The following is a 57,671-nucleotide window of genomic DNA, read 5'->3' as shown; positions in this document are numbered from 1 at the left end:
CTCACCACGCTGAACGGCATAAAAAGCGCCGTTTTCATAGTAAAGACCTAAAGCCTCATGAAGGCCAGATGCAAATTTCTTGAAATAGGGTCTTCCGGAAGTCGGATTTTCTACTACAAACACATCCCCTCTTCTTGTGGAGACTCCAAGGTTACCATTTGGCAACATGGTCAAACCACCTACTTCTAGAAGTAATCCTTCCGGAGCAGGTACTCGAGTAATTTTAAAATAATCTTCCTCTTTTGGTGATTCCTGAGCAAAAGCGACTTGAATAGTAGCTATACTCATCGCAGTCAGGATCCAGTTTTTTAAATTCATCTTTTTCATCTTCTTCTGGCCTGATTTAGAATAATACAACATAACTCAAAGTGGAGTTGAAAGGCAGATAAATTCCGCCATCCGCTGAGGATCCGACTGTTGGAGTAACATCTTCCGTCAAAACTTCTAAATACGCTCCTGTATCTTCGATGAGATACAATGTTTTAGAAACTTTTTTCAATGATTTACCTGGAAGCGCCTTGATTCTGTAAGATGAACCATCTCCTGAAAGTTGAAGAGTTCTGACAATTCCTTTTCCATTTGACATCAACTGAATATGATCCTTCAAAACTCCACCATTTGAAGTCGTAGCTTTAAATTCCATATCTCCTGATCCCAATACTTGGTAGCCAGTACTTTTCAATTCTACTTCAGCCGGAGCATTTGAGCTATTCAAAAGCAAAGGATCATCTAAACTTAATTCGGTTACAACTCCCAATGGTCTGGAAACACCGTTTCCTCGACTATGCCACATTGGCGTCGCATCTAAAAATGCACCTCTCCAAACTCGGATCAATTGGTTTGTTTCCAAGTCGTATGTAAAGTGCGTACCAAATTCTGAGGATACAGATACAGCATGGGAAAGTTTGGTACGATTAGGAAGCTCCACAAAGCTTCTCAAAACAGGAGTTTCTTCAGTTTTCACCCAAATAGGATCCACCGAATTATCATAAGCCAAAGCTGGCTCACTTAATATTACTGGCCACATGCCATCTGCACTTGCTGCTAGATTGAAACCTTGAGCAGTCCAATCCTGAGGCTTGGAAACCCAAATCACATAAGGTACATCCCCTGCAGAAAGAGATTTCTCAACTCTAGTTCGACCACCTTTGAGATCACTTGCAGTTGCATTTGCACCTAGCGCAATTGCTCCAAGTCCTCTAGGTACATCTAAGTCAAAGGTAAAGTTTCCAGCTTCTTTGATGCTTAGAACACCAGTGAATTTGGTCAAAGCCGCCCCTGTAACGCCTGTATTGAACTCATCGAAAGATCCGATTTTTCCTTCTTTTTCAGCTTTCAGCTCAGATGAAGCAGGCATTTCAGTGAATCTTCCTGGGAAGACTTGATAATTTATAGTTTTGATTTGGGGAGATGCTAAATCCAATCGTTTTACTTCCAAAGATTGAATGGCTACCTGCCCATGATCGCCTTGGATTCTGATAGGACCTTCGGCTACTTCTCCACCGGAAAGTGCTCCTCTCGTAGGACCAAAAAGTTCTAGGTTTTCGTGAATTGTCACTCCGTTTAAACGGATGTATCTGAATTTGGCATTTTGAATTTTTTCACCATTTGCAGAAAATCTCGGTGCTTGAAAACCAACTTCCAATGTCTGCCAAATCCCAGGTGCTTTGCTCACATTTTGTCTAGGTGCATAGCCTTGATAACCTTTTTGTCCATCTGGCTTGGAATCATCCCAACGCTCATATACACCACCGTTACTTCCAGCTTTTGGGCTTTTTTCCAACCAGCTGTCCAGCAATTGGATTTCATATTGACCTTGAAGGTAAAGTCCTGAATTAGATCCTTCGGCCATCATGTAAACCAATTTCAAGTCAACATCTCCGAATTTTTCGGAAGAAATCAGGTCTGCTCCAGGTTTCTTTTTAGAGGGAGCATTAAACAAAATAGTACCTTCTCCTTCAGCAATAAGTTCATGGTCTTTTGGAGAAAGATCCGCCCAAACGTTTCCTACCTCTTTCCAGCTTCCTTTATTATTGGTAAAGGAATCCAGAGATAATTTAGAAACTGATTGAGCCTGTGCAGTAATAACTGGAGTAGAAATAGTCAAAGCTATCCCCAACCCTAGTAATCTGGGGTTCAAAAGCATAGGTTAATAAATTGATTGATTTTTAGAAGTTGTGAAGAAGTAATTCATCAAATCACCCTTCTTAATAAATTCTGAATTTTAAAATAACTCAAAACGAGTGTTAAAGATAAAACTCAAATTCATTCTAATTGATGCTTTTTTCAAAAGAATTGTTGAAAAGCGGTAGCATCTGCTCACAATAGGAGAAGTTTTTTAAATAGAAATTGAAATCTTAGGTAAGAAAAACGCCCTGAGAAAATTAATCTCAGGGCGTTTTTTTTTAATTAGCGTAACCTGGATTCTGTGTCAAAGTAGGATTTCTTTGCAATTCTTGTTCAGGCAATGGGAACAACATATTTGCTTCCTTGATAGGCCCATTAAAATAATTGGATGTACCTATTGCATCAATAAACTCTATTTCACCAGAGCCATCATTGGATGGTTTAGGGAATTTTCTAGTTCGCATCACATCAAACCAAATTGGGAATTCGAAAACTAATTCTCTAAGACGCTCTTTCCAAACTTCCTCAACGAATTGATCAACTGTCAAACTTGCCAATTCACTTCTTATTTGTGCAGATTCAGTTTTCCAAAGTGCTCTCTCTTTAATCTGAGCAAGGTAATCAACTGCTTCAGCAGTAACTCCTTCAGATTTTGCGATAGCTTCTGAAGCAATCAATAGCACATCTGCGTAAGAATAAATCAACTTATCTTTACTGGATAGTGCTGAGGTCATTGCAGCCTCCTCATCCACCCACATATAAGGAGAAGGAGCAAACTGTACTTCTTCATTATCAATTGTAATGGAAGTATGGAAATATTGCTTCTCCTGAATTCTAAGATCATTTTCATGATCATAAGAATTTAACATAGGTGGTGTAGGTCCATATGCATTATTAGTAATTGCATAAGCTAATTGTGGAGCAATAGAAACAGGATAACAAATCGCAGGGTAGCCATTGTTTGCAATTGTCTCATCAAACTCGTAATAATAAATATACTCTTGAGGTATGGATACACTTGATTTCAGTTTATTATAAGCTGAACCGTTTGGTGCAATTTCCCCATTTCCCAAAAAAGTATGTTGAGCCAACGAATAAATTCCTGAGTTAATTATTTCTCTAGCTGTATTAGCGGAATTTGCATAATTATCTTCACCAATAGCAGCCCCACTCATGGTCAAGTAAACTTCCGCTAGAACTGTTTGGGCAACAGAATTTGAAATTCTACCAGAATTATTGGACATTGATTGGCTTGATAAACCTCCCCCATCAATGGCAGAATTTAAATCCTCCACTATCAAATCATAAACCTGAGTAGCAGGAGTTCTTTCTACAAATAAATTCTCCAAGCTTTCGTATGGTTCTGTGATAAGAGGTACGTCTCCAAACATCCTAACCAAATAATAATAATTTAGGGCTCTAAAGAATTTTGCTTCAGCCATGTATCTTTCCGCATCTTCAGATGACAAACCTGGTGTAGTTGGAATATATTTGATGGCATTATTTGCCCTGGAAATTCCAGTATAAATATCAGACCACATCGAATTAAAATAATCGGATAGGTTTAATCCATCAAAAGTCATTGTTTGCCCCCTTTGGACGTGAAACTCTTGTCCTTTGTAATCATTGTCAACAAACCCTGACAAATAAGGGCCAAACATGATACGAGCACCTGAGTAAACTCCTGTCTCGTACATTTGCATAGCTCCTCTTCTATATAGAGCGTTTACAGCATCTCTAGCGTGTTCTGGTCTAGTAAAATACTGATTTGAAGCGACTTCGTCTCTTGGTTTTTCCTCAAGAAAACCATCACAAGAAGCTGAGAAAAGCAGTATTCCTAAGTATAATATATATGTCTTTTTCATTTGAAATTTCGTTAAGGATTAAAATTGAAGACTTACACCCACAGTAAATGTTCTAGGTCTAGGATACTGGAAGAAGAAAATGTTCTGTCCCCATTGATTTCCTTCCCATGATGAAGCTTCTGGATCGTAACCTTTAAAGTCTTTAGAGTGAATCAAAAAGGCATTTTGAACATTTGCATATACTCTAAGCTTATTGAATCCTTTATTCTTTGCAACCAAATCATTAAAAGTATAACCTAGAGAAATTAGATTCCCTCTGATGTAAGAACCATCAGCAACCCAATGAGAATCCACTTCACTATTTTGTCCTGAATAAGGACCATTTCGTATCTGCTGAACCATGGTATTTTGATTATCCTCAGTCCAAGCATCATATAATACATCACTAAGACCACTTGCAAAACCAGTTCTATCCTGAGTTGAATGGAAGAATTGTTGTAGAATATCTACACCAGCAACAAATTGTACGTCTAGAGTAAAATCAAAATTCTTGTAATAGAAATTATTGATAAAACTTCCAGTCCATTTTGGCAGACCGTTGCCGATTATCTTTCTTTCCGCACTTCTTTTTGCTTCACCAGGAATTGCCCCAACTTCAGCAGCTTCAGCAGCTTCGTCAGTTCCCCAAGTTCCAAGTCTTTCAAATCCCCAGAACGAGCTTAAAGGTTCTCCAACTCTCAAAATAGTCTGGCTTCCGGAAACCCAATTCGGTCCTGGGAAAATATCTTCATCATTTTCACCAAGCTTTTCAATTTGATTTTGATTATAAGAGAAATTCAGATTTGACTCCCAGCTAAAATCATTAGTAGTCACCGGAAATGCTTTTACCAAAACCTCAATCCCCCTATTAGAAACGGAGCCTATGTTATCTCTAACTGCAGAAAAGCCGGATGATGAAGGAACTGGTCTATCCAAAAGTAAATCATTGGTCAGTTTATAGTAATAATCAAAACTAAATACCAAAGCTCTATTCAAAATAGATAAGTCAAATCCTGCATCAAATTGAGTAGTTTTCTCCCATTCCAAATCAGGATTTGGAAGTCGATTCACATAACTTATTGGAGCTCTAGTTCCGTTAATAAGTGTAGTTCCTGCAGAGATGGTACCTAATGATTGGTAAGTTGGGATTTCAGTATTACCAGTTATCCCAAAGCTGGATCTTAACTTTAACTCATTAATAGAGTTTGATAAACCCTGCATGAAAGGCTCATTAGAAATTACATAGCCAAGGCCCACGGATGGAAAAACTCCATATTTGTTATTATCTCCGAAACGGGAGGAACCATCAACTCTACCTGTGAAAGTAACCAAGTATTTATCTTTGTAATTATAATTCCCTCTCAAAAAGTAGGAGTTCATGCTCCATTCATCATAGCCAGAATTAGGAGTACCTGGTTGACTTGCGGCTTGAATTCTATTAAATGTGAAAGTATCATCTGAGAAACCAGTTGCACTTACATTAAAAAACTCAGATGTTCTTTTTTGCCAGCTAAGTCCAGCCATGGCATTAATTGAGTGATCACCAAAATCCTTTGTATAGGTTAAGTAATTCTCCTGTTGCCAATATAAACTTCTGTCATTAGCTAAATATGCATACCCGTTTGGAGATGAAATATTTATAAGATCAGTCGGACTGTAGATCTGTTCGTTATAGTCATTTTTATCAAATCCGATTTGAGAACGAAGGTCTAAACCTGGAAGAATATGGAATGTAGTATAGAAATTCCCAAAAAGCTTAGTTCTTTTTCTCAATCGATCCTGCGTTTTAAGAACATGCACAGGGTTAGGGATTGCTTCTAAACCATAAGGATCCGAAACCATACTTGAATTACTGTAGGTTCCATCAGGAAATTGCACAGGAAAAATCGCTGGCATTTCTATCATTGATCTTCTTGGCATCTGATGTCCACCGCTTTCCTCAAATACATTTTCATTGGTAGAGTTAGCCAAAACATTAAATCCTAAAGACAACCATTCTTTCGGTTGCGCATCAAAAGCAAACTTACCATTGATCCTTTTCAGGTAATTATTAAGCATAATACCTTCCATATCAGCATAATTTATAAATGCACCAAAAGAAGATTTTTCTGCTTTAGATTGGAAGGATAGCTGATGATTATGTGAAATCGCAGTCCTTGTAGCTTCTTCCTGCCAATCAGTATCATACAAAGGATTACCATTAGCATCAAATAAGTTTGGATCATTCGCTGTAAAAGCTGGAATTGAAGTCCCTGGTCTATATTTACTATGGTTTTCGAATCCTTGCCTTAAAACTTCCATGAACTCTTCTGCATTAAGAACATCCAGTTTTTTCGGCAATACTCCAATACTGAAAAAGCCATCATAACCTACTGTGGTTCCGATACTTTTTGCCCCTCTTTTTGTACTTACCATAATGACACCATTTGCTCCTCTAGCTCCATAAATTGCAGTAGAAGAAGCATCTTTTAGCACTTCCATGCTTTCTATATCATTTGGATTTAAAAACTCAATATTCTCCATCACTACCCCGTCAACTACATAGAGAGGCTGTGAAGATGAATTGATTGTTCCTAAACCACGGATAAGGACTCTAGGGCTTGAAGAAGGTGAACCTGAATTCAAAAACACATTCACACCAGCAACTTTTCCTTTAAGACCTTGGAGCGCATTATTAATAGGAGCTTTTAAAAGTTCTTCACTTCCTACAACACCTACTGAACCAGTCAAATCTGACTTTTTAACTGTACCATACCCAACTACTACCACTTCATCTAGGGCAGTTTCGTCTGAGGTCATAGTTAAATTGAAATTTCTTCTATCTCCAACTGGTAATTCTATAGTCTTCATTCCGATAAAACTAAATATCAGAATGGACTCTTCTGAAGCAACAGATAAAGTGAAATTTCCATCCAAATCGGAAATCACCCCATTTGAAGTACCTTTTTCAATAATTGAAACCCCAGGCAAAGGTGCACCTGTTTCATCTACTATTTGACCAGAAACTGTTTCTTGAATTGATTCCTCAATTTTTACTGAGCTACCTTCAAGCTCATCTGCTTTGCGCACATGAATATTGTTATTCACCTGCTTAAACTGTAATCCAGTTTGCTTGGAAAAATCAATCAATAAATCGTAAACTGATTTATTTGATTGAATTGTGACTAAAGGAGCGCCTTTTAATTCCTTACTTGTGTACACGAAATTAAAATCCGTCTCCTTCTCTATTGCGTAAAATGCATCAATTGGACTGACATTAATCAGATTGAGATTGAGCTGTACCTCATCTATTTTTTTGATCTGCGCATTGCCATCATTGGCAAAAAGCAGACTCATAGACAGGCATTGTATAAAGAAAATATAGAGTATTTTTTTGGACATGGCCAATGCATGTAAGAGTATGACTTTTTTCATAACTTTACGAAGTGTTTATACTGTGAAGAATGGTGTAATCGATTGGTACTGAAAGAAAAATTCAACTAGACTTTCAGACCTAAATCTGCTGGAGGTGTTGCCGCACCTTCAGCTTTTTTTATTCAAAAAATTGCTCTTTCATAGGCGAAATGTATTTAGGGTTTAAATTTTAATTTGACTTGTTTTTCCTCAATTGAATAGGTAAATCGAGCAGAATAGCTCATTCCCTCCAAAATATTTTCTAAAGATTCATCCTGAAACTTTCCAGTAATGAAGAGATTTTCGGGGAAGTTATTTTCCAAAGTAATTTCGACTCCGTACCATTGCTCAAGCGACTTTTTCGCCTCCAAAAATGGCGTCTTTTTGAAAATCAAAGTTTTGTTCATCCAAGCCAATGCTTCATTCAAATTGAATTGGCCTTTCGTCCAGGTACTGTTATCCAAGCTTGCGAAAACCTCTTCTCCAGGAACAAGCTTTTCTGAATAATTCTCCACTTCACTATTTGTCACCAAAACAGAACCTCTAATCAGAGAAATGGAAATCGGTTCTTCAGGATAGGCTTTGATATTAAATGCTGTACCCAAAGCTCTGGTAGAAACATGGCTGGTTTTTACAATGAATGGCTTTAGAGTATCTTCTGCCACCTCAAAAAAACCTTCACCTACAAGGCTTATCTCACGGGTATCTCCTTCAAAATTGCTCGCAAACGTAATCTTACTTTCTGAGTTCAAAATCACCTCAGTGCCATCAGGCAATAAGTAATTGGCTTTTGTTCCCGCAGGAACCTGAAAAGTCTCATAACTCAAAACCTTTTCTTCCTGCACTACCTGATTATTAGTTTGGATCCAAAGACCTGCAAAAAATAGTGCTACAATTCCGGCCGTTGCAAAAGAAGTTCTGATAAAACCTCTTTTCCTTCTCGCGCGCTCTCTTTCTTTATGATGCTGAATGGCAGACCAACTGTCTAAAGAAACAACTTTGGTTTGCTTCTTTTGACTTTCTAATTGATCGATCTTTGCGTCCAAAGAATCCCACTCAAAGTTGATTTCTTCGCAGCTAAGCTCGTTGTCCTCTTTTGGTAAATGAATCAGAATTTTTCTAGCTTTCTCTATCTCCTCAATCTTATTCTTATTGGATACTAAAAACTCTTCCCAATACCGTTTTGCCTCCGGATCATTGGTCAGTACCCATTTTCTGAATTCTGGGTCTAAAACAAAATCTTCTGTACTATATTCTGATTTACTCATAAAGTCCGCATTCAATAGATAAGTGCGAACACTCAAAAAGTTATCCTCCTAAAAAGAGATTTTTTTAACAAATTTTAAATAAAAACCACAAACACCTGATTATCAGCACAATAAAATCAAACAGTTTTCTTCAAACTGGAGATGGCTTTCCATGCAAGGGTATACACAGATTTCAAATTGATGTTCATCAGAGCTGAAGTCTGCTCATAGGAAAGGTGATCAAAAAACAAATGATGAATCACTTCTTTTTGCCTGATCGGAAGCCCGACAATTGCTTCATGCAATTTCTTTTTGATGGATTCATCCCGCTGCAAGTTTATCATTTCACTTTCGGGACTGTCGAATACAAAGGATAAGCCCGCTGTATGTTCCTCCATCACCGATCTTCTTCGCGCTTCATCTTTGGAAACTTTGTAAATTTTGTTGGAAAGGCATTTGAACAGATAATTCTTGACATTATCAGTCTCTTGCAGATTGGAATGGTATTTCCAGAGATCAATAAAAACTTCCTGAATCAAATCTTTGATTTGTTCGCGATCTTGTAATAAGGAACAGCCAAACCGAAAAAGATCTTGAATATATCTCCTATAGATCAGTTCCAGTGCATTTCTATCTCCTCCGATAAAAGCTTTCCAATACGCCGCATCGTTGAAAAAATCCTGTTTTGACTCCAGGTTAATCATCAAATTCACTTTCAGGGTTTATCAATAATGTGCTAATTTTTTGAGAAAAAATTTAATTATCAAACCGTTCAAACAATAAACTTTTAGCAAATATTGATTCACTTAAAGAAAATTTATCAGTAAATCTAGTAAAACATTATTGTGTCTTTTCTACACAAAAAGAACTTAAAATTCTAATTTTCAACTACTTAAAACCTAGTATTGCAATTTCACTTGAATTTTTTGTTCAATACGAAAACAAATTATTTTACTAAACATTTTGAATAAATTGTCTTAAAACAAAAATTTTAAAGCTGCCAATCATAGTATAAGTGCAGTATTTATTTATGGTAAATGCATATAAATTATTTATGGATCTAAATCCAATATCAGAATCCTTGTTTATAAATTCATTTTTTGAACGGATTTTCAAAAATCAAAAGACCTGGCTCATCGTCAAAAGATGCTGCTAAATAAAAAGTTGACTCTTTAAGGAACATTTTCCTGGGTTTAAGTTTGATTTCATCTAGGAGGATTTCCCTAGTCAAGTTTAAATCAGCATCATATTCAAATAAGTAATTTTTATATGAAACTCCATCAGAAGTCAGATGATAGCCGAGTCTAAACAACTTTTGATTCTTTTCGTCAACTATAGGTAAAAGAAAGTTCATCCGCTTTTCTAACTCCCTTTTAAACTCCTTTTCCTCGATTTCATTTTTGGCCCTGAATATTTCTTCAACAGACTCCTGATCTTCAAAAAATTTTGAGCTATTAGGTTTTGTGCTTACTGTATCTCCATTGGTAAGGTATGCAGTCATATTGGGCATTCCTCGATTTACGATAAGGAATCCACCTGGAAAATCACTGATAACAAATGCAGGAGAAGAATAAAACGTGAAGGATTCGACTAGAGTTATCACAGAAGAATTTTTTATCAAATCAACAAAAGGTATCTCTCTAAAATAGATGGTATCAATTTCCGGATCATAGCTTAGCACCTCCGATTCGTTGGTGCCCATTTTTACTGTCGAAAAGTGGAATTGTTTATCTTTATAAAGAAATCCTGTGTTTGGAAATTTCCTATCCAAGTCTGGATTCAAATAAAAATGGTGATCTAACCTTACTCTATTAGTTCTTTTCCCTTCCTTATTAAAGGAATAAAATACCTTGTCACCTTGGACCATAAAACTACTATCATTGATCATTTGAAAATCTATGATCCAGTCACCGATACCATCAGGGCCTTCATCGGACATTTCCAATTTTGATAAAAGCTTTTTTGTTTTTAGATCAAGCGTGTACAAATATCTTTTTTCAAGATTGAAAATAGAATAGGTAGGGGCATTTTTAGAAATGGCCGAAAAAGCCAAATACTCTCCGTCATCTCCTAATTCTATAATATCATGTTCAGGTTTAAAAATCAACGTATCTATCTTAAAATCCACCATATTTAAATCGGTATATGGTTTATTATTGGAGCACGAAGAAAAACCAATGGCAAATAGAATTAATATAATTTTAAAAGAAGAGCGACTTATTCGATATGCCATTTTTAAGGTGATAAATTTTAATTAATTAGGACCAGTAGGGTTTTCAAAATTTGAAAACTCTACTGGTCAAATAATCTTTTTACGTTTGAAGTATTGCGTAACATTCAGCAACCCCTGATGAACAATGGACAGTACCTGCTGCAACAGCATTTGCATGATCAGAATAGGTTCCTGACCATGATCCAACAGAACCAACACAATCACAGTGGTATCTTCCGCCTCCTACGATTGACTTCATTTGATTACGATCGAGGATTTCTTATGCAGGAAGTTTGAGCAATTCTAAATTAAACTTTTTAATAATTGAATTTTTAAAAATACCTTTAAATTAATTCGGCATTTGAACTTAATCGAATCGCAAAAAGTGACTGTGTTAAATATGATATTTATTTAATTAAACATTGTGCAGCCAAAAAATACTCCCTTTCATACGCAAACTGTATTCAAATAAAAAAAGACAGCTCGCAAATGAACTGTCTTTTGTCGGGGTGGCGGGATTTGAACCCACGACCCCACGCCCCCCAGACGTGTACGCTAACCGGACTGCGCCACACCCCGAAATTAAAATGATTGGAATTTTTGCTTTTCTATCTTCAAAAATCTTCTCCTAATCAGAGACGAATTTAAAAGTTTGAAGGACTTTAATTCAAAATATGATCAAAAAATAAGTCAATCTACTTTTACTTTTTTCTGACAAAAACAGTTTGAACTGTTTGACCGCAGCAGATTTCACAGGTACTCGCTTTTGGATTCAAATCCATGGCCTTTCTCATTGCTTCTGAACCATTGTTAAATGGCCCCAAGTATTCCCGATCATGCAAATCGGGAATGTGTTCACATTCTCTTTCATGAATTTTAAACTCTCCTTGATTATTCGGATTAGATGCGAGGTAAAAGAATTTCATATCAAAAACTATTTAAGCTCAAAAATAATGATCCTCAAACCCTCAAAAAATACCCTATATAGGGTATTTTTTGATCATTTTCGGACTATGTTATAGCTTTGATAATCAATTTAGGTCAGGTATTCTCTAAGTACCTTTCCAGTAAAAGTTCCCATTCTTCCTCCAAACTAACCGAAGGCCTAGACTCTCCTGCCCTTCTATACCAATAATCTGCGTTCCACTGATCTCCTTCTTTTCTGTGCAGGTAGGCATGTACCCTTGCAGCCGATTTCCCGGGCAATTGGTCTACAAAATCATGGGCTTTTTGCCAATCTCCTTTTCCATCAAAGTACAATGCTTTTAACTCTGGAGAAAAGGAAGCTTCAGGTTCTTTCAATTCCAAAAATCTCTTTATCTCGTTTCGTTCCATAGTTTTTAATTAGTTCGCAAGGCTAAATCAAAGTCATTTTTGCGACAAAAGCTTTACTCTTCCGTGATTTTTTTGTGATAACCTAAGGGCAATTTTGGGTATAACAAAACCATACTTATCATGAAAAAGATTATTCTTCTGTTTTACGTCACATTTTTAGGACTTGTCGCATGCTCTGATGATACTGATCCTGTTATCATTGACCCTACGATACCCCAAGGGACTTTTGATGTCCAAAGAATGGGGAATTTTACCGACCAAAATGGCGCAGGGTCGACTGGATCAGCTTCCTTAGGAGTAGATTCTGAAGGTTCGCAATTCCTTCAGTTTGGTAGCAATTTCAACACTGCACTTGCAACAGGAACAGTCACCGTATTCCTTTCCACCTCAGACACTTTTACTCCGGATCCTGCCAATGGAAACCCTGAATTATTGGCTCTAGGAGTGGTCAGAATGTCAGGAACAAACTATTTCTTAATCCCATCCGGCGCTAATACCTCCAAGTATAGCCATGTTATTTTATGGTGTGGTTCTGTAGGAATTCCTTTTGGAAATGCTCCTCTTAACTAATCCTGGAAGCAATGTTTAAAATTAATTGGTTTGGAAAGTTCAATCATCTCAAGGCTTTGAGCCTTGGGTTGATTTTACTGACACTTGCTACTTCCGTAAATGCTCAAAGCGGTTGGACGAAAGCAAAAGGTGAAGGATTCTATCAGCTAAGCTACCAATCCCTTGTTTCCAGTGACTATTTTACTCTATCTGGAGAGCAATTGGAAACAAATAAATTTTCCCAACAATCACTGGTCATCTATTCCGAGTACGGGATTACAGATCGGTTTACAATTATCGCGAATTGGCCAATTCAAACCTGGAATGGATTTGAATCGACCGAAACAGTCAGCGGACTTGGAGATCTTAAGATTGAGTTGAAACATGCAATTCTTAAAAAATACCTTCCTTTGAGTATCTCCATAACCCCGGAAATCCCAATAGGTAGAGCCAATCATTACGCACAAAGCAAAGTCAATGATTTTGAACAGATCAATTTACCATCCGGAGATGGTGAGTTTAATGTCTGGGGAACCTTGGCAACTTCATTTGCCCTACCAAATGCTCCTTTTTACGGAAGTATTTTTGGGACATACAATTACCGAACCCAATACAACGACATTCAATTCTCTGATCAAATAGGCTTTGGTGCTGAAATCGGCTACCAAATCGCCGGAAAAGTTTGGGTGAATACCAAACTCAATGCATTAAAATCAGTCGATGAAGTTACCACAGTCAGCGATTTTGTAAGAGGTGACGGTACTGCCTATACCAGTTATAGTTTCGGGGCGAGCACTCCAGTTTATAAAGGAATAAACGTCAGTCTTTCCTATCGAAATTTCACTGATTGGATCTTTGCAAGAGAAAACATCTACTCTTCGGGAGTGATCAGTGTAGGTCTCTTTTATCAAGTTAAACCATTATCAAAATGAATATATTCCAAGCCCATACTAGTTCAGAACCATTAGAACATTCCTCTTTTCCTGATTATAAAATTTTCAGAAAAGGAGATTTGATTTTCCATCAGGGTGATGATTCTGAGGGATTTTATCTATTAAAAAAGGGAACTATCAAACTCCAAAAAACTCTACCCAATGGCACCCAGACCATTCTAAGAATTGTCAGCGAAGGAGAGATTTTCGGCGATTTCTTTCCTTCTCAGGATCATTCAAACTCTTGTTCCGCATTTGTAATTGAAGAAGACACCCTGGTTCAAAAACTGGACGCAGATAAGCTAAACAGTCCTGAAATTCATAAACAGTTTACCCATCAATTATTAAATCTAAACAGACAGATGGGGATCAGACACGACCGTTTTTTATCCATTGAAGCTGAAGAAAGAATCAAAGCTTCCCTTTATGATTTAGGATCAAAAAGAGGGAAGAAATTCGGCGATGAAACGCTTTTAAAAATCAATTTGACTCATGAGGAAATCGCCTTTCTGGCGGATACTAGTAGACAAATGGTCACCAAAACCTTATCTGCTTTAAAGAAAAGTGGACTGATCAATTATAGCAGAAATAGATTTCTTTTTAGAGACTTAAACCAATTCAAACCCGCAGTATCATGAAAAGTATATTCCAAAAATTCGCAGTTTTCGCCGTAGTTCTAATCATAACTTCTTGCTCCTCTACTCCCGATGAGATGGATCCCCTAAGCCCCGATCCAGTTTCTAAAGTAGATCCTGTCGGCGTGATTTTAAGTATCAAAGAAGGAATGTTAATGCCTCAAAGTGGCACCAATACTACAGGGATGATCGAATTGGTATCTGATGAAGCGGGAAAATATTTTCTCCGATTAGGAAATGACTTTAAATCAGATTTCCACACAGGAACCGTTACAGTCTACCTTTCCACTTCTTCCAAGCTTCAATTGTCAGAATCAGGGTCATTCCAAAAAGTTGGTATTGTCAATGAATCAGGAGAACACTTTTTTGTCCTACCAAATTTGCCCGAGTCAAAATTCAGTCATGGAATTATCTGGTGTGGGGCAGCGGGAATTCCCTTTGGATATGGAAGTTTAAACTAAGAAAAAAAAAAAAACAGCAGTTGAACCTGCTGTTTTTTTTGCTTATAAACTCATTATTCTAACTACTTAAACATCTGCAGGTAAATCGAATGCAAACTCAGTATACGAAACAGAATCAGATTCAATTTCGATTTCTGAACCATGTACTTCCAAGATTCTTTTGACGATTGCCAAGCCTAGTCCAGAACCTTCAATCCCCTTTCTTTCCTTATCTATCATGTAATATCGATCGAAAATCGAACTGAGATCTTTTTGAGGAATTCCTGGTCCGGAATTTCTGATTTTAATACTGACTCCTCCATTTGACTCACAGGCATCGATCAGGATTTCTCCTTTTTCCGGAGTGTATTTCACCGCATTATCCAAAAGATTCTGGATCACGCGATCCATTAAATAGAGGTCTGCTTTAACCAGAGGGAGGTTTTGACAGATTTGAGTCTTAATATTTATTTCCTTGGATTGAGCTAATAATTCATATTTCAAAGAGGAATCAAACAACAATTCCTGGATTTTCATCCGCTCCATTTTCAAGGTCATTTGACGTGATTCTAGTTTAGAAAGATCAAAAAGATCAGAAACCAATTGGGAAAGTTTATCTGTGGAAGCACCGATAATCCGTAAATACTTTTCTCTATCTTCCTGACTGATCCTATCACCCTTCATCTGCAGGGTTTCCACATAACCATTGATGATGGCCAAAGGATTTCTCAAATCATGAGAGACATTTGCTATCAATTCTCTCCTCAAACTATCGACGTTTTTAAGCTCTTCGATATTCTGCAAAATCGTATCAGCCATATGATTAAAAGTATCTCCTAAAACAGCCAATTCTGACTCAGAATTTGCCTTTGGCACTCTGGCATGAAGGTTTCCATCTTTAAATTGCTCCACAGTAGTTACAATCTTGCGGAGGTGTCTGGTCAATAGACCAAACAGCACCAAACCTATCAATAATGCTACCACGAGCGTAATCAGGATAGATTCAAAAGTCAATTTCATCCAATAACTTCCTAGCAATCCTGAAGCAATGGTTTCGTACTTTTCACTGGCCAAGATGATATAAACATAGCCCAAAAGCTTCCCTTCTTCATAAACCGCAGTCGTGGAAAAAACGGATTTTTCACCAGGATTTCTGGGATCATCCCCCATGACAAAGCTTTCCCCACCAGAATCCAAAAACTCCTTGACAGGACCAATATCCACTCTTTTTAATTTGACCAACTTGTCCAAAACAACAAAGGACAGGATCTCTCCATCCGGATCGAGAAGATATACTTCAATTCCAGGATTAACAGCCATCATGGAATGCATGATCATTCCCAATGCGTCCTCGTTGACTTTCCCATCCTGAAAGGGATTCACCTCTTTGATCAGATAATCTGCTACTGTCGCATTTAATCGCTGAGTAGTTTCCTGAAAATACCGCTGAGCAGTACTGGTGGTGATATAAACATAGGAGCAGCCTACAATCAACAATACCACTGCAAAACTCACTGAAATCCTCCAAAACAAACTTTTCATAATTGTTGATTATAGTTCATCGTTAAATCGATATCCAACTCCCCATGTGGTCAAAATGAAGTTAGGATTATTAGGATCCTGTTCAATCTTAGATCGAAGTCTGTTTATATGGGCATTGACCGTATGTTCGTAGCCAGAAAAATCGTATCCCCAAATCAATTCCAAAAGCTCTCCTCTACTGTAACTTCTACCAGGATTTCTTGCCATCAAAATCAATAGATCAAACTCTTTCGGAGTCAAATCCATCCTTTTTTCATCCAAAAGGACTTTCCGCTTTTTTTCATCAATTTCTAATGATTTAAATTTTATCAGACTAGAATCCTTGGCTGCAACCATATGAAACTGATCTTGTCTCCGCATGATGGCTTTCACTCTTGCTATAAATTCTCTGATTTTAAAAGGCTTGGTGATGTAATCATCTGCGCCTGACTCCAATCCGATGACTTTGTCAATCTCCTCAGATTTTGCTGTGATCATCAAAATCGGGGTGAAATTATCCAATGCTCTCAACCTCTGACAAATGGAAATTCCATCCATCTCGGGAAGCATGATATCTAAAATGATTAAGTCAAAAGGGTGAGAATTGGCGATTTCAAATCCCTGCCTACCATGATTGCAAACTTGAATCTGATAGCCAAGATCATTGAGATGAATTTGAATCAGTTGACTGATATTAGGATCGTCTTCGACTACTAATACTTTTTTCATTTTCAATTAATTGAACCTGAAATTAATTTTTAAAAATCACGAAATTATCACGAACCGATATTTTCGACACTTCACCTCTCCAATCCCAAAAAATCAATATTGATAAGGCTCGAAAAAAAGTGAGACTATCAGGAAGGAAATAATGGAAATCACGAATCCAAACATGAAAATATTATAGCTTTTCCTGAGTAGTTTATACTTGACTGCCAGCACTTTCCCCAAGAAATAAATATCTCTGATCATCGAGTCATATAAAAAATCACTATCATCGATCATGGCGTGCATTCCCTTTGTGTAATCTTTGAGGTTCATCTCATAGAAATTACCAAAATAAAGCAGATTGCTTTCCTTTTTATCGATACTCTCAGGGGAAACACTCCCATGTGTTACCTTTGGCCGGGTGGCAAGAATCGCAAACACCATAGCCCCTAAGCAGGTAGAAATCAGTAAAATAGCAGGAATGGTAAAATTGGGAAACTCTTCCAATTTCCTTAGCAGAACTGTTACGACAATGGATATCACAATCGAATTAACTGAAATCATGATATTCGCCTTGTTATCTGCGATGGAAGAAAGCTCGAGGTGGTTTTTTGCAGTCACCCGAAACATAGTTTCTACCCCTCGATCGGACTTCTTGGATTTCGCTTTTTTCTTATCCTTTTTTTTTGCGAGGAAAGCTGCCTCTTCTATTTTCTCCTCCAAAATCAATTTGTTTTTTTCTTTGCCTGGCTGAAAATATTTCAAGGCATATTCTGAATGGTAATGATGAGAGGCCATAAAAGATTTGGTCCCATTTAACCACTCCACCAAAGGTATCTCTTTTCCCAGTGCACTTTCCTTCTCCTTCTTTAACAAAAGGGTCTGTTCATAAAATAGATTGGAACTCAAATGATACAGATCAGAATCGCATATGATGGATTCAAAAAGATCTTTGGGTTTCTGTGGAACTTTGGTCGCCAAAATCGCAGATTGAATACGCTGAATTCGCTCCTCGGGCAGACCTAATTCTGTCAGACAGGATTGGGCGAGATCTGCCCCTTGCTTCTCATGTCCTTCTGCTATCCCATCCCAATAGCCCACATCATGAAGCCACCCCGCATAGAAGAGGTCCTCAAGGTCTTGCTCTGGAAGTTTATAGTACTTCCCGATTTCATTAACTTTCTCAACAATCAACAGGGTATGGTCAAGATTATGATAGCAAACTTCCGGCATTTGCCTATTTGCAAACATTTCCCTCATCCAGGATTCGAATTTTTTCAATTGATTATCCACAGTTAATACCTTATTTTGAGTACTCTAAGATAAAAGAATATTAGTTCTACATCGTTCATGAATCAAATTTCTACGATATCCATTTTTTTACTTTTGCTTTTCAGCCAATGCTATTCCCGATCCAAAGAAAATAGCAAGTACAGTTTTCCCGAATCCTATGCATTGGAACAAATGGTGAAAATCAATCTTTCGCAGGATTTAGAAGAAATATCCGGTCTGGAATGGATCAATGAAACCGTTCTTTGGGCGATAGAGGATGAGTCTTCCATCATTTTTGAAATCAACAGCCAAACAGGCAAAATCATTCGAAAACAGAAATTTGCTAAAAATAAAGACATCGAAGATATCCTGATGGTGGATGAGGAAGCCTGGGTTTTGCAAAGCAATGGCAATATCTACCAAGTTGAAAATCCATTTACAGAGTATAGCAATACCACCATTTATGATTTTGAGATCAAAGGAAAAAGGGACTTCGAAGCAATAATAAAAGTGAAAAATGAACCTGAAATCCTGATTTTTTGTAAAGTCTGCAGCTGGGATAAAAACGCCAGTCAAGCATCCGTTTATTCCTTTAATCTAGATTCGATGGCTTTTGATGAAAAGGCCTCGTTTGTGCTTGAAAACAAGCAATTGAAGGATATTTTGAAGGAAGAAGACTTTAAAGAAGTAAAAATGCAACCATCTGCCATCGCATTACATCCGATCGAAAACCGCTACTATATGCTGTCTTCCAGTGATAAATGGCTGATGGTTTTGGATACAGAATTGAAGCCTCTGGGCTTTTACCATTTAAACCCAAGATTTTTCAAGCAACCGGAGGGAATTGCCTTTGGTCAAGACGGGACGATGTTTATCTCTAACGAGGCCAATGACGGTAATCCCAACCTATTAATCTTTCAATATCACCCATGATTCCGCACTTTAAAATTGGTGGAAGCCATGGAACTATTTAATGGTTAATCCAGATTCTAATTGGACTTTGGAAAGAATTTTAACAAAATGAAAAAGCTGGTATTCGCCCTTCTCAGTATTTTATTCAGCCAGTTTGCTTTCGGGCAGGATGCGGACATCAAATTCAGGGTTTATCTGATTGGAGATGCTGGAGAGCTAGAAGACCAACACCATCCTGTGATAGAAAAAGTAAGACAAAAAGCACAGGCTTCTCCTTCCATACCAAGTCATATCATTTATCTGGGCGATAATATCTATCCTCTGGGAATGCCTCCTGTCGGCACTGAAGAGCGACCTGTAGCAGAAAACATCCTCAAAACTCAACTGGATTTATACACGACCATTTCAGGTAAAATCTGGATGGTTCCGGGCAATCATGATTGGGAAAAAGGAAAATCTGATGGTTGGAATCGTGTTTTGTATGCGGAGGAATATATTGAAGACAATTACCCTTCCGAAAAAGTAAATCTTGTCCCAACCGGTGGATGCCCTGGTCCTTATATTACCCTTTTGGATTCGGAAACCTTATTGATTGCTTTTGACAGTCAATGGTGGCTCCACTCCAAGGAAAAACCTGGAATTGAGTCTGATTGTGAATTTAAAACAGAAGAGGAAATTCTAGCTTCGTTGGCCTATACCCTTCAGGAAAATCAGGACAAGACGATCATCTTTGCCATGCATCATCCATTGCGATCTTATGGTCCACATAATGGCGGATACAGCTGGAAAGACCATTTATTTCCCCTCACAGTAGCTTCAGAAAATCTATACATTCCTCTGCCTGTTATTGGATCAGTCTATCCGCTCTACCGAACTTGGTTTGGAGATATTCAGGACATTCCTCATCCAAAGTACGAGGCGATGATCAAAGCTTTGGACCGCTTATTCGACACGCATCCAAACGTGATCCATGTGGCGGGACATGAACATGGCTTATTTTACACAAAAGAAGGCGATACTCATTATGTGGTCAGCGGTGCAGGAGCGAAAAACACGCATATCAAAAAAAACAATCCAGCCGAATTCACCTACCCCCAACAAGGCTTTGCTTCACTGGATTTTTATCAAAACAATCAGGTCGTCCTGACTTTTTTTGACCCGAAAAAAGAGGAACCTATTTATCAAACTGAACTGATCCAGCCATTTGCTTCCAGTCCAGCAGAATTAAAGCTATTTGAAAGAAAACTCCCTACCGAGGTTACCATACCGATTTCCAAACAATATCTCCATGGCAAAGGTCATCAGCTGTTTTTGGGTTCCAACTACCGTGTAACCTGGGCCTTGCCAGCAACTTTTCCAGTTTTGGATTTGGCTGTAGCTAAAGGTGGATTAAGAATCACCCAAAGAGGTGGTGGGATGCAAACTCGATCACTCCGATTGGAAAATGCAGATGGTAAAGAATACGTACTGCGATCCATCAATAAATATCCGGAAAATGCACTTTCTCCGGTATTGAGGCAAACTATAGCCAAGCAAGTTGTTCAGGATCAGATTTCCTCATCTCACCCTTATGCTGCTTTGGCTGTGGCGAAACTCGCAGATGCGGCGGGAGTAATTCATACCAATCCCCAGATTATTTATTTGCCAGATGATCCCCTTTTGGGAGTTTATAGAGATAATTTCGCTCAGCAGCTTTACTTATTTGAGGAAAGAGAAATCGCCAAAACAGATGATTTAAAGGGCATAGACTTTTTCAGCACCGATAAAATGCTGAAGTCAATCAAAAAAGACAACGACAATCAAGTCAATCAAAAGGAAGTTTTAAAAGCAAGAATTTTTGATCTCTGGATCGCTGACTGGGATAGGCATGATGATCAGTGGAGATGGGTTGGTGAGAAAAAGAAAGGCGACTGGGAGTTCACTCCTATGCCAAGAGATCGGGATCAGGCATTTTTTGTGAATGAAGGTTTTTTTCCAAAAATCGCAAGTAGAAAATGGGCAAACCCAAAATTTCAGGGGTTTGATTATAAGCTAAAAAACGTGAATGGTTTCATGTTTAACGGAAGGTATTTTGACAGAAGCTTTTTGAATAATCTGGAGAGAAAAGATTGGGAAAAAGTAGTCGATACCATGCTCCCTAAATTGACCGAAGAAGTAATTGATGAAGCCCTTGATACCTGGCCGGAGAACGTAAACAAACAGGATGCTCCTGAAATTAAAGCGAAACTTCTGGCACGGAAAACCTGGCTAAAAGACAAATCGCTTGAATATTACCTATTCCTTTCCAAAGAAGTCAATGTTGTTGGCACCAATAAAAACGAGGAGTTTGAAGTAAAACATTACCCTGATGGCAGAACGAAAGTTGAGGTTCGGAAAATTGATAAATCAGGAGATGTCGAACAAAAGATTTTTGATAGAACCTTTCTTCCGGAAGAGACCAAAGAAATAAGGCTATATGGATTGGAAGGAGAAGATCAATTTAATTTCAAAGGCGAAGGCTCCGGAGATATTAAAGTCAGAGTAATACCTGGAAAAGGCAAAAAAGAATTGATTGATGAAGCCAACTTGAAGAGAAAATCACATTTGATCTACCAATCAAAAGACGCCAAAAACCCACTCCAAACTGGCGCTTCTTCAAGAATTAAAAATGCATACAATCCCAATCTTTTGGAGTACAACCGAAAAGAGTTTAAGTATGATAAACTAATGCCATTGGCATCCCTCGAGTACAACCAAGACGATGGGATCTTCTTTGGTGCTGGAGTTTTATGGGAAAAACAAGGTTTTAAAAAAGAGCCTTATGCCTTACGGCAAAGCATCAAAGGCAATTGGGCTTTTAAAACCAATGCATTTAACCTTACTTATGATGGCCATGCCGTAGATATTTTAAACAACTGGGACTTGGTTTGGAAAGCAGACATCAAAGCCCCGGATTATGCTTTCAACTTCTTTGGACAGGGAAATGAATCCACCTATGATCCCGAAAAGTTTGAAATCAGATATTATAGATCCCGCTTCAGCTGGTACGAATTATCCACTGGACTCCAATCAAAACTGGGGGAATTTGGCACTTTTACGATTGGCCCCCACTATCAGGTCTATCGCTTTGACCCGGATGACAATACAAACAAATTCATCACTAGCCCAGAATCAGGCTTGGATCAGGAAGATATCGATCAGGCAAAGTTTTATTCTGGATTGACAGCTAAAATTGATTTTGATACTAGAAATAACAAAAACATCCCGACAAGAGGATTTCATTTTCAGAATCAGTTAAAACGAAGCTGGGGATTGAATGAAGCTTCAGGGGATTTCACCAGGTTCGACACCGAACTTGCCTTGTATTGGTCATTTAAATACCCATCCAGAATGGTCTGGGCCACCCGTTTTGGAGGAGGTAAAAACTGGGGAGACTTTGAATATTTTCAAGGGCAAATTCTCGGAGGAATGGATAATCTTCGAGGCTTCAGAAGATACCGTTTCAATGGCAAAGCAGTTGCTTACAACAATACAGAAGTAAGAATCCAGGTTCTCAATCTGAAAACCTATCTCCTACCAGCTACTATTGGAGTATTGGGATTTCATGATATCGGCCGGGTATGGCAGGAAAATGAGAAATCAAACCAATGGCACAACACGTTTGGTTTAGGGCTTTGGCTAGCTCCATTAAACCAGATCGTGGCAACTTTTTCCCTTGGGTTCAACGAAGAGGAAACTTTACCCTTTTTCTCCTTCGGCTATCAGTTTTGAGAAGATCTCAGGATTTTCCTGAGCTTTCTCCTTCACGGTGACACGGATGGCTTTCATGCCATAGACACCCTGCATTTCTTCCAGCTCTAACTCCTCCACATCTTTGGTCAAGAGATCCTTATTTTGGAGAAATTCTATAAAGTCAAGATACTCTCTGGCTTCTTTCTGCTGAGAATAAACAATTGCAATTTTGCCAGGCTGATTCAATCGCTCCCGAGTACCTTTTACCAAAGCCTTATCAATCCGCTTTTTAATAATTTCATAGCGGATATTATATGCACCCTCCACATCAAACTTTCTTTCGTCCAATCTAAAACTGATAGCAATCGGATTACTATGTGCCAAGATCAGTTGAGTCACCTCAAGCGGATGTTCTAGCTGTTGCTTTTGGCTTTCGACCAAATGAACCGTTTCGATCAAATTCTGAAGTTGCCATAACCGAAGATTCTTCAGATATAACGGATCAAACTTTTCGTCTTTCACCAAAGATTGACCGATATAAATATTATATTCAATTCCATCGGTTTTAAACTTCTCAAAATAATGAGGAAACATCTTTTGGACCTTTGTCTCCTCTTGGTCCAAAAACGTACCGATCGCTTGATTGATTTTAGCCAGACTCTGTTCAAAAGCCTTTCTATGTTGATTTACCACTCCTAGCTTTGGGTCCAAAGCATCAAAATAAGCTTTGACGGGTTCTTTAAGGTCAATGAAATTCTCTTTGAGATAATTGAAAGCTGGCTCGAGCTCAAAATGAAAAAAATCAGTAATCTTTACTTCTTCCTCACTCACCAAAATCAAATTGATTCTTTTTTCAAATTGTTCGATTTGGTCGATCAATCTGTCCAAAAGCGGCAAAAAATGCACTCCTTTCGCTTTCGCCAAAACCTCTTTTGCCAAAGTCAATTGAATCTGAAAATCGTCATGAATCGCATTGTTTCTTTCAATAGAGGAATTCTTGACATCCACTGCAGCATATAATGGGTACACTTCATTGAATACAATCTGCTTCATTTCTGGATTTCCGCCTTCCTCTTCCTCCAATACATAATCCAATGCGATTTCATCAAACTTCCACTCTACAACCGGATGGATAGCGGTGAAATTTTTCCGGATGATACTTTTGATTTTTTGGTCCAGCACTTCAGCTTGTCTATTCAGTGCCAAAGAAAGAGATGGAGCCAAATAATCCAGAGTCACCAGCATCATCGGGTCAAAGGTTTGCTCCTCAAATGAACATACCTCCAGCACTCCGACCAAATCACCATTATGTTTCAAGGGGTATAGAATAATTTCCTTTACTCCCATTTCATTGATTTTTACTCCCAAAGGCAATTTCTCTCTGGCAACATCAAGATCATTCAAGAAAATCGGTTTCTCTACATTGGAAAGCAATTCCAAAACTGCCTGATAACTTGATTCACAACCTTCTCCACAAAGCTGCTTGATCAGATAACTATAAGCCAATCTACTCTCAGTCATGACCATTCTCCCATTGATGGTCTGCAGCACAGCAAGTCCAACTTTAAGGCCCGACTTTGCAAGAAGGCTTTTTACTGAATCTTCCACTATTTCCATAAACGCCTCTGGCGAAACCTGTTCTTGATTCAAAACAGCTTCATTTAAAGTTGCTACGCTTTGGGCAACAGTCAGGTCTTGCGCCTCCATGAGAATAAAGCCATGAAATTCAAACAAATCCAGAGGAAGTAATTCCATCCATTTCTCTACATCATAATGGTTGGGTTGATTGCTGGTACAGAATTCCTCTTTGCTGCGGATATCAGGCAAAGGAACTTTTGGAACCACCTTCACAAACTGTGTATTCATTTGGATTTGGTAGTGCCTAGTAAATCCTTCAGAACTAGGGATTTTAAAAACCAAAGGATATATCTCATTGATTTTGATTCTATACAGTTGATCTAAGATCAAGCTGTATATCTGAAGCATTTTATGAAAAAATATCTTTTCCTGATCGAGGTTAAAAGGAACTTTCACCTCTCCATCAGCTGTCAAGAATTCTTTTTTGAAAGCAGGAGTGCAATAGATCGGGTTGTAATCAAAAGGTTTTGACATCCCCAAAATCCTGTTTTCTTCCTGACCGGAAAGCGGGAAAAGTGAACTTAAAATTAATCCAAAGCCTAACTTATTTTCATCTTTTGTGACATCCTCCCGCTCTACAGGAAACTTACTCAAACCCGGATAAGCTTTCATTCTCGTGAGGAGATCATGATACAAGCACGTGTTTGGATTTAGCTTATCAGAGAGTTTTTCCCACTGATCAAACAACAGATTAAAGTCCAAAAATGAATTAATCTTTAAATCATGAATCAATTTTTCACTTTTCATACTTATTCCTTGAGTTACAGAAATTAACTTATTTTCAGGAAATAAGTTCCATCTCCCTAATCGAACTTAATCATCCCAAGTAATTATTGCTAAATCCTTAATAAAATTAGCTTTTCTTCATCTAGTTCAGTGATTTCTTTGGAGTTGGAGGCTTCGAGAGAAATTCTATATTTGCTCAGTTGATAATCAATTAATCCAATCTAGTATTACGAATTTATATGGAAAACGCGCTTATTTATCTGGTCCCGGCATTGGGGATTTTGGGCTTGGTCGTCATGGCCGTCAAATCCGCTTGGGTAACAAAACAAGAAACAGGAGATAAAACCATGGTTGAACTCGCCGGCTACATTGCCGATGGGGCAATGGCTTTCTTAAGAGCTGAATGGAAAGTATTAGGTTACTTTGCAGTGATCGCTATGATTCTCCTAGGCTGGTCAGGCATGATGGTAGAAACATCCAGCCCTGTCATAGCCATTTCCTTTTTAATCGGGGCATTTTTCTCTGCTTTTGCAGGGTTTATTGGGATGCGAATAGCTACCAAAGCAAATGTCCGAACCACGCAGGCTGCAAGAACCAGCCTCAAACAAGCGCTTAAAGTTTCCTTCACCGGAGGTTCCGTGATGGGACTTGGTGTAGCAGGGCTAGCAGTACTTGGTCTTGGATCTCTCTTTATTTTCTTTTATCACCTATACGTACAAAGCGTAGGTGCAGGAGTAAATGGCGTGGAAATGGAAAAAGCGCTGGAAGTATTAGCAGGCTTTTCCCTTGGTGCAGAATCAATTGCACTTTTTGCAAGAGTAGGTGGTGGTATTTATACCAAAGCAGCAGACGTTGGAGCTGATTTGGTAGGAAAAGTAGAAGCAGGAATTCCTGAAGATGATGTAAGAAATCCAGCTACGATTGCTGATAACGTAGGAGATAACGTTGGTGATGTGGCAGGTATGGGAGCCGATCTTTTCGGTTCTTATGTAGCGACTATTCTTGCTACCATGGTTTTGGGAAGAGAAATTATTTCTGAAGACGCATTTGGAGGAATCGCTCCTATATTATTGCCAATGATTTTGGCAGGTTTGGGAATTGTGTTTTCGATCATGGGTATGGCTTTCGTAACTATTAAAGATGAAAAAGGCGATGTGCAGAAAGCTCTAAACATGGGAAATTGGTCCTCTATAATTTTTACAGGTATTGCCTCTTTCTTTATCGTCCAGTACATGCTTCCTGAAACGCTTTCCATCAGAGGGTATGAATTCACAAACATGGACGTGTTTTATGCTATTATTCTAGGTCTGGTAGTAGGAACCCTGATGAGTATCATCACTGAATATTATACTGCCATGGGCAAAAGACCTGTAATGTCCATCATCAAACAATCAGCAACCGGTCATGCAACAAATATCATCGGCGGTCTTTCTGTAGGAATGGAATCTACTGTATTGCCAATCTTAGTTTTGGCAGGAGGTATTTATGGAGCTTATGAATTTGCTGGGCTATATGGCGTGGCTATCGCCGCTGCCGGTATGATGGCAACTACTGCGATGCAATTGGCAATTGACGCTTTTGGTCCGATTGCCGATAATGCCGGTGGTATTGCTGAAATGAGCCAACTTCCAGAAGAAGTAAGAGGAAGAACAGATATTTTGGATGCTGTAGGTAACACCACTGCTGCTACAGGCAAAGGCTTTGCAATCGCTTCAGCTGCTTTGACCTCTCTGGCATTGTTTGCAGCCTTCGTTGGGATCGCAGGAATCGATGCAATTGATATTTACAAAGCCGACGTCCTAGCAGGCTTATTTGTGGGCGGTATGATTCCGTTTATTTTCTCATCATTGGCAATTGCTGCTGTGGGAAGAGCCGCAATGGACATGGTAAATGAGGTTAGACGCCAATTCCGTGAAATCCCAGGAATCATGGAATACAAGGCCAAGCCAGAATATGACAAATGCGTGGAAATTTCTACAAAAGCATCCATTAGAGAAATGATTGCACCTGGAGCTATCGCCTTGATCACTCCTATTATTGTTGGTTTTACTTTTGGACCAGAAGTTTTGGGAGGCTTGCTAGCTGGTGTTACTGTTTCCGGTGTTTTGATGGGCATGTTCCAATCCAATGCCGGCGGTGCATGGGATAATGCTAAAAAGTCTTTTGAAAAAGGTGTGGAAATAGATGGAGAGATGTACTATAAAAAATCCGAACCACATAAAGCCTCAGTTACAGGAGACACTGTAGGAGATCCTTTCAAAGACACTTCAGGACCATCTATGAATATCTTGATCAAGCTGATGTCAATTGTTGCTTTAGTTATTGCACCACATATCAGCGAAGGAACACACGGTGGAACTGTTGCTGAGAAAGTAGAGATCAAAAAAGAAATCAAATACGAAGACGGCAAGAAGGTCGTCACAGAATTCAAAAAGGTGACTAAATAAAATATTTCACCATTCACATAAAAACCACTTCGAACGAAGTGGTTTTTTATTTCCTAAAACAGAGGTCTAAATTATTTTTTTGCCGTATTCCGAATTTTATTACAGCATAAACAGGCAAAAGCAAATATTATTCGATATTTATCTTAACGTTAAATTTTTCACAAAAAAGGATGCTTATTTTTTGCCATATGACAACAATTATCCTTAATTTAAAGAATAATCCATTGAAAAAATCCAATAACTACTGATTTAAATCTTTCAGCTTGATTTTGAATCAAAACGATTGAATTGAATACCCTCAATTCAAATTCATTGATAATCAGCACATTATTTTATTTGCAGTATTAAAAGCTGCAAGTTCCAAAATAACAGCAATTAAAAACAGTAAAAAACTGCAACTATTTCAACTTAGTACTTATGATTTTAATCCAATTCACTAATTCTAAACCAAAAAACAAATGAAGAAAAGCTACTCTTTGACCTTGCTTTTCCTTTTTGGCTTTTTGCTAAGCATACCTACCTATGCGCAGCAAATGGTCAGAGGTAAAGTCACATCCCAAGAAGATGGGCAACCGCTTCCTGGAGTCAGTATTTTGATCCAGGGAACGACCACAGGTACCGTCACAGATATTGACGGGAATTATTCTATCAGCGTACCAAACAGTGAATCCGTATTGGTATTTTCATTTATTGGATTTGAAGAACAAAGTCTGACTGTTGGAAGTAATTCCGAATTAAATGTCAGCCTTGCTGTTTCAACATCCGATCTCGATGAATTTATTGTTACGGCCTTTGGTATATCTCAAGAAAAAAAGGCACTTGGTTATGCTGCACAAAGCATCGATGCTGAAGAAATTACAGCTACAAGACAACCAAATGTGGTAAATGCACTTCAAGGTCAAGTGGCCGGTGTGCAAGTAACCAACTCAGGTGGTGCTCCTGGGCAATCAGCTAGAATTATTATTCGTGGTATCAACTCTTTGGATCCAAGTGCGGATAACCAACCTCTATTTGTTGTCGACGGTGTACCAGTGGACAATTCTACTGTTGAGTCCACCGGAACTCCTAGAGGAATGACAAACAGAATCGCGGATATCAATCCAAATGACATTGAAACCATGTCAGTTTTGAAAGGTGCCGCCGCAACTGCTCTTTATGGTGTGCGTGCTGCAAATGGTGCTGTAATCATTACCACCAAAAAAGGGAAAGTTGGTCAAGTTCAGGTGAATGTTTCCAGTTCCTTCGGAATGGATAAATTGGTTAAAAAGCCTGCACTTCAAGATCAATATGGTCAAGGTTTTTCAGGCGAAAGAGATGATTCCAGTTTCTGGCCTTCTTGGGGAGCAAATATTGCTGAGGAAAATGACCCTAGCTACGTTTACCAAGACAATTGGACCAACGCATTCAATACTGGAAAAACCATTGACAACAGTGTCAGCATCTCTGGAGGAAATGAAAAGGCAACATTCTACGGTTCCTTTGGCCGCCTAGACCAAGAAGGTATTATTCCTTTTTCTACTTGGGCGAGAACAACCGCCAAACTTTCTGGTACTGTAAAAGCAAGTGAGAAATTCAACTTCTCAGGTTCAATCAACTATTCTAATTCAGGTGGTAACAGAGTGCCTCATGATCGATTCCTAGAGAGAATGATGTATTGGTCAGAAACGACAGATGTCACTGATTACATCAACGAGGATGGAACCATGAAAACTTATGGAAACACCAACCCGATCTATGATGCTCGTTTTGCAACATATGAAGATGATGTAAACAGATTAATCGGTAACATTAATTTGAACTACAGCCCAACTGATTGGTTGATGTTCTCTTATAGATTAGGTACTGATTTTTACAGTGATAGCCGTACAGAAATCACTCCTGGACCAATGGGAATCGACGGTGAACTTCCTTTGAGTTCTACAGGCTTTATGGAAGAAACCAGAATCAATAGTAAAGATTTGAATTCCAACTTCTACATCACGTTGAAAAAGCAGTGGAATTCCGATTGGAATACCCAATTGAGATTAGGTAATGATGTTTTCGAAAGAAGATATGACCGCGTTTCTCTTTCCGGTAGCAACTTTGTAATCCCAGGATTCTACAATATCAGTAACACTACACAGGTGTTTGGTGGCCAAGGAAAAAGCATCAGAAGATTAGTTGGTTTCTATGGTGACTTGATGGTAGATTATAAAAACTTCCTATTCTTAAATGTGACAGGAAGAAATGATATCTCCTCTACCCTACCAAAAAACAACAACTCATTCTTCTATCCTTCTGTGAATTTGGGATATGTATTCAGTGAAAACTTTGACCTTCCATCTTGGATTACTTTCGGTAAAATCAGAGGATCTTGGGCACAAGTTGGTAAAGATACCAACCCACATATTTTGGGAGCTACTTTTGTTTCTCCTTCCGTTTTTCCGCTTAATGGACAAGTTGGTTTTTCAAAGAACTCCACATTTGGAGATCCAAATTTGAAGCCTGAGCAAACGACTTCCATTGAATTCGGTACTCAATTGGCATTCTTCAATAATAGAATGAATTTGGATGTGACTTATTACAAGTCAAATGCTGCAGATCAGATCATCCCAGTTCCTATTTCTGATGCAACTGGTTTCTCTTCCTACATCACCAATGCTGGTGAAATTGAAAACAGAGGTTTCGAGATTGTTTTGGGTGGTACTCCTATTGAAAGTGGTGATTTCCACTGGGATGTTACTGCAAACCTAACTACCAACAAGAATGAGGTAAAGGCAATTCGTGAAGGAATCGATCAGATCGTAGTAGGTTCTCAATTTGGTTATGCAGGATCTACTGTAACCATGATTTTGAGAGAAGGAGAAGCTTATGGAAATATCTCAGGTAGCTACTATGTAAGACCTGATATGCCAGAAGGCGCAACAGAACTTAACAGAGGTTTGGCGCAGCAAATCGGTGCAAATGGTTTCCCTGTAAGAACAGGAAATCAAATCATTTTAGGTAATGCAGTTCCAAAATTCTTTGGAGGTCTTAGAAACCAGTTTACTTACAAAGGTTTGGAACTTTCATTCCTGATTGACTTCAGAGCCGGCCTTCAGCAATACGATCAATTTGGAAACTTCCTTTCTGCCTTTGGTAAGCAAGAAGATTCTAACAGAAGAAACGATACAGTGGTATTCCCTGGTGTATTGGCAGATGGTTCTCAAAACACCAAAGAAGTTTGGCTTGGACAAGGAATCGGCCCTGACGGGGTAGATTACGGTGCTGGATATTGGAGAAATTATTACAGAGGTGTATCTGAAAACTTTGTGAATGATGCGAGCTTCATCAAGCTAAGAAACATCACATTGGCTTACAGTCTTCAGCCTCAGGTTTTGGAAAAAACTCCATTTAGATCAGCAAGATTATCCTTGGCTGCAAACAACATAATCCTTTCTACTCCTTGGGATGGATTTGATCCAGAATCCTTTTCTTCCGGAGCCGGAGGAAACGCAATCGGATTTACAGGCCTAGGTTTCCCAGGTGTGCAGAGCTATTACCTCACTTTGAATTTGGGACTCTAACCACTAAACCACTAGAAAGATGAAATTTCAAAATAAATTAAGAACGATTTTGGGGGCATCTCTGATTCTGACAGCTTCGGCTTGTGAGTCCTATTTAGATGTCAATGAAAACCCAAACAATCCACAAGATGCTCCGATCTCAGGTCTGATGACCAACATTACTTATGAGACGAGCTTGAATGTATACCGTGAAGGAAGTGCAGTAAGTAATTACGTGCAGTATTTGGCTTCGCCAAACCCAAGTAGTGCTTCCGATACGATGGAACCTCTGAATTTCAGCAGTATGTGGTTCAGTCTCTATAATGTGATGACTGACCTCTACACGATGAATGAAAAAGCAGAAGCTGAAGGAGCACTACAATATTTAGGTGCAGGCCAAGTTTTAATGGCGCTAAATCTAGGAATGACAGTGGATCTTTTCGGGGATGTTCCTTTCTCAGAGAGCTTTAACTTCTCCACAGTTACACCTGCTTATGATGATGACCAAGTACTCTATGGTACAGTCATGAGTTTATTGGATCAGGGAATCACGAATCTTCAACAAGAATCAAGTTCTTCTATCGGAAATGACGATTTCATTTATGGAGGAGATATTGACCTTTGGTTGAAATTCGCTTACACGTTGAAAGCTAGGTATATGATCCATATGAAAGGTTCTGCTGGCTATAGCGCTTCTGAAGTTTTGGCAGCAGCATCTCAAGGATTCACTTCCAATGACGATAATGCTTCCGTTACTTTCTTCGAGCAACGATTCAACCCTTGGGCTCAAGATGCAATTGACAATGCAAACTTATTGTTGACTGGATGGATCTCTGAGCAATTTATCGAAGCTTTAGATGGAACATCTTATCCAACAGTAGATCCGAGAATGAAATTGATGGTCGGAACTACTGATGATGGAGAATTTATTGGCACTGTCAATGGTGCTGGCCGTGGAAATGCCCCAGAGCAAGGAGCTCGATCTACATTGGTAGAAGGGCAATATTACACCTCCAGACAGAGTCCTCTTTTGATTGCTACCTATGCAGAATTAAAATTCATAGAGGCAGAAGCAGCTTTTGAAACAGATAAAGCAGCTGCTTATGAAGCTTATCTGGAAGGTATCAATGCACACATGGACATGTTAAGCGTAGATGAAGACGAAAAAGCTGCTTATCTAGCAGATCCAAGTGTGGGCATGGGAGCGGATGCATTGACAATTGATGATATTTTCAAAGAAAAATATGTTGCTTTATTCTTGCATCCAGAAACATGGAATGATGCCAGAAGATATGATTACGGATATAAAAACATGGACCTTCCAGCAAATGTGAATCCGAATCTAAATGGCGAATACATTAGAAGATTGGCCTATCCAGACAGTGAGGTCAGTAGAAACGGTAACAACGTTCCTTCTGTGACTCTTCTTGATAGAATCTGGTGGGACCAGTAATCCCCTAATTACCTCTACAAGTCTCCTATCGATTCGATGGGAGACTTTTTTTATTTATCTTTTGATAGAAATACCCCCAACCTATGAAAAAGCTGCTACTTGGATTACTGGTTATTTTCAGTTCCTGTACCGTTCAAAAAATAAACAAATCCCTCAAAAACTCGGAAATACTCGACCAAGGCCACATGGGATTCATGCTTCTGGATCCCGATAAAGACAAGGTTCTTGTAGACATCAACTCGGATAAATATTTTATCCCTGCATCCAATACCAAACTCTTCACTTTTTATACCTCCTATTCGATATTGGGAGATGAGTTGGTCAATGGATTAAACTATCTCGAAAAGGGTGACTCCCTGATTTTCTGGGGAACAGGAGATCCAGGATTATTGCATCCTGATCTAAAAAATGAAGTAGCACTCAACTTTTTAAAGTCAAGTAACAAAGAGCTTTATCTCCTAGATAATTTTGATCAAATCGAAGCTTTTGGTCCAGGATGGTCTTGGGATTGGTACAATTACTACTATTCTACGGAGCGCTCAGCAATGCCTATTTTTGGAAATATCGTAAGGTTTAAATTAGAGGAAGGCCAAAATTGGTTTTCTATTATCCCTACTAGATTCACTCCATTTTTAGAAGCCAAGAAAACCGATGATTGGAAAGGTTATAGATTCCGAAGAGATCGATATAAAAATCTTTTCAGTTATCAATTGGGAGAGAGCATGTCTTCTGAACCCTTTGAAACTGACATTCCATTTGTCACCTCGGCAGCATTTACTGCCCAGTTACTTTCTGAATCTCTCGAAAAAAAGGTAACCTTGATACAAAACAAGGATTACTTATCGAAGGAACCTAAAAAACTCCAAACCACACCTGCCGATAGCATTTATGCACAGATGATGAAAATCTCTGATAACTTCCTGGCGGAGCAATTGATGGTTTTGGTTTCTGATCAGCTAAACAATACCCTAAGCGCATCGGATGCGATTGCTTACGCAAAAGAAAACCTGTTGGCAGACCTGCCCGATGAACCTTTATGGGTGGATGGCTCTGGTCTTTCTTCAAAAAACATGTTTACACCAAGATCCATCATTGCATTACTTGGTAAAATCAGAACAGAAGTTCCTCTAGAAAAAATAAAAGCCTACTTCCCTGCAGGTGGAGAATCCGGAACCATAAGAAATTGGTACAAAGCTGACGAAGGTCAGGATCCTTATATTTATGCAAAGACAGGAACATTGAGCATGAGCAATGCATTGAGCGGCTACCTGATTACAAAAAGCGGCAAGATCCTTCACTTCTCTTGCATCCTCAATAATTACGCTTTGCCGTCCTCCGATCTTAAAAAAGAATTGGAAAAAACACTTCGTCTGATTCATGAAAAATACTGAATGCATGCAAGCAAAAAATAAATTCCACTTGACCCCATCTCCCATGAAACGCACACTTTTCTTAGCTCTGCATTTCTTTTTTGTTTCTAACCTGGTTCTTGCACAGAATTTCTCGATGGAACAGGTAGGAAAATTTTCTTTTCCTTCAGAATTGACAAGTTCCCCAACAGGAGAAAAAATCGCCTGGGCGATGAATGAGCAAGGAAAACGTAATGTGTATTTTGCGGAAGCTCCAACATTTGAAGCAAAGAAATTGACTTCTTTTAATGAAGATGATGGTCAGGAAATAAGCAGCCTACAATTTTCTCCAGACGGAAATTTCCTTGTATTTGTTCGTGGTGGAGATCACGGCGGTGGCAATGCTTCCTCCACTGTCAATGCCCAAAATTTACCGACATTACCGAAAGTTGAAATCTGGAAAATCACCCTGGCAAGCGGAAAAGTTGAAACGATAGTTGAATCTGATAATCCCAGCATCGGTAGAGATCATCAACTTTTATACCTCAAAGGAGGCCAGGTCTGGACGACAGATTTAGCAAGTTCTGAGAAGCCAACGCAGCTTTTTGAAATCAAAGGAAATGTCAATGAAGTATCCTATTCTCCAAATGGAGACTTGGCATTTGTGGTAAGTCGAGGTACGCATTCCATAATTGGGATATATAAAGATGCGAACACTCCTATTCAATGGATTTCTCCTTCATTTCATCGTGACTCTAATATCGCTTGGTCACCTGATGGAAGTAAAATCGGTTTTGTGAGACGGCCTGGAGGCAGCGGTGCAGCCTATCCGGTTTTGGAGCCAAGACATAGTTCTTGGGAGATCTGGGTTGCCGATTTCAAAACTGGAGAAGGTGAAAAACTTTGGGAAGCTCCAGAGACTTTGACTGGCTCTTACACCTATCCATTTTTCGCATTTTCTGGAAATCATCACATCGCCTATCTTTCCTACGAAGATGGCTGGCAACACTTGTATTCCTTAAACATCAATACAAAATCTTCGAAGCTTTTGACTCCAGGCGACTATATGGTCGAACAAATCAAACAGAGCCCTGACGGGAAGAAACTTGCTTTTTCTGCTAATACTGGGTCAGAACCGGAAGATCTAGACAAAAGACATATCGGAACGGTAGATATTGAAAGTGGAAAATTGACCTGGGAAACTTCGGGAGCAGGAATCGAAGCATACCCTGTTTGGATTGGAAATGAGTCGCTTGCTTATTTTAGTGCCACGGCTCAGCGTTCACATTTGGTCGCGGTGAAGAAGGATGGTAAAACCCAACTTTTGGGAGAAAATCTGATTCCTTCGGATTTCCCACAAAGCCAATTAGTCATACCAAAACAAGTGAAATTCACCGCTCCGGACGGAACAACCGTATATGGTCAACTTTTTGAAAAAGAAGGCGGCCCAGCCAAAAAACCTGCGGTAGTTTTTGTCCACGGGGGACCTCAAAGACAGATGCTTTTGGGATGGAGCTATATGGATTATTACTCCAACACCTATTCGATCAATCAATATCTAGCTAGTCTTGGTTTTGTGGTTTTATCTGTCAATTATCGCTTGGGAATTGGCTATGGTTATGAATTTCACAGACCAGCTGGAGCTTATTACCAAGGCGCGGTAGAATATCAGGATGTAAAAGCTGCTGGAGAATATTTAGCTGATTTGCCTCAGGTCAATGCCGATAAAATCGGTATTTATGGGGGATCTTACGGTGGTTATTTGACTGCCTTAGCCTTGGCAAGAGATTCTGAATTATTTAAAGTTGGGGTGGATATCCATGGAGTTCATGACTTGGATGGCAGGTATGATCTTTCTCCTAATTATGAGCAAGCTTCAGATATTGAGAAAGCAAGAAAAATCGCTTGGGAATCCTCTCCTATTTCAGATTTGGAGACTTGGACTTCCCCTGTCCTATTTATCCATGCCGATGATGACAGAAATGTTGCGGTTTCCCAAACGGTAGATTTGATTCGAAGGTTTGAAGAAATGAACAAGCCTTATGAATCGATTTTGATCCCCGGGGATACCCATCACTGGATGAAATGGTCCAATATGATCAAAGTGGATCAGGCCACAGCTGATTTTCTGAAAAAACATTTAATGGATTGAAAGGACCACAGACGATAGTCGACAGACCACTGAAACCGAACCTGATCTGTCGTATGTTGTCTGTTGACTGTTGACTAAAAATTATGCTAAACCTTAATTCTATCCACCATATAGCAATCATCTGTTCGGATTACAAAAAGTCAAAAGCTTTTTATACTGAGATTTTGGGACTAGAAGTGCTTCAAGAGGTTTATAGAAAAGAAAGAGATTCATATAAGCTGGATTTGGCGCTGAATGGTCAATATGTCATTGAACTATTTTCATTCCCCAACCCTCCAAAAAGGCCCTCTAGACCAGAAGCCGTTGGATTAAGGCATTTGGCTTTTTCTACTTCTGACTTAGAAGTTTGTATCGCCGAATTGGCAAAATATCAGATTGAATCTGAGCCTATTCGGATCGATGAGTTTACCGGAAAACGCTTCACTTTCATAGCCGATCCTGATGATTTACCGATAGAGTTTTACGAAGTGTAATTCCAAAAAACAGGACAAAAAGAAAGCCCGGAGAATTATCTCCGGGCTTATACTTTTATGATTTTATATCCTTAAGAAGGGTTTTGGATCATATTTTCATTAGCATTCAACTCATCACGAGGAATTTGCCACTGCCATGCGTTAGAACCTGCAGATTCTGTAAACTTAGAGTTAATTACAGATTCTACATGGTTAGCGCCAGTTCTATCCAAAGGAAGGTTTAAACGCTTCAAATCATACCATCTGAAACCTTCACCCCAAAGTTCGATTCTTCTCTGGATCATGATTTCATCTGTCAAAGCAGCTCCTGTATTAGAAGAAAGAGTATAACCAGAATCTCTAGCTGATACCAATTCAAATAGAACTTGAGCAGCTTCAGAATCATTTCCTGATCTACTCAAAGCTTCAGCTTCAATCAAGTACATTTCAGCAGCTCTCATGTAAGGAACATCCCCTACAGAAGAAGCATTGGCCTGAGCCAAAAACTTACGGTTCATGTAATCGATTTTAGAGAAACTGGATAGCGTCACTTCGTCAATAAATGGATCTCTCATGTCTGGATCAGAAGCATTAGGATCCCAAAGACCTTTTCTTGCATCTGTATCTGGAATCATATCATAAAGCGCACTATTGATTGCCTTAGGGTTAGATCTGATGTTTGTTGAGCTGAAGTTCAAAGACATGTAAGCGAAGTATGAAGCAAAGAATGTCTGCTGATCATCCACTTGCTTGCTTCCCCAAATCCACTCTGGGTTTTCTACATTATTGAATCCTTCATATAATTGATCTGTATTCATCAGAGAGAATCCTTCTCTTGCTTCCTTAGCCATCTGTGCAGCCACAGAGAAGTTTTCCTGTACCAATGCAACTCTAGCTTTGATACCTTTCGCTACATTGATGTTCAAGTGAGACTTAGCATTTCTTGAAGTAGTCAATAGACCAATAGCAGCATCGATGTCAGAATTGATCTGAGCATAAACTTCAGCTACTGTATTTCTTGGACCACCTTCTGTGATAGGCTCCAAAACAATTGGCACACCTAGATCAGAATTACTTCCTCCAGCTTCATATCTTTTTGCAAACATCTGTACCAAGTTGAAATGAGCCCAAGCTCTATAAGCCAAAGCCTGACCTTTGATCTCATCCTTCTCAGCTTGAGGACCATCTGCATTGTCGATATTCGCAATGATCATATTGGCATTACCGATCACTTTGTAATAGAATCTCCAAACAAAACGAACGTCACCACTAGACTCATTGATATGGTTTAACCATCTAGAGATAGAAACAAACCAACCGTTACCAGTTGTAGTCATGACCACATCTTCAGCCATCACTTCGCGCATGATCATCACACCACCTTCGGCAGGCTGACCTTGGCTATCAAATCTGATAAACATCATTCTATGAATACCATTCAAGGCAGTCATTGCATTTTGAGTGGTAGTAAATACCGCCTCTTCTGATACCGCATCTGTAGGAAGGGTATCTAAATAATCATCAGCACAACTAGTTGTGATTAAAAGTGCGCCTGCGATAAATAGTTTACTTAATATATTTTTCATCGTCATTTTCAATTACAGGTTCACATTAACACCCAGCGTAAATGTTCTTGCTGGAGTAAAGGTATTGGAAGTAGTTCCGTTGAAAGTTCCGGAAACGTACATGCCACTTCTTGAAGACAACCAGCCTAAGTTTTCACCAGCTAGGTAAACCGTTGCAGCTTTCACTTTAATTTTCTCCAAGAATGTTCTTGGCAAAGTGTAAGAAAGGTTAACCGATCTCAAGTTTAGGTAAGATGCGGAAGTCAACCAACGATCTGAAGCCACATTGGTATCTGCAGCACCAGAAACATCCATTTTTGGTACATCTGTGATGTCACCTGGCTTCTGCCATCTGTTCAAGATATCCTTGTGCAATGCACCACCTTCAGTACCAGCATCCATCAAACCACCATAGATTCCATCATAGATGTCACCACCTACTGCGAAACTCATCAGGATGTTCAAGGAAAGACCTTTGTAAGTGAAAGTATTAGTGATACCTCCAAAGAAGTCGGGAATTGCATTTCCTGCAAAATGATATCTTGCATTGTTTGCATCTACAGTCAATGTATCAGAACCTACGATTCTGATATCTTCATCACCTGCATCATATTCGTCAGCTCTGAAAAGACCATCACCAGTTTCAGGATCTACACCATACCAGTCTCTCAACCAGAAATCATAAATAGATCTTCCAACAACATACTTTTTAGTACCGTTGATTTGCTCATCGAATGGAAGCTTCTTGAATTCATTCTTGAAAGTAGAAACGTTTACGCCCAAATTCCATTTGAAATCACCTGATCTTACGATGTCACCTGCGATATTGAATTCAATACCAGAGTTTGCCATTGTACCGATGTTCTGGAATTTAGAAGAAAGACCTGTTGTCAAAGAGAGAGGTACTTCAAACAATAGGTTCTCAGAGCTTCTGTTGAAGTATTCGATAGTACCAGAGAATCTGTTTGCAAAAGCAAAGTCCAATCCGATATCAAACGTATTGTTTGATTCCCACTGTAGATCTCTTGCAGCCAAAGAAGCCTGAAGTATACCTGGCTCAGATGCGTTGTTATAACCTAAGTCATACAATGCCTGCCAAGGATAATATCCACTTACATTGTTATTACCTACTTCACCATAAGAAACTCTCAATTTCATTAACTGGAAGAATGCAGAATTAAAGAAGTCTTCTCTATCAATAGTCCAAGCAGCACCCACTGAGTAGAAAGTACCCCATCTTACATCTTCAAAGAATCTTGATGATCCATCAGTTCTCCAAGAAGCAGAGAAAGAGTACTTATCATCATACACATAATTCAATCTTGAGAAATAAGATTCGATTCTATCTCTATCCAATCTACCAGTAGCAGAGTTGGTAGTTACGAAGTTATCAGGCTGAATATTTCCTGCAAGGATCTGATCCTGCTTAGAAATAGACTGACGATTAACTTGCAAATCATAGTTTTCATGACCAAATAAAGCCTCTACAAAGTGCTTGTCTCTAATTGTATTAGAGTAAGAAAGCAATTGGTTGAAGGTCAAAGAGTTTGTTCTGATGTTTCCTCTACTAGTTCTACCAGCTGGAGCACCATCACCTACTATTTGGTTATCATATCCGATTTCCAAAAGAGAAGTCATATCTGTAGAGATATTGGTTCTGAAGCTGAAGTTCTTCAAGAAAGTAGCTTCCACATATGCTCTGGAAGAAATCACGTCTCTGTCAAATCTATCCACGTTCAATAGAGTCTCTTGAACTACGTGTCTACCTGCAGATGCATCAGCACCTCTACTTGGCAATCCTAGTTCAGAAAGGTTTCCTGTGTCATAGATCTTGTTACCGAATTCGTCAAGGATGAATCCACCAGTCATCATGTTTTGAGCATATACGGGATAGATAGGACCAATGTTTCTTGCAAAGAAGAATGGGTTTACATAACTGGAGCTTCCTCCAGATCTTGCATTATTTCCCTCACTCATAGTTGCAGAAAGGTTGATACCAGTCTTTAACCATTTGGTAGCTTGCGTATTTACATTCAAACGACCAGTGAATCTTTCGATATCAGACTGGATCACAAAACCTTTTTCGTTCAAATAATTGAAAGAAGTATAGAAATCAGTTTTGTCTGATCCACCAGAATAAGTCACATTATATTCTTTTCTGTCACCCATTCTTTCCAATTCGTCAAACCAATCCAAACCTTGGAAATTGTTAACTGCATTTGGATTCAATAGACCATCTGTTCCTACAATCTGATCATCTGCTACATTGTAGATATTGTATTTCAATACATTGATCAAGTTGTCAGAAGCATACTGTGCGGCGTCAGCTTGAGACTGACCAGAACCGATACGGCTGTTTTTCAAAGATTCCCAAACCAATGGATAATACTGATCAGCATTCACACGGTCATACTCAAGAAGTGCTCTACCTGATATACCTTGCTGTACTCTCAAATTGAAAGTTGGCTGATTTTTCTTACCTGTTTTGGTAGTGATCATGATCACACCGTTTGCAGCTCTAGAACCATAAAGTGCTGAAGAAGAAGCATCTTTCAAAATGGTCATATCCGCAATATCTTCTGGGTTAAGGTTCGAAAGGTCCCCATCATAAGGAACACCATCTACTACATATAACGGAGAAGATGAAGAGTTAACAGAACCCACACCTCTGATTCTAACAGCTGGAGTAGAACCCGGCTGACCAGAAGCAGATGTAGTGATCACACCAGGAGCTTGTCCTTCGATTGCGTTCACTACGTTGTTGATAGGTCTGTTTGCGATTTTGTCTGCTTTCAAAGCAACAGCAGAACCGGTAAAGTTTCCTTTATCGACTGTACCACCGTATGCAGTAATCACAACTTCTTCCAGATTTTGAGCATCTGGATTTAAAGTCACATCAATCGTAGATCTGTTACCAATTGTTTCTTCTTTGGTCAGATAACCGATGTAACTAAAGACCAACGTCGTGGCCCCATCAGGAACTTGTAGCACATAGTTCCCATCTAGATCAGTCACCACCCCAGATGTGGTTCCTTTCACTAGTACATTGACTCCAATGAGTCCTTCAGGTTCTTCGGTGGAGATTACCCTTCCTTGTACGGTACGACTTTGCGCCCATGCTGAAGAAGTAATAACCAAACCAAAGAGTAAGCTAAGTAATGCTTTTCTCATAAATTTTGTTGGTTAGTTTAAACTAATTTTTTGATACTCTACAATGGTTTAAGGGTGTTAAAATTACTTAAACAATAATAAACTGCACCAATATTTAATCAAATAATAATTCTATTTATTTTAAAAAAGTTATAAAAACGGCAAATTTCCCGTTTGAAAAGAAAAGTGATTCGTTTAGATACATTTTTTCAAAATGTCTGTTTTTGAGACACTTATGTCACCAACGGACAAAATTGAAATATTCAGGGATTGATTTAAATATAAAAATATAACTTTTCTTAGAATGGAATTATATTTTTTTAGTCTATTTATTTAGTATAACTAAAACTAACTATATTGTATATACATAGATTATTAAAACATAATAATATTATTATATAAAAGTATTTTATACTATTATTTTATATATTATCAATATAAAATTTACTCCAAATCTGGAAAAACAAAATTTGAAAAAAGGGACTTTTGACATTTGTCAAAAAATAATTCTGACCAATCTTGATCATTTTTCAGCTTAAAACCAGAAAAAAAGCTTTATAGCATTTTTAAGATGAAATATTATTATAGGAGGAAATTTCGAAAAATCAACAACCTCACAGTCCCCCAGGTAGCCAGAATTAATCATGGATTTGGCAAGACACCTTCCTCAACGATTACATAAGAAAAGCAACTTTTCTATTTACTTCATCCTTGGATTTTCCGAGATTAAGGAAATTTTAACAAATCTTGGGAAACTCAAATTTTCTAAATCTGTTTTTACTTCGACATTAATTCAGAGTTAAACAAACCGGTGCTTTAAAAATACCCCATGAAAACGCTCATGTATTTTTATTAAAGTACCTTAAATCAACCTAGCATGTTACACATTTTAAATGGTGATGCATTAGCATCCAGATTTCCCTCCGATATCCATGGTGAAATCGCCATCGCAAGAGAATGTCTTATTGACGGTCCTGTCGAGGCTCATTCTCTTGAGGAACTGTGGGTAGTAAGAGATCAGTTCTTAACCCCCAATCACCCTGATCACAAATACTTCGATAAAGTAGTACCCGAATTTGAAAAAATATTAACCGTCGCATCTAATACTAAAGTTTACTGTTGGTTTGAGCAAGATCTCTTTTGCCAGGTCAATTTCTGGTTTGTGATGCATCTTTTGGAAAAACACAAAGGAGAAGTTTATTTGGTTTTACCTGATAAAGCTGATTTAAGATTGGGATTTGCCGAACTCAATGACAGGCATCTGGAGGAGCATTATAGAGACGCCAAACTCCTGACCAAAAATCAAAGAGAAGTAATTGCTAACCTATGGAAAATGTACCAAGCGCATCATATCGATGAAGCTATGACACTGTCCAAACAAGTTTCTATTGAGCTTCCTTTTTTACTTCCTGCAGTTCAGGCTTGGAAAGACAGCATTCCTCATGGAGAATATCCTGGCAAACCAAAAGCAACAATTATCCAGATCATGGCAGACCTAGGAACTGATGATTTCGCAAAAGTATTCCGTGAATTCAGAAACCGTGTTCCTATTTATGGATTTGGGGATGAACAGGTCAAAAAATTATATGACCAAATAAAAACCCAGCATACTCATTAAACTCAATGTCAGACTGAGTGTCGTAAAAATCACGATGCTCAGTCTGACATATTTTTGTTTTTAGAAAATTGCTTCTTTATAGATTACAGTTCAGAGAGCAGTTTTTCTGATGAGTCAATTACTTTTTTATATTTCCCCAAAGCCCATCTGCTGAATAGGTACATAAACAATGTAGCTCCAGGCAAATAAATCATCCAAAAAAGCGGTTTGGAAATCATTTCAGTTGAACCTTGGATTTCGGAGATCGGAGGCAAAATGGTCACCAAAATTAGAGCTCCAAAGATCATCCCGTAGCGTTGCACCTTCCAGAATCTGATTTTCGACTTTTCAAATTTCTCCAGCATCTTCGCAGGTGCCTCCCCATCGATTTTCACACTTCTCATGCCTTTGATAGCGGATAAGCTGGCAATTGGTAAAAGCGTCATGATCAAAATCGTGATCATCGCAAAAATCTGATTATACCAAAGTTCAAGCTCTGGCAGCTTAGACATAAAATACATGGCGTAAACAAAGCAAATAATGGAACCTATGGTTTCTATTACTCTGATATGATTGAGCTTTTTTCTGAATTTTTGTTTTGTGATCTCCATGAGTAGTTCTTTTTGAATTTTATCCTGTTTTTCAATCTTCTGGCTTAAATCTGCCCAGAGGGTCTGCATTTCTTCTAGTTCCATGTTTTAGCTGGTTTAGGTGTGGCTTCTGACTTTAGCTTTTGCTTGATCCGGGACATTCTCGTTCCCACATTACTTGTGGATATTCCCGTAATCTGGGCGATTTCTTCATGCGATTTTCCCTCAAGAAATAAGAACATGATCCCTCGGTCCAATAGATTCAACTTCCTGATCTGGGCATAAAGCCATTGAATCTTTTCTTCTTTTTCTACCTCTATCTCTTCCGTATAGTTGATAAAAGAATGATCTATCGAAACCATCAAAGGCTTTCTCTTTACTTTATTAATATGAGTTATTGCTGTGTTCATCCCCACTCGATAAAGCCAAGTGCTAGGTTTCGAAGCTTTCTTAAACTGATCAAATGACTTCCATGTCTGAAACACGATTTCCTGATATAAATCGTCCTGTTCCTCTTTTTCATTCGAGTAAATCAGAGTGATCTTATAAATCAATCCCTGATTTTCCTGAATCATTTGTACAAATTCCTCCTCTTTGCTCATTTAATCGGTTTTACTCATTAGTCTTCAATCCTCCGAAAAAATCACAGAAACTGTAAAATATTTTCAAAAAAATTTCACCCGTAGACTTTTTCAATAGCTCATTCCTTTCGACAATCCTATCTTCTAAGTTACCAAATGCTTATTTTCGAGCATGCAATGGACCACAAGTTTTGATATTCCTACCCATCCAAATCCGATTTCCCACGATCATAAAATCCTAAGTATCGGTTCTTGCTTTGCCGAAAGCATTGGAAATAAAATGAAGGATTTGAAAATGGATATTTTGATCAATCCATTCGGAACGCTCTTTCACCCAATTCCAATTTGCCAACTTCTTGAGTTTGCAATACAGGATAAAAATCTGCCCGATGAATTATTTCTGGAAAGGGAAGGCTTGCATTTTCATTATTGGACGCATTCCCAAGTGATGGGATATTCCATTGAGGAATTGCGGGGAAAATTAGCAGGCGAACTCATTCTTGTGAAAGAATACCTGGAACAAAGCGATTTTCTGATTATCACCTTGGGTACTTCTTGGCTTTATGAATTGGCAGATTCAAATACGCCTGTTGCAAATTGCCATAAGCAGCCAGGAAAACTATTTTCCAAAAAACTCTCCAATCTAGAAGAGATGGAAGGAAAAATGAGCTCTCTTTTCGAGCAACTCCAAGAATTAAATCCAAAGCTGAAGATTATTTTGACTGTTAGCCCAGTGCGACATATTAAAGATGGAGTTCCGGAAAATCAGCTAAGCAAAAGTCTTCTCCGAGTCCTTTGTGATCAGCTTTGCAAAAAATCAGAACATGTACACTATTACCCTTCTTATGAAATCATGATCGACGAGTTGAGAGATTATCGATTTTATAAAACGGACCTGATTCATCCTACTGCTCAGGCAGAAAATTACATTTGGGAGAAATGGAAAAACGCTCTTTTCAACCCAGAAAGCAAAAAGCTATTGGAGCAAATCAGTCAGGTAAATATGGATTTGGCACATAGACCCATGAATCCAAAAAGTGAGTCGCATCGGAAATTCCTTTCCAATCTTCTTCAAAAGCTGGAACGATTAAATAGCGAATTTGATTTTTCTAGAGAGATTTCTTCCGTTAAATCACAACTATCAACTAGTTAGATATACAAAGTACGACATACATCCAGATTATTATCGGGATATGAGATTCTAGTTAAAGTTAAACTTCTCCTTCAATCCTAACCATTTAAAAAACCTCACAACTTACAACCTTTCCACCTTACAACACTTCGACGCCGCTCAGTGTGACAAGCTCAAACCTTCTATGCCAAAACACACCAACAAACTTTCCGAAAGCCAGTCTCCCTACCTTCTCCAGCATGCTCATAATCCTGTGGATTGGTTTCCATGGGGCCCAGAAGCGCTAAAAAAAGCAGAAATAGAAAACAAACCGATTTTGGTTTCTATCGGCTATTCTGCCTGCCACTGGTGCCATGTGATGGAGCGGGAAAGCTTTGAGGATGAGGTTACAGCTGATTTGATGAATGAAAATTTTATCTGTATAAAAATTGACCGGGAGGAAAGGCCAGACATTGATAATATCTACATGGATGCGGTACAGGCCATGGGACTTCAGGGAGGCTGGCCGCTCAATGTATTTTTGATGCCCAACCAAAAGCCTTTTTATGGGGGCACCTATTTCCCAAACAGCCAATGGAAAAACCTTCTGGCGAATATCGCTGACGCTTTTGCGAATCATGAAGATCAACTGGCGGAAAGTGCTGCCGGTTTTGGTAGAAGTATCGCAAAAAGGGAGACAGAAAAGTATGGGATACAAGCTGGAAATATGGAGTTGGATCCGGATGATCTAGCCGAAGCAATCAGTAAACTCAGCAGTCAGTTTGATTCCGAATGGGGAGGGATGAACCGAATTCCAAAATTCCCGATGCCTGCCATCTGGGATTTTGTCTTGGATTATGCGCTTTTGAGCAAAAGCCAAAATCTGGTCGATAAAGTATTATTTACCCTCCGGAAAATCGGAATGGGTGGGATTTACGATCAGTTACGAGGTGGGTTTGCTCGATATTCTGTGGATGGAGAATGGTTTGCTCCGCATTTCGAAAAGATGCTATATGATAATGGACAGCTCCTGGAACTCTATGCCAAAGCTTATCAAGTAAGCGGAGATGCCTTTTTTCTGGAAAAAGTAACAGAAACCACCGCTTGGCTGAAGGCCGAAATGCTTCATGAAGAGGGTGGTTTTCAAGCGGCTCAAGACGCGGATAGCGAAGGTGTGGAAGGAAAGTTTTATACCTGGACTTACGAGGAGTTGGAACAACACATCCCTGAGGATTTGTCTTGGATTTCAGAATTGTATAACCTTAAATCTAATGGCAATTGGGAAGAAGGAGTCAATATTCTCTTCCAAACCAAAAGCTATTCTGAAATAGCAAAAGCATATGGATTTACAGAAGATGCGTTCATTCAAAAGCTAAATGGAGTAAAAGAAAAACTCCTCACCATAAGAAACCAACGCATTTTCCCAGGCAAAGACGATAAGATTTTAAGTGGCTGGAATGGTTTGATGGCCTCAGGATTAGTCCAGGCTTACTTTGCAACGGGAGATAAAAACATGCTGGATTTAGCTATTCGGAACAGGCGATTCATCCAGAATAAAATGACCCTCGACGGAAAACTCTTTCGATCTTATAAAAATGGACAGGCATATACTCCTGCATTTCTCGAGGATTATGCCGCTATGATCAAATGCGATTTAATGCTGTTTCAGGCAACTTCAGATTCTTCTTTTCTGAATTCAGCCAAAACCTTTACCGACCTATGTTTATCTGAATTTTTGGATGAAGAAGATGGATTTTTCTTTTTCAACAATCCGAATTCAGAAAAACTGATTGCCAATAAAAAGGAGCTATTCGACAATGTCATTCCTGCTTCCAATTCTGTAATGGCGAGAAATCTACACCAACTTTCGATTTTCACCTATGAGGATAAATACCAGGAATTGGCTGAAAAAATGCTCGGGGGAATGAAGGAATTGATTTTAAGAGATCCGGGTTTCCTTTGCAACTGGGCTAATTTTTATTTGGAAAACCTCGTACCAACAGCTGAAATTGCAATCGTTGGAAAAGGAGCTGAAAGCTTGGCTAAACAATTTCAAACCCGGTATTTACCAAATCTGCTCTTAGCCTTCTCGGAAGAAATGACAGAAACTGCCGCGATACTTCAAGGTAAAACTCCTGATTCCAATGGAAATGCCTTAATTTATGTTTGCTTTGATCATGCCTGCCAAAGACCGGTTAGCACCATTGAAGAAGCACTTTCACAACTCCCATATTTAGCCTGATTCCTTGGAAAGTTTGTTTACCAATCAAGATTTGTTTCCTGACGAAGGCCAAAATTCCTTTGCTGACATCATTCTGCCTGTACCGATTCCACGGATGTTTACTTATCGTATTCCTGGAGCTTTATCTTCCCAAATTCAAATTGGAGCAAGGGTAATAGTTCAGTTTGGAAGAAAAAAAGTACTTACTGGCATCATCGGCAAAGTGCATAATAAACCTCCAAAGGCTTATGACGCCAAACCAATTTTAGATGTTTTGGACGATCAGCCTTCCGTCAATCCCCTTCAGATTAGATTTTGGGTTTGGATGGCTGAATATTATTGCTGCCATATCGGGGAAGTCATGCTTGCGGCTTTGCCATCAGGACTTCGGCTGAGTAGCGAAAGTAAAGTTCAGCTAAACCCGAATTTTATCGCTGAAGAAAGCCAGTATCCTTTGGATGCCAGGGAGGAAATGATTTTGGAAGCGCTGGAAAACACACCAGAACTTAGCTACGAGGATTGCGAGAAAATACTTGGGATCAAAACCATTCACCCGATTCTAAAAAGTCTAGTCATCAAGGAAGCCATTTTGATTTTCGAGCGGGTTCAGGATAAATACACTCCAAAAGTAGAAACCAGAATACGACTGAAAACTGAAATTGCTCAAGATAAAAAAGCGTTGGAAGCCATCTTTGAAGATCTTTCTGGCAAAGCAAAACAGGAATCCATTCTCCTCAAATACCTTCGTGATATTCCCGTTTTCAATAATCCAGCTTTGAATGAAAAAGGCTTGGACAAAGCAACTTTGCTCGAAGAGGGAGATTCAGAAAGCTCATTAAAAACACTTATTAAAAATGGAGTTTTTGAATCTTTCCGTCAGGTGGTTAACCGGATTGATGAAACTGAAATTACTGCTGGAGAACTGATCTTATCAGAAAAACAGGAAGTTGCGGTCAATGAAATCAAAACCCATTTTGAAAGCAAACAAACTGTTTTGCTTCATGGGATTACTGGGAGTGGAAAAACCGAAATCTACATCCAACTGATCAAAGAAGTATTGGAATCAGGTTCACAGGTACTGATGCTGTTACCGGAAATCGCTTTAACCACACAGATTGTTGCCAGACTCAAGCAAGTTTTTGGTGGTCAGATGGGAGTTTATCATTCCAAATATTCTGACAACGAGCGGGTGGAAGTTTGGAATGGCGTGATTTCGGGAAGATTTCCTTTTGTAGTCGGTGTTCGTTCTTCCATTTTCCTTCCTTTTGACAGTCTGGGGATGATTATCGTGGATGAGGAACACGAATCCAGCTATAAGCAATTTGATCCGGCTCCAAGATTCCAAGCCAGAGATGCAGCTATTATGCTAGCATATTTTCATCAGGCGAAAACTCTGTTGGGATCAGCCACACCCTCTTTTGAATCTTATTTCAATGCCACCGAAGGAGGAAAATATGGTTTAGTGGAGCTACCAGAACGATATGGAAATTCTAACCTTCCGACGTTCTACATTTCAGACATCGGCGCTGACAAAAGAAAAAATCTTCTCAAAGTAGACTCTACCCGGATGATGCGGGAGAAGATTCAGGATGCTTTAAGTAAACAGGAACAAGTCCTGATTTTTCAGAATCGCCGTGGCTATTCTCCATATATCCAATGTGAGGATTGCGGTTGGACCGGTCAATGTATTCAATGCGATGTGAGCTTAACCTACCATCAATTTGCGGAAGAATTACGATGTCATTATTGTGGCTACAAGGAAAAAGTACCTTCCTCCTGCCCTGCCTGCGGAAGTAGCCAATTGGCAACGATGGGAATGGGAACGGAGCGGATTGAAGAATCCCTGAGTTTGCTTTTCCCCGAAGCTAGGATTGGGAGAATGGACCTGGATACGACCAGAAGTAAATATGGTTACCAAAAAATCTTGGATGAATTTGGAGCTAGGCACATAGATATTTTGGTGGGCACACAAATGATCACCAAAGGATTGGATTTTGGGAATGTCACCGTGGTAGGCGTTTGGGATGGGGACAGAATTTTAAACTTCCCGGATTTCAGATCTGGAGAAAGAGCCTATCAACAGATCACGCAAGTTGCAGGAAGAGCAGGCCGAAGAGAAGCCAAAGGATCTGTGATTATCCAAAGTAGGAAAGTGGAAGAATACATTTACCAACAGGTCATCAAAGGGGATTATTTTGAGTTCTACCAGCATGAAATCCATGAAAGGAAGAAGTTTTATTACCCTCCTTTTGTCAAGCTGATCAAAATCACCACTAGACATACGGATTACAAAACTGCCGAAAAAGCGGCTCATGACCTGCATAGGCAAATGGCTGGAATTGCTGTTAAAAAAATTGTTTTGGGACCAGAAAAGGCAATTATTGGTAGGATCAAGAATCAGTATCAATTTGAATCGTTGATCAAGTTAGAGCGATCAGGTACAACTCAAACTGAATTCAAAAGTCAATTGGCACAGATTCAGGAAAATATCATTGCCAAACCGGAATTTAGATCAGTGCGATTTATCGTCGATGTGGACCCCAATTAGAATTAAAAAGACGTGGCGTTTTTTACCTCACTGCTTTCCTTTTTGATAAAATTCAGGACATCGTCATAGCCTTGGCTTCCAGTCCAAAGGAATTGTGTGATCATTTTCACATGTTTCTTATGAGGATAAAACTCGTATGACACCTCCACATCCTGCTCATCAGCTTCTTTCAGAAAGCGGTCTATGCTTTCCGTAATACTTGGATAAGTCCTTCCTCCTTCCAAAATCAGCAATGGGATTTTTTGATCTTCTAGAAAGTTGATCGGAGAATATTCTTCCCAAACAGCCGGATCTTCCGTAAAAGTCTTGATGTACTTCTTACCCTCCTGAGGATAGTCGCTCAAGAACCAATGCATATCCAATCCTGCTGGATCGATCAAAATCCCTCCTTTAATTGGATTGACCGATTCCAATTCCTCAAAATATTCATTATTGGTTGATAACACTGCTGCCAAATGTGCTCCGGCAGAATGTCCTGCAATAAAAATTCTATCAGGATCTCCCCCGTAGTTAGCGATGTTCTTTTTCGTCCATAACACAGCTTGGGCCGCTGTTTCTACCATATCATCCACCTGATATTCCGGAGAAAGCGGATAATCAGCGATCACCGTGACCACTTCCCTTCTTGCCATTCTACTTCCCAAAAAATCATAAATCTCCTTTTTGCCCCTCTCCCAACTTCCACCATAAAGGAAAACCATCACAGGAAGATTTTCGGCTTTCTTCGGGGCAAAAACATTCAGATTTTCTTTAGGAAGATCGTTGGCTAAACTGGAATCCGTAAATTCTAGATTCTTATACCGATGAATCCCTTTGAAAGCACAGGAATCAAAAAGGAATGAAATGGCAAGCAAAAGAAAAGCGCTTGAGAAAAGTCGTTTCATAAATGAAATAGGGCAAAATCTGATTGATTACTAAATTAATTGATTCCTTTCAATTACGAATAAAAATTTAATACAGATTGAAAAAGCTGGACTTATCCCTTAATTGTCCTTATTTTCAATTCATCAAACCCTCTTTTCACTCAAAGATTACCCATGAAAAAAATTTCCTTTGAGTACCCAGCCTACTTTCCCATTGCTGGTTTTTCATTCATTTTTCTTTTCCTCTTTGGATGCGGTAATTCTGATGTGGATAAAATCACCCCCGAACGAAAAGCCATCACAGAATCAGTTTATGCTTCTGGAAATATAAAGGCAGTCAATCAATACGATGCCTTCACCAATGCCAGCGGGCCTATTCAGGAAATTTTTGTGGAAGAAGGAGACTCTGTTTCCATTGGAACTCCATTGCTGGCAGTCTATAATGAGCGGGAAAAACTAAGTCGGGAAAGTGCAGAAATAGCCAAAGCCTATTCGGATCTTCAGGCCAATCAGTCCCGACTTCGGGATTTGCAGTTGACCATTGATGTCAATAAAAGCAAAATGCAGAATGACTCATTACTTTATGTGCGTCAGAAGGCACTTCACGATCAGAATATCGGGACAGAAGTAGAGTTTGAACAGAGAAAACTGAATTGGGAGAATTCCAAAACGGCTTATGAATCGGCTTTGATCCGATATCAGGACCTTAAAAGAGAAATAGAATTTAACTCCAATAGTGCTTCTAAAAATCTGGCGATCAGCAAAGTTTTGGAAAGTGATTATGTTTTGAAAAGCAAAATCAATGGAAAAGTTTATGCGCTTCTCAAGGAAAAAGGAGAAATGGTCACTCCACAAGTAGCCTTGGCGGTTTTGGGAAGTGTAGATGATTTTCTATTGGAACTGCAGGTGGATGAATACGACATCTCAAAAATAAAATTGGGTCAGCCAGTCATGGTATCAATGGACAGCTACAAAGGAGAATCATTCGAAGCCGTGGTGGATAAAATTTATCCGATTATGGATACCCAAACCAAAAGTTTTAAAGTAGAGGCAAAATTCACCAAGGCGCCACCTCAGCTTTATCCAAATCTAAGCCTCGAGGCGAATATCATCACCGAAGTCAGAATTAAGGCAGTGGTGATCCCAAGGACCTATCTGATCGCCGATTCTTTAGTAGTCAATGAAAATGAAGACACCCTTCGGGTGAAAGTCGGAATTAAAAATTTCCAGTATGCGCAGATCTTGAAAGGGATTGATGAGTCCACCGTTTTGATCAAGCCAAAAAAATGAATTGGTACCTGATCATTGAAATCTCCAGAGCATTGATGACCGCCAGGCTGAAGCAAACGTTGGTAGCCGCCATCGGGGTGACTTTCAGCATCACCATGTTTGTGACTTTGCTGGGGTTTATGAACGGACTGAATAAGATGCTCGATGGACTGGTATTAAACAGAACGCCACACATTCGTTTTTACAACGAGATCAAACCCAACCCAGATCAACCCATCGATATCACCAAGGAGTTTTCAAACTCCATTAATGTCATCCGCTCTGTCAGGCCTAGCACCAGCAGACTTTCGATCCATAACAGTGAATCGATTATGAATACCCTTGAAGCCGATCCAAGGGTAAAAGGGTTAAGTCCCAAAATCTCAGCGCAGGTGTTTTTCAATGTGGGGACGATAGATATCACTGGCGTAGTCAACGGAATTGATGTGGACAAGGAGGCTGAACTTTTCTCCTTCCAGGACTATATCACAACGGGGAATTACGAAGAATTAAAACAGACCAATAGCATCATTTTAGGAAAAGGTGCTGCAGATCGAATGCTTGCAGACATTGGCGACGTCATCCAGGCAACTTCCGCACAAGGCAATAAAATCCAGCTAAAAGTTGTCGGTTATTACCAGTCGGGATTAGCGGACTATGACAACTCAAATAGCTTTGCATCCATAGAAACCGTGCAAAAGATGTTGGGCGAACCAGCCTCTTACATCACCGATATTCAGGTAAAACTGACCGATCTGGACATGGCTCCGGCTTTGGCAAAAGAATACAGAGACATTTTCGAAATTGATGCCGATGATATTCAAACTGTTAATGCTCAGTTTGAGACTGGCACCAGCATCCGAACACTGATCAGTTACGCAGTGGGAATTACGCTGTTGGTAGTTTCAGGTTTTGGGATTTATAATATCCTTAACATGATGATTTATGAAAAGCTAGACACCATCGCCATTCTCAAAGCAATCGGATTTAATGCTTCGGATGTCAAGAGAATTTTCATCAGCATCGCATTGGCCATCGGCATCATTGGAGGAGCCGTTGGGTTGATACTGGGCTATTTTGCCTGTTTGGGAATAGAACGAATCCCTTTTGAGACAGAAGCCCTGCCAACGATTAAAACCTTTCCGGTAGACTTCAATCCCAAATATTACCTGATCGGTGGGATTTTCTCCGTGGTCACCACCTATTTCGCAGGTTATTTTCCTGCAAGAAAAGCGAGTTCAGTAGATCCTGTAGACATAATCAGAGGAAAATGACCCAGGAAAAGAAATCGGTTTTGGAGGCTCGAGGCATTGATAAATACTTTTACAATCCTGTGAAAACTCAGGTGTTGAAAAAAGTAACTTTTAACATCAACCGGGGAGAATTTGTCTCGGTGGTGGGAAAATCTGGTTGCGGGAAATCTACACTTCTCTACATCCTCTCCACGATGGACACCGCATTTTCTGGTGAATTATGGATGGACGAAGAAATGATTTCCGGAAAACCAGCCAACTACCTCGCCAAACTTCGAAATGAAAAAATCGGCTTTGTCTTTCAGTTCCACTACCTGCTCAATGAATTTTCTGTCTTGGAAAACATCATGATTCCGGGTCTGAAGCTAGGGAAATTCTCTAGAGAAGAACTGGAACACCGGGCGATGGAAAAACTCAAAATCTTTGAGATGGAAGAGCATGCATTGAAGAAGGCTTACCAACTTTCTGGCGGTCAAAAACAGCGTGTTGCCATTGCCAGAGCTTTGATCAATGATCCTTTGTTGATTATGGGAGACGAACCTACAGGGAATCTCGACAAAAAGAACTCCGACATTGTTTTTAATAAATTCAAGGAATTAGCTCAGGAGTTTGGGCAAACCATGCTGATCGTAACCCACGACCCCGAATTCGCCGAAGGCACCGATAGGATTATTGAGATGGAGGATGGAAGGGTTATAAGTGGGCAGTGAGCAGAAGCAGTGGACAGCTTGCCTGCCGAAGGTAGGTTGAAAAATCAGAATGCTAAAGTCAGAAATCTAAAAATTAGCTACCTCAAATAGATTGTGAAACACGGATCAACTCCCCCTTGAAGAATAATTGTGACTAGAAAAGAAAATCCTTATTCAAAGGGGGCAAGGGGGATTTATTGTAGAATCGCAGAAAGCAAAAAAATCAGAAAGCTAAAGTCAGAATCTTGAAAATTTCATAATTCTGACTTTAGATTTCTGAATTAAAACTTCCTACTGCACTTCCGGTTCCTGCTGACTAAGACAGTGAAAACTACCCAAGCCCCAGATGATATCGAGTGAATCGACTCCGACTACTTTGCGGTCTTTGAAGCAATTACTTAAAATATCCAATGCCTTTTGGTCATTTTTGTCTCGGAATGTCGGAACAACTACCGCCTCATTGGCGATGTAGAAATTCGCATAGGATGCCGGCAATCGCTGGTCTTCGTAATACTTTGCTTCCGGCATCGGCAACTCCACAATGTTCAATTGCTTGCCATCTTCCAGACGCATTTGCTTCAGTTCCTGCAGGTTTTCCTCCAGCAACAAGTGATTTTCATCCAACTTATTTTCTTCTACTACCGTCACCACGGTATCGGCATTTACAAAGCGCGTGATGTCATCAATATGCCCGTCGGTATCATCTCCCACAATCCCATCTCCTACCCAAAGGATATGATTAACACCATAATAGTCGCAAAGATATTTCTCGATCTGAGACTGGATCAGATGTGGATTTCTGTTTTCATTTAGCAGACAAGCTCTAGAAGTCAAAAGCGTTCCTTTGCCATTAAACTCCACCGAACCGCCTTCCATGACGATTCCAGGGCTAAAACAAGGAATTCCCAGATGCTCCGCAATGCGATAGGGAATCTGGTTATCCAGGTCATGTGGCGGATATTTGTTTCCCCAAGCATTGTAATTCCACTTCACCAAAACCTTCTTTTCAGCGGCATTAGGATTGATCAGAAATGCAGGACCATGATCACGGCACCAAGCATCATTGGTTGGGAAGAAATGAAACTTGATCTGGCTAAGGTCAGCTCCTGCTTTTTCCAGTTGTGCCAAAGCAAAGTCTTTCATCGCCTCATCAGCCACATTGATATTCACGATCTCACCTTTGGCGACGATCTTGATAAATTCCGAATAGGCAGGGTAAATTGTGTGGATTTTGCCAGGCCAGGATTCTTCTTTATGCGGCCAACTCAGCCAAGTACTTGTATGGGGTGCAAATTCGGCTGGGAAATAATATCCCAGCTCCGCCGGAGTGACTTCTCCTGATTTTGCTAATTCAAAAATGTCTGCCATGAATGCCTATTCTTCGTCCAGGAATCGTTTTGTAATCGGTTGGTAAGAATCAATTCTACGATCTCTCAAGAATGGCCAATGCGTTCTATATCTATCAGAACCTGCAAAATCAAGTTCCTCCACATGGATTTGCTCTTCTTCATGACTTGCCTGGAAAATCACTCTTCCAAATGGGTTGGACACAAAACTTCCACCCCAGAATTTCATATCTCCTTCGATCCCACAACGGTTCACAGAAACGACTGGAATGCCATTGGCCACGGCATGTGAACGCTGGATTGTCTGCCAAGCGCCGTATTGCTCGTCATTGGTCAGGCCATCCTGATCCTTATGCCATCCGATTGCGGTTGGGTACACGAGGAAGTCCGCTCCTTTTAAAGCTGTGATTCTCGCTGCTTCCGGATACCACTGATCCCAGCAAATCAAGACTCCGATATTTCCAAATTTGGTAGGAAAAACCTTGTAGCCCAAATCACCAGGAGTGAAGTAGAACTTCTCAAAATAACCCGGATCATCCGGAATATGCATCTTTCTGTATTTGCCAAGGTAGGTTCCATCCGCATCCAAAACTGCGGTGGTATTATGATACAAACCTTCTGCTCTTTTCTCAAAAAGTGAAGCCACGATCACCACGCCAAGTTCCTTTGCCAAGGCACCAAAAGTGTCTGTGGACGGACCAGGGATGGCCTCTGCCAACTTGAAGTTTTCGTAGTCTTCTACATCACAAAAATAAAGGGAACGGAACAGCTCTTGAAGCACCACGACTTGAGCGCCTTGGGCCGCAGCCTTTCTGACACCTGCTATGGTTTTCTCCAAATTTGCTGCTACATCCGCAGAGCAAGATAACTGGACCAAGCCTACTTTTACAGATTTATTTGCCACTATCGTTTGATTTTAAGGATTAAGGGTACAAAGATACTTTTGCGGGATGCCAATCCCAAATTCAGGATTTGAAATTCCGGGAAGCATTTAGCAAAGGATCAGAATAACGAAAGAGTAAGGAAAATGATTCAATCATCTTTTTATCGTCATTGCGAGCGAAGCGTGGCAATCTCATCAAATAAGGTCATTCCGACCATCGTGCAAAAATGTTAGTACTAAAAGTCCGCTGTTCAGGATTACAAATCCTGAACCTATTTCATTTGTTTTTCAATCCTCGTAAACAGAAAAGCACATTAATATATAAGATTGTAAATCTTCGGATAAAGCTTCGAGATTATAAATCTCGAAGAGCTGGGAGCTGGGATTTAAACAGTTAAGAATGAAATTCGCCTCATCTAGATGAGTTTGCAAACCACCTTCCTATTTTCTAAAATTCAAAACTCCCCCTCTAAAAATCCATCACTGCCTTTAGCTTAGTCCGAAGTTCCAAGGCTTTTTCCTTACTGATTTTTCCGAGTTTTTCCAGAAAACGGCGATTATCCAAGGCACGGATTTGATCCACTAAAATTTCGGATTCCTGATCCAAGCCTGTATCTTTTTGATCGATCCTGACTCTAAGAATATTTTCATCCTCAGAAATCTGTGAGGTAATCGGGCAAATTAGAGTGGATGGATGGCCCACCTGATTAAGGAGATTTGTTTGGATAATAACACATGGACGGATCTTGCCGGGTTCTGTTCCTTTTGCTGGATTTAAATTCACCAACCAGACATCAAACTGCTCCTTCATCCATCAGTTGGTCAAATTCAGCATTAATGTCCATAGAAGATTCACCCACCATAGCACTTGCTTTTTCAAAGGCTTTGGCCAGTTTTTTTCGATGATTGTAGCGATTGTAGAAATCCACCGCCTCGTTGATGTATCGATTTCTCGCAATGCCTTTTTCTTTCAAAACCTCCTCGGTTTCTTCAAAGATTTCATCGTCCAGTTTTAGGGATAAAGTTTTCATGGTATGGTCTTAAGTATTACTAAAAGTATATACTTTAGACAAAAATAAAAAGTTGCGCAACCATAAATGATTTCAGGAGAGGTAGCTACTTTTTCTATCACTCTAAAACAGAGATTATCCATTCTCTTAGCTGCGATTTTCATTCTTTTATACTGAAACTTCACTCTTTGAGTATAAAATTTTATACCTGAACAGTCAACGTTTACTCTTTGAAAATGAAATTTTACTCTTTTTGCATGAACGTTCACTCTTCAACACTGAAAATTCACTCTCCGAGTATGAAATTTTATACCTGAGCACTCAACGTTTACTCTTTGAAAATGAAATTTTACTCTTTTTGCATGAACGTTCACTCTTCAACACTGAAAATTCACTCTCCGAGTATGAAATTTTAT

At 39.3% G+C, this 57,671-nt stretch carries 42 protein-coding genes and 1 tRNA gene (1 of these 43 only partly in view); 19 read left to right on the top strand and 24 right to left on the bottom strand.

What is annotated here, in order from left to right:
• The 11 genes from FHS59_RS15030 to FHS59_RS14980 form a co-directional block, all read right to left on the bottom strand.
• Window positions 1–318 carry the beginning of a c-type cytochrome gene (locus FHS59_RS15030; RefSeq protein WP_184497506.1) on the bottom strand. Its footprint begins 1,578 nt before the window's first position, so the window shows 318 of its 1,896 coding nt (coding positions 1–318); its start codon is at window positions 316–318; the stop codon falls past the left edge of the window.
• A gap of 25 nt (window positions 319–343) precedes the next feature.
• Window positions 344–2,140: a 3-keto-disaccharide hydrolase gene (locus FHS59_RS15025; protein WP_184496242.1), complete on the bottom strand. Its 1,797-nt coding sequence runs from the start codon at window positions 2,138–2,140 to the stop codon at window positions 344–346.
• Window positions 2,141–2,405: 265 nt separating this feature from the next.
• Complete coding sequence (locus FHS59_RS15020; RefSeq protein ID WP_184496241.1) at window positions 2,406–3,992, bottom strand: RagB/SusD family nutrient uptake outer membrane protein; 1,587 nt, start codon at window positions 3,990–3,992, stop codon at window positions 2,406–2,408.
• Between the two features lie 18 nt (window positions 3,993–4,010).
• Complete coding sequence (locus FHS59_RS15015) at window positions 4,011–7,385, bottom strand: SusC/RagA family TonB-linked outer membrane protein (protein WP_246388481.1); 3,375 nt, start codon at window positions 7,383–7,385, stop codon at window positions 4,011–4,013.
• A gap of 155 nt (window positions 7,386–7,540) precedes the next feature.
• Window positions 7,541–8,632 carry a FecR family protein gene (locus FHS59_RS15010; RefSeq protein ID WP_184496240.1) on the bottom strand — a complete coding sequence of 364 codons (1,092 nt, stop codon included), beginning with the start codon at window positions 8,630–8,632 and terminating at the stop codon, window positions 7,541–7,543.
• A gap of 116 nt (window positions 8,633–8,748) precedes the next feature.
• Entirely contained in the window at window positions 8,749–9,315 is a 567-nt protein-coding gene (locus FHS59_RS15005; protein WP_184496239.1) for an RNA polymerase sigma factor, read from the bottom strand.
• Window positions 9,316–9,704: 389 nt separating this feature from the next.
• Window positions 9,705–10,844: a DUF4221 family protein gene (locus tag FHS59_RS15000; RefSeq protein ID WP_184496238.1), complete on the bottom strand. Its 1,140-nt coding sequence runs from the start codon at window positions 10,842–10,844 to the stop codon at window positions 9,705–9,707.
• Between the two features lie 79 nt (window positions 10,845–10,923).
• Entirely contained in the window at window positions 10,924–11,082 is a 159-nt protein-coding gene (locus FHS59_RS14995; protein ID WP_184496237.1) for a hypothetical protein, read from the bottom strand.
• A gap of 245 nt (window positions 11,083–11,327) precedes the next feature.
• Window positions 11,328–11,402 (bottom strand) — tRNA-Pro (locus FHS59_RS14990).
• A gap of 122 nt (window positions 11,403–11,524) precedes the next feature.
• A complete protein-coding gene (locus tag FHS59_RS14985; RefSeq protein ID WP_184496236.1) occupies window positions 11,525–11,749 on the bottom strand; it encodes a hypothetical protein in 225 nt (74 codons plus the stop codon).
• 115 nt (window positions 11,750–11,864) lie between these two features.
• Window positions 11,865–12,158 (bottom strand): hypothetical protein, encoded by a 294-nt coding sequence (locus FHS59_RS14980; protein WP_184496235.1) that lies wholly within the window; start codon window positions 12,156–12,158, stop codon window positions 11,865–11,867.
• A 120-nt stretch (window positions 12,159–12,278) separates the two neighbouring features.
• On the opposite strand from FHS59_RS14980, the gene FHS59_RS14975 reads away from it, so the two are divergent.
• Genes FHS59_RS14975 through FHS59_RS14960 form a run of 4 tightly spaced genes read left to right on the top strand, consistent with a single transcriptional unit; the run spans window position 12,279 to window position 14,735 of the window.
• A complete protein-coding gene (locus FHS59_RS14975) occupies window positions 12,279–12,728 on the top strand; it encodes a DM13 domain-containing protein (protein ID WP_184496234.1) in 450 nt (149 codons plus the stop codon).
• An 11-nt stretch (window positions 12,729–12,739) separates the two neighbouring features.
• A complete protein-coding gene (locus tag FHS59_RS14970) occupies window positions 12,740–13,639 on the top strand; it encodes a hypothetical protein (protein ID WP_184496233.1) in 900 nt (299 codons plus the stop codon).
• Complete coding sequence (locus FHS59_RS14965) at window positions 13,636–14,277, top strand: Crp/Fnr family transcriptional regulator (RefSeq protein WP_184496232.1); 642 nt, start codon at window positions 13,636–13,638, stop codon at window positions 14,275–14,277. Before FHS59_RS14970 ends, FHS59_RS14965 begins: the two co-directional genes overlap by 4 nt.
• Window positions 14,274–14,735, top strand: a complete 462-nt coding sequence (locus FHS59_RS14960; RefSeq protein ID WP_184496231.1) for a hypothetical protein — start codon at window positions 14,274–14,276, stop codon at window positions 14,733–14,735. Before FHS59_RS14965 ends, FHS59_RS14960 begins: the two co-directional genes overlap by 4 nt.
• Window positions 14,736–14,801: 66 nt before the next feature.
• Here FHS59_RS14960 and FHS59_RS14955 read toward each other — a convergent pair whose 3' ends face one another.
• From FHS59_RS14955 to FHS59_RS14945, 3 genes are all read right to left on the bottom strand, one after another.
• Window positions 14,802–16,256 (bottom strand): sensor histidine kinase, encoded by a 1,455-nt coding sequence (locus FHS59_RS14955; protein ID WP_184496230.1) that lies wholly within the window; start codon window positions 16,254–16,256, stop codon window positions 14,802–14,804.
• A gap of 9 nt (window positions 16,257–16,265) precedes the next feature.
• Window positions 16,266–16,964 carry a response regulator transcription factor gene (locus FHS59_RS14950; protein ID WP_184496229.1) on the bottom strand — a complete coding sequence of 233 codons (699 nt, stop codon included), beginning with the start codon at window positions 16,962–16,964 and terminating at the stop codon, window positions 16,266–16,268.
• A 93-nt stretch (window positions 16,965–17,057) separates the two neighbouring features.
• Complete coding sequence (locus FHS59_RS14945) at window positions 17,058–18,224, bottom strand: Pycsar system effector family protein (RefSeq protein WP_246388480.1); 1,167 nt, start codon at window positions 18,222–18,224, stop codon at window positions 17,058–17,060.
• Between the two features lie 69 nt (window positions 18,225–18,293).
• Here FHS59_RS14945 and FHS59_RS14940 point away from each other — a divergent pair, with 69 nt between their 5' ends.
• A complete protein-coding gene (locus FHS59_RS14940; RefSeq protein WP_184496227.1) occupies window positions 18,294–19,148 on the top strand; it encodes an SdiA-regulated domain-containing protein in 855 nt (284 codons plus the stop codon).
• Between the two features lie 87 nt (window positions 19,149–19,235).
• Complete coding sequence (locus FHS59_RS14935) at window positions 19,236–22,877, top strand: BamA/TamA family outer membrane protein (protein WP_184496226.1); 3,642 nt, start codon at window positions 19,236–19,238, stop codon at window positions 22,875–22,877.
• On the opposite strand, the gene FHS59_RS14930 is transcribed toward FHS59_RS14935, so the two are convergent.
• A complete protein-coding gene (locus FHS59_RS14930) occupies window positions 22,845–25,223 on the bottom strand; it encodes a GAF domain-containing protein (RefSeq protein ID WP_184496225.1) in 2,379 nt (792 codons plus the stop codon). The genes FHS59_RS14935 and FHS59_RS14930 overlap by 33 nt on opposite strands.
• A gap of 218 nt (window positions 25,224–25,441) precedes the next feature.
• Between FHS59_RS14930 and FHS59_RS14925 the strand changes: the two genes are divergently transcribed.
• From FHS59_RS14925 to gloA2, 6 genes are all read left to right on the top strand, one after another.
• Window positions 25,442–27,649, top strand: coding sequence for a sodium-translocating pyrophosphatase (locus FHS59_RS14925; protein ID WP_184496224.1), 2,208 nt, complete (start codon window positions 25,442–25,444; stop codon window positions 27,647–27,649).
• Window positions 27,650–28,107: 458 nt separating this feature from the next.
• Window positions 28,108–31,194 (top strand): SusC/RagA family TonB-linked outer membrane protein, encoded by a 3,087-nt coding sequence (locus FHS59_RS14920; RefSeq protein WP_184496223.1) that lies wholly within the window; start codon window positions 28,108–28,110, stop codon window positions 31,192–31,194.
• 19 nt (window positions 31,195–31,213) lie between these two features.
• Complete coding sequence (locus FHS59_RS14915; RefSeq protein ID WP_184496222.1) at window positions 31,214–32,626, top strand: SusD/RagB family nutrient-binding outer membrane lipoprotein; 1,413 nt, start codon at window positions 31,214–31,216, stop codon at window positions 32,624–32,626.
• 83 nt (window positions 32,627–32,709) lie between these two features.
• Entirely contained in the window at window positions 32,710–34,017 is a 1,308-nt protein-coding gene (locus FHS59_RS14910; protein ID WP_184496221.1) for a D-alanyl-D-alanine carboxypeptidase, read from the top strand.
• 43 nt (window positions 34,018–34,060) lie between these two features.
• Entirely contained in the window at window positions 34,061–36,127 is a 2,067-nt protein-coding gene (locus FHS59_RS14905; protein WP_184496220.1) for a S9 family peptidase, read from the top strand.
• 83 nt (window positions 36,128–36,210) lie between these two features.
• On the top strand, window positions 36,211–36,600 hold the full coding sequence (gene gloA2 / locus FHS59_RS14900; RefSeq protein WP_184496219.1) for an SMU1112c/YaeR family gloxylase I-like metalloprotein: 390 nt from the start codon (window positions 36,211–36,213) through the stop codon (window positions 36,598–36,600).
• Window positions 36,601–36,671: 71 nt separating this feature from the next.
• Here the strand turns inward: gloA2 and FHS59_RS14895 are convergent, their stop codons facing one another.
• The gene (locus tag FHS59_RS14895) at window positions 36,672–38,165 is read right to left on the bottom strand and encodes a RagB/SusD family nutrient uptake outer membrane protein (RefSeq protein ID WP_184496218.1); all 1,494 of its coding nucleotides are present in this window, start codon (window positions 38,163–38,165) and stop codon (window positions 36,672–36,674) included.
• 12 nt (window positions 38,166–38,177) lie between these two features.
• Entirely contained in the window at window positions 38,178–41,315 is a 3,138-nt protein-coding gene (locus FHS59_RS14890; RefSeq protein WP_184496217.1) for a SusC/RagA family TonB-linked outer membrane protein, read from the bottom strand.
• A gap of 856 nt (window positions 41,316–42,171) precedes the next feature.
• Here FHS59_RS14890 and FHS59_RS14885 point away from each other — a divergent pair.
• Window positions 42,172–42,912: a DUF1835 domain-containing protein gene (locus FHS59_RS14885; protein ID WP_184496216.1), complete on the top strand. Its 741-nt coding sequence runs from the start codon at window positions 42,172–42,174 to the stop codon at window positions 42,910–42,912.
• 83 nt (window positions 42,913–42,995) lie between these two features.
• Here the strand turns inward: FHS59_RS14885 and FHS59_RS14880 are convergent, their stop codons facing one another.
• Together FHS59_RS14880 and FHS59_RS14875 are read right to left on the bottom strand one after the other, a co-directional pair.
• A complete protein-coding gene (locus tag FHS59_RS14880; RefSeq protein ID WP_184496215.1) occupies window positions 42,996–43,586 on the bottom strand; it encodes a hypothetical protein in 591 nt (196 codons plus the stop codon).
• Window positions 43,577–44,083: a sigma-70 family RNA polymerase sigma factor gene (locus tag FHS59_RS14875; RefSeq protein ID WP_184496214.1), complete on the bottom strand. Its 507-nt coding sequence runs from the start codon at window positions 44,081–44,083 to the stop codon at window positions 43,577–43,579. Before FHS59_RS14875 ends, FHS59_RS14880 begins: the two co-directional genes overlap by 10 nt.
• Before the next feature lie 151 nt (window positions 44,084–44,234).
• Between FHS59_RS14875 and FHS59_RS14870 the strand changes: the two genes are divergently transcribed.
• The 3 genes from FHS59_RS14870 to priA all read left to right on the top strand — a co-directional run bounded on the left by FHS59_RS14870 (window position 44,235) and on the right by priA (window position 49,942).
• A complete protein-coding gene (locus tag FHS59_RS14870; protein WP_184496213.1) occupies window positions 44,235–45,215 on the top strand; it encodes a GSCFA domain-containing protein in 981 nt (326 codons plus the stop codon).
• A gap of 163 nt (window positions 45,216–45,378) precedes the next feature.
• Complete coding sequence (locus FHS59_RS14865) at window positions 45,379–47,415, top strand: thioredoxin domain-containing protein (RefSeq protein ID WP_184496212.1); 2,037 nt, start codon at window positions 45,379–45,381, stop codon at window positions 47,413–47,415.
• A 4-nt stretch (window positions 47,416–47,419) separates the two neighbouring features.
• Window positions 47,420–49,942 carry a replication restart helicase PriA gene (gene priA, locus FHS59_RS14860; RefSeq protein WP_184496211.1) on the top strand — a complete coding sequence of 841 codons (2,523 nt, stop codon included), beginning with the start codon at window positions 47,420–47,422 and terminating at the stop codon, window positions 49,940–49,942.
• 2 nt (window positions 49,943–49,944) lie between these two features.
• On the opposite strand, the gene FHS59_RS14855 is transcribed toward priA, so the two are convergent.
• Entirely contained in the window at window positions 49,945–50,826 is an 882-nt protein-coding gene (locus FHS59_RS14855; protein ID WP_184496210.1) for an alpha/beta hydrolase, read from the bottom strand.
• 153 nt (window positions 50,827–50,979) lie between these two features.
• On the opposite strand from FHS59_RS14855, the gene FHS59_RS14850 reads away from it, so the two are divergent.
• The 3 genes from FHS59_RS14850 to FHS59_RS14840 are packed head-to-tail and all read left to right on the top strand — an operon-like array spanning window position 50,980 to window position 54,037.
• Window positions 50,980–52,095: an efflux RND transporter periplasmic adaptor subunit gene (locus FHS59_RS14850; protein WP_184496209.1), complete on the top strand. Its 1,116-nt coding sequence runs from the start codon at window positions 50,980–50,982 to the stop codon at window positions 52,093–52,095.
• The gene (locus FHS59_RS14845) at window positions 52,092–53,348 is read left to right on the top strand and encodes an ABC transporter permease (RefSeq protein ID WP_184496208.1); all 1,257 of its coding nucleotides are present in this window, start codon (window positions 52,092–52,094) and stop codon (window positions 53,346–53,348) included. The genes FHS59_RS14850 and FHS59_RS14845 overlap by 4 nt, the downstream gene beginning before the upstream one ends.
• Window positions 53,345–54,037, top strand: a complete 693-nt coding sequence (locus tag FHS59_RS14840) for an ABC transporter ATP-binding protein (protein ID WP_184496207.1) — start codon at window positions 53,345–53,347, stop codon at window positions 54,035–54,037. The genes FHS59_RS14845 and FHS59_RS14840 overlap by 4 nt, the downstream gene beginning before the upstream one ends.
• A gap of 270 nt (window positions 54,038–54,307) precedes the next feature.
• Here the strand turns inward: FHS59_RS14840 and FHS59_RS14835 are convergent, their stop codons facing one another.
• From FHS59_RS14835 to FHS59_RS14820, 4 genes are all read right to left on the bottom strand, one after another.
• Window positions 54,308–55,384, bottom strand: coding sequence for an agmatine deiminase family protein (locus FHS59_RS14835; protein ID WP_184496206.1), 1,077 nt, complete (start codon window positions 55,382–55,384; stop codon window positions 54,308–54,310).
• 6 nt (window positions 55,385–55,390) lie between these two features.
• Window positions 55,391–56,266, bottom strand: coding sequence for a carbon-nitrogen hydrolase (locus FHS59_RS14830; protein ID WP_184496205.1), 876 nt, complete (start codon window positions 56,264–56,266; stop codon window positions 55,391–55,393).
• 448 nt (window positions 56,267–56,714) lie between these two features.
• Window positions 56,715–57,056 (bottom strand): type II toxin-antitoxin system PemK/MazF family toxin, encoded by a 342-nt coding sequence (locus FHS59_RS14825; protein ID WP_184496204.1) that lies wholly within the window; start codon window positions 57,054–57,056, stop codon window positions 56,715–56,717.
• Entirely contained in the window at window positions 57,040–57,276 is a 237-nt protein-coding gene (locus FHS59_RS14820) for a hypothetical protein (RefSeq protein ID WP_184496203.1), read from the bottom strand. Before FHS59_RS14820 ends, FHS59_RS14825 begins: the two co-directional genes overlap by 17 nt.
• Window positions 57,277–57,671 lie beyond the last annotated feature (395 nt).

Origin of the sequence: Algoriphagus iocasae (assembly GCF_014206875.1) — a bacterium.
GTDB classification, from domain to species: domain Bacteria; phylum Bacteroidota; class Bacteroidia; order Cytophagales; family Cyclobacteriaceae; genus Algoriphagus; species Algoriphagus iocasae.
The sequence above is the reverse complement of the archived record's forward strand: the minus strand, read 5'-3'. Positions and strand labels throughout refer to the sequence as shown.

What these genes read in the sequence shown, in the direction of transcription:
- FHS59_RS15020 (WP_184496241.1), bottom strand. Translation starts at nt 3,992, where the DNA reads ATGAAAAAGACATATATATTATACTTAGGAATACTGCTTTTCTCAGCT.
- FHS59_RS15015 (WP_246388481.1), bottom strand. Translation starts at nt 7,385, where the DNA reads ATGAAAAAAGTCATACTCTTACATGCATTGGCCATGTCCAAAAAAATA.
- FHS59_RS15010 (WP_184496240.1), bottom strand. Translation starts at nt 8,632, where the DNA reads ATGAGTAAATCAGAATATAGTACAGAAGATTTTGTTTTAGACCCAGAA.
- FHS59_RS15005 (WP_184496239.1), bottom strand. Translation starts at nt 9,315, where the DNA reads ATGATTAACCTGGAGTCAAAACAGGATTTTTTCAACGATGCGGCGTAT.
- FHS59_RS15000 (WP_184496238.1), bottom strand. Translation starts at nt 10,844, where the DNA reads ATGGCATATCGAATAAGTCGCTCTTCTTTTAAAATTATATTAATTCTA.
- FHS59_RS14995 (WP_184496237.1), bottom strand. Translation starts at nt 11,082, where the DNA reads ATGAAGTCAATCGTAGGAGGCGGAAGATACCACTGTGATTGTGTTGGT.
- FHS59_RS14985 (WP_184496236.1), bottom strand. Translation starts at nt 11,749, where the DNA reads ATGAAATTCTTTTACCTCGCATCTAATCCGAATAATCAAGGAGAGTTT.
- FHS59_RS14980 (WP_184496235.1), bottom strand. Translation starts at nt 12,158, where the DNA reads ATGGAACGAAACGAGATAAAGAGATTTTTGGAATTGAAAGAACCTGAA.
- FHS59_RS14975 (WP_184496234.1), top strand. Translation starts at nt 12,279, where the DNA reads ATGAAAAAGATTATTCTTCTGTTTTACGTCACATTTTTAGGACTTGTC.
- FHS59_RS14970 (WP_184496233.1), top strand. Translation starts at nt 12,740, where the DNA reads ATGTTTAAAATTAATTGGTTTGGAAAGTTCAATCATCTCAAGGCTTTG.
- FHS59_RS14965 (WP_184496232.1), top strand. Translation starts at nt 13,636, where the DNA reads ATGAATATATTCCAAGCCCATACTAGTTCAGAACCATTAGAACATTCC.
- FHS59_RS14960 (WP_184496231.1), top strand. Translation starts at nt 14,274, where the DNA reads ATGAAAAGTATATTCCAAAAATTCGCAGTTTTCGCCGTAGTTCTAATC.
- FHS59_RS14955 (WP_184496230.1), bottom strand. Translation starts at nt 16,256, where the DNA reads ATGAAAAGTTTGTTTTGGAGGATTTCAGTGAGTTTTGCAGTGGTATTG.
- FHS59_RS14950 (WP_184496229.1), bottom strand. Translation starts at nt 16,964, where the DNA reads ATGAAAAAAGTATTAGTAGTCGAAGACGATCCTAATATCAGTCAACTG.
- FHS59_RS14940 (WP_184496227.1), top strand. Translation starts at nt 18,294, where the DNA reads ATGAATCAAATTTCTACGATATCCATTTTTTTACTTTTGCTTTTCAGC.
- FHS59_RS14935 (WP_184496226.1), top strand. Translation starts at nt 19,236, where the DNA reads ATGAAAAAGCTGGTATTCGCCCTTCTCAGTATTTTATTCAGCCAGTTT.
- FHS59_RS14930 (WP_184496225.1), bottom strand. Translation starts at nt 25,223, where the DNA reads ATGAAAAGTGAAAAATTGATTCATGATTTAAAGATTAATTCATTTTTG.
- FHS59_RS14925 (WP_184496224.1), top strand. Translation starts at nt 25,442, where the DNA reads ATGGAAAACGCGCTTATTTATCTGGTCCCGGCATTGGGGATTTTGGGC.
- FHS59_RS14920 (WP_184496223.1), top strand. Translation starts at nt 28,108, where the DNA reads ATGAAGAAAAGCTACTCTTTGACCTTGCTTTTCCTTTTTGGCTTTTTG.
- FHS59_RS14915 (WP_184496222.1), top strand. Translation starts at nt 31,214, where the DNA reads ATGAAATTTCAAAATAAATTAAGAACGATTTTGGGGGCATCTCTGATT.
- FHS59_RS14910 (WP_184496221.1), top strand. Translation starts at nt 32,710, where the DNA reads ATGAAAAAGCTGCTACTTGGATTACTGGTTATTTTCAGTTCCTGTACC.
- FHS59_RS14905 (WP_184496220.1), top strand. Translation starts at nt 34,061, where the DNA reads ATGAAACGCACACTTTTCTTAGCTCTGCATTTCTTTTTTGTTTCTAAC.
- gloA2 (WP_184496219.1), top strand. Translation starts at nt 36,211, where the DNA reads ATGCTAAACCTTAATTCTATCCACCATATAGCAATCATCTGTTCGGAT.
- FHS59_RS14895 (WP_184496218.1), bottom strand. Translation starts at nt 38,165, where the DNA reads ATGAAAAATATATTAAGTAAACTATTTATCGCAGGCGCACTTTTAATC.
- FHS59_RS14890 (WP_184496217.1), bottom strand. Translation starts at nt 41,315, where the DNA reads ATGAGAAAAGCATTACTTAGCTTACTCTTTGGTTTGGTTATTACTTCT.
- FHS59_RS14885 (WP_184496216.1), top strand. Translation starts at nt 42,172, where the DNA reads ATGTTACACATTTTAAATGGTGATGCATTAGCATCCAGATTTCCCTCC.
- FHS59_RS14880 (WP_184496215.1), bottom strand. Translation starts at nt 43,586, where the DNA reads ATGGAACTAGAAGAAATGCAGACCCTCTGGGCAGATTTAAGCCAGAAG.
- FHS59_RS14875 (WP_184496214.1), bottom strand. Translation starts at nt 44,083, where the DNA reads ATGAGCAAAGAGGAGGAATTTGTACAAATGATTCAGGAAAATCAGGGA.
- FHS59_RS14870 (WP_184496213.1), top strand. Translation starts at nt 44,235, where the DNA reads ATGCAATGGACCACAAGTTTTGATATTCCTACCCATCCAAATCCGATT.
- FHS59_RS14865 (WP_184496212.1), top strand. Translation starts at nt 45,379, where the DNA reads ATGCCAAAACACACCAACAAACTTTCCGAAAGCCAGTCTCCCTACCTT.
- FHS59_RS14855 (WP_184496210.1), bottom strand. Translation starts at nt 50,826, where the DNA reads ATGAAACGACTTTTCTCAAGCGCTTTTCTTTTGCTTGCCATTTCATTC.
- FHS59_RS14850 (WP_184496209.1), top strand. Translation starts at nt 50,980, where the DNA reads ATGAAAAAAATTTCCTTTGAGTACCCAGCCTACTTTCCCATTGCTGGT.
- FHS59_RS14845 (WP_184496208.1), top strand. Translation starts at nt 52,092, where the DNA reads ATGAATTGGTACCTGATCATTGAAATCTCCAGAGCATTGATGACCGCC.
- FHS59_RS14840 (WP_184496207.1), top strand. Translation starts at nt 53,345, where the DNA reads ATGACCCAGGAAAAGAAATCGGTTTTGGAGGCTCGAGGCATTGATAAA.
- FHS59_RS14835 (WP_184496206.1), bottom strand. Translation starts at nt 55,384, where the DNA reads ATGGCAGACATTTTTGAATTAGCAAAATCAGGAGAAGTCACTCCGGCG.
- FHS59_RS14825 (WP_184496204.1), bottom strand. Translation starts at nt 57,056, where the DNA reads ATGAAGGAGCAGTTTGATGTCTGGTTGGTGAATTTAAATCCAGCAAAA.
- FHS59_RS14820 (WP_184496203.1), bottom strand. Translation starts at nt 57,276, where the DNA reads ATGAAAACTTTATCCCTAAAACTGGACGATGAAATCTTTGAAGAAACC.